The following is a 47,378-nucleotide window of genomic DNA, read 5'->3' on the forward strand; positions in this document are numbered from 1 at the left end:
CGCTCCGCGCCGCCATACAGACGCTGCCGCCGCAGGATCGCCGCAAGGGCCGCGTTTCCAACACGCGCCGCCCGCGTTTCCTCGCTCGCCGCAGGGCTGGCGCCCTCGGTCTCAGGCTGGTCATCGACGGCCAGGAAATCATTTCGCGGGAGTGAGATGCGGTCCGCGATAGCGGACGAAAAGCCAATTGCTTGGCTTTTCGAGCTTCGAACGCCCTGAGCCTGCGAGGGGCCGGGGCGAGGGACCTAGCGCTAAACCAGCGGCTTCAGCGCCACCCATACAGCGCCGCCGATCAGGCCGAGGAAGATCAGCCAGCCGACCTGGTTGTTCGATCTGAACAGCCGCAGGCATTGGTCCGGATTGTCGATATCCAGAACAGCGATCTGCCGGGCCATATGCGCACCGGCCGCGATCAGTCCGGCCAGCGCCACCACCGGGGCCTGCGCCGAGGCGAAGGCGATGGCAAAGCAGATCAGCGCGCCGCCATAGAGCCCTGCCAGCCACGATTTGGTGTTGTCGCCGAACAGGCGTGCCGTCGAGCGCACGCCGACAATGGCATCGTCTTCCTTGTCCTGATGCGCGTAGATCGTGTCGTAGCCGATGACCCACAGGATCGAGCCGATATAGAGCATGATTGCAGGCCCATCGAGATCGCCGAATTCGACTGCCCATCCCATCAGCGCGCCCCAGGAAAAGGCGAGGCCAAGCACAAGTTGCGGCCAGTTGGTTATCCGCTTCATGAACGGGTAGATCGCGATGACAACCAGCGAGCAGATGCCGAGCAGGATGGCGAAGCTGTTGAACTGTATGAGCACCGCGAGGCCGACCAGCGCCTGCAGGGCAACAAACAGCCATGCCCGCCGGCGCGTCGCCTTGCCCGACGGCAGCGGCCGCGAGCGCGTGCGGTCGACCTGGTTGTCGATGTCCTGATCGACGAGGTCGTTGTAGGTGCAGCCGGCGCCGCGCATAGCGATGGCGCCGGCCAGGAACAGCACGAGATACCAAGGTGCCGGCAGCAGCGACAGCAGCGGGTCGCCGGGGCGCGGATAGGCGCTCGCCGCAAGGGCCGCAGACCACCAGCACGGCCACAGCAGCAACTGCCAGCCGATCGGCCTGTCCCACCGGGCAAGCTGCGCATAGGGCCATATCGAGCGCGGCAGCACGCGATAAACCCAATGGCCGTTCGGCGCATCGGCGACACGGCCCTGCGCCGTTTTCGACTGGATAGTTTCCATGTCCATGGAGTGGCAGCAGCGGCGGAAACCGTCAAGCGGCAAGCGGGGGAGCAGCGTCCGTCAGCCTTTCACGAAGCAAAGATGTCGCGGGCGGCGAACCAACCCTTGGCAACCTCGACGAACGCCAGCGCCGCATTCGACACACGCTGATGCGTGTCATAGGTGAGCAGGATCCGCTGCATCGGCAGCGGATCGGACAGCGGCTTGCAGATCAGCGGCAGCCCGTCATAGCTGCGGTCGCCGTGCGGGCGGGTATAGCTGACCGCGACGCCGAAGCCGTTGGCGACCATGCTGCGCTGCAGTTCGAACGAGCTTGTCGTCATGTCGGCCACTGGCGAAAGGCCGCGGCTGCGGAACAGGTCGAGCATGTGCTGCCAGCTGTGCGGCTGGTCCGTCGTGATCAGCGGATAGGCGGCAAGATCCGCAAGGCTGACCGACGGGCGATCCGCCAGGGCATGGCCCGCCGGCAACAGCGCATGCGGGTGAAGTTCGCGCAGCAGGATGCGGGCAAAATGCATCGGCAGGCTGAGATCATAGGTGAGACCGAGATCGATGGCCGCATCGCCGAGTCGTCGTCCCAGCGTTTCGAACGTCTCGTCGCGAACGACGACCTTGACGGCTGGATGGCGTTCGGAAAAGGCGCGGAGCAGAGCCGGCGCGAAGAACGGCGCCAGGTCCTCGAAGCATCCCAGCACTAGCTCACCGCTGACAGCCGATTTGGTTGAACCCAGGCCGATGAGTTCGTCCGTCTCGGTGAGAACCTGCCTTGCCTTGGCCACGACGGCGCGGCCAAACGATGTCGGCGAAACGCCGCTTCCGCGCTGGCGCACGAACAGTTTCTGGCCGAAATTCTTTTCGACCGCGTCTATGGCCACCGAAATCGACGGCTGCGATTCGTTCAGCACCTTTGCCGCGCCGGTGACGCTGCCGTGACGCGCCACGGCGACGAGATAGCGCAACTGCGTGAGGGTTACATTCATAGGCATATTCTATGTGTCGGATGGAAAGTTATCATTTTACTGAATGAAGGCGGGTTGCGATAGTCGGTTCATTCCAGGAGGAGAACGCCATGGCTTCGACTATCAGCGTGACGGCGCCGTCTGCATTCGCGGCGCCTTCAAGGGCTGGGTCGACACGATTGCCGCCGGCATCGAGCGCAACATGCAGAACCGCAGCGCCACCGCGTCCGATATAGCTAACGGTCGCGGCAGTTTCTTCGACGACTATTGCAACTGGGAGCGCATTCCCGAATTCGTCAGCGTGGTGCGGAACTCGCCGGCTGCCGAACTGGCGGCGGCGGTCATGCAGTCGCGCACCGCGCAGTTCTTCCACGATCACGTGCTGGTCAAGGAACCCGGCACGCAGAAGCCTACACCCTGGCATCAGGACATCCCCTACTACTTCGTCGATGGCCAGCAGACGGTGAGTTTCTGGATTCCCATCGATCCGGTGAAGGAGGCGACGCTGCGGCTGATCGCCGGCTCGCACAAATGGGACAAGATGATCCTGCCGGTGCGCTGGCTCGACGACAGCAATTTCTACGCCGGCGAGGGCGACTATTTGCCGGTGCCCGATCCGGACACGGATGCGTCTATGAAGGTGCTCGAATGGGAAATGGAGCCGGGCGACGCCATCTTGTTCGACTTCAGGACCGCGCATGGCGCGCGCGGCAATCTGACCGCGGCGCGGCGCCGGGCGCTGTCGCTGCGCTGGGTCGGTGACGATGCGCGCTATGTCGAGCGGCCAGGGCGCACCTCGCCGCCCTATCATGGCCACGGCATGCAGCCGGGACAGAAATTGCGTGAAGACTGGTTTCCGGTCGTCTACCAGGCTGAGTTCGAGCCAGAATATGGGCGCCGTGTTCGGCGCCCATATTCGGCTGGGGATAACGTTCCCGTGCGCAATTCCGATCAAAGCACCCTGATGTCTTGACCCGTCGTCCAGAGAGCAATAGCGGGTGCTCTAAGAGATCGGCATCAAGAGGTGGCCATGAACGTTCTTCTTCTCGGCTCCGGCGGCCGCGAACATGCGCTCGCCTGGAAGATCGCTGCGTCGCCGCTGCTGACCAGGCTTTACGCAGCCCCCGGCAATCCGGGCATTGGCGGTGAGGCCGAACTGGTGAAGCTCGACATCGCCGATCACGCTGCCGTTGCCGCCTTTTGCAAGGACAAGAAGATCGACCTCGTCGTGGTTGGTCCGGAAGGGCCGCTGGTGGCCGGCATTGCCGACGATCTGCGCGCGCAAGGCATCCGCGTCTTCGGACCCTCCAAGGCCGCCGCGCAACTGGAAGGCTCGAAGGGTTTCACCAAGGATCTCTGCGCCCGATACAACATCCCAACCGCCGCCTATGGTCGCTTCGGCGATCTGGCCTCCGCGAAGGCCTATGTCGAGAAGATGGGCGCGCCGATCGTCATCAAGGCCGACGGGCTCGCTGCCGGCAAGGGCGTCACCGTCGCCATGACGCTGGACGAGGCGCAGGCCGCACTCGATGCCTGTTTCGATGGTTCCTTCGGCGCCGCCGGCGCGGAGGTGGTGGTCGAGGAGTTCATGACCGGCGAGGAGGCGAGCTTCTTCTGCCTCTGCGACGGCACCACGGCGCTGCCCTTCGGCACCGCGCAGGATCACAAGCGCGTCGGCGACGGCGACACCGGCCCCAACACCGGCGGCATGGGCGCCTATTCGCCCGCCCCGGTGATGACGCCGCAGATGGTCGAGCGCACCATGCGCGAGATCGTCGAGCCGACCATGCGCGGCATGGCTGAACTTGGTGCGCCCTTCGCCGGCGTGCTGTTCGCCGGGCTGATGATATCAGACAAGGGGCCGAGGCTGATCGAATACAACACCCGTTTCGGCGATCCGGAATGCCAGGTGCTGATGATGCGGCTGAAGGACGATCTGCTGGTCCTGCTCAACGCGGCAACCGACGGCCAGCTTGCGCATAGCTCGGTGCGCTGGCACGACGAGGCCGCGCTCACCGTGGTGATGGCGGCCAGGGGCTATCCCGGCACGCCGGAAAAAGGCTCGGTCATCCGCGGCGTCGACGACGCGGCGAGCGATGGTGTCCAGATATTCCACGCCGGTACCGCCATCAATGGCGGCGCGCTGGTTGCCAATGGCGGCCGTGTCCTCAATGTCACGGCGACGGGAAGCACGGTCGGCGAGGCGCAGAGACGAGCCTATGCCGCGCTCGATCGGATCGACTGGCCGGATGGCTTCTGCCGCCGCGACATCGGCTGGCAGGCCGTGGCGCGCGAGCAGGCTGGCTAAAGTCGCTATTGGAGAGACGGCAGTCTACCGCTGGCCGCGATCGATCTCGGTCGACGCGGTGCTGAGCGGATCGGCGACGGCAAAGGCGGCGTCGAGTTGCGCGGGAGAACGCTGTTCGGTCCGCTTCCACGCGACATATTGGACAATGCCGTAATTCGCCCGTCGTGGCACTGTCTTCACGACTGGCATGCGGAAGCCGTCGCGAAATTTCGTCCAGCGCGTGCCCAACGCCACAACCATGTCCTCGAAGGTCGGCGGCGCCGCCACCGAGGCGTAGGTGATGGTGACATTGCCGGCGAGGCCGGCTTCGCGTGAGACGGGAAGCGGTATCGAGGCGAGATAGTCGGGCGGCACGTCGATGAGCCCACCGAACGGCCATTGCGCACGCAGCGTGGCGGCATTCGTCGGCGCGACATTGACGTCGATGTCCTTGGGCGTACCGGCGACCCTGTAAGGGCAGCGGAATCTGCCGCAATTGGCTCGCGCCGAAAACTGCCACAGTGCGTAGCCCTGCCAGTTGCCCATCGGAAAATGCACGTCGATGTCGTTGACGTAGCGGGCATACCAGAGCGGCAGCCGCGACAGGAGCCTATATCTGTAGCTGTTGTCGGCAATGTACTGGGCTGTCTTGCCGTTGGTGTAGATGATCGGGAAGCGGCCGACGCGCCGATGCACCTGGCGGACGAACTCCTCGGCATCGTCCAGTGACATCCATTGCGAAGGATCGTTGCCCTCGATGTCGAGGGCCATGAGATCGTCCGGCGCGGGTTCGGCGAAATCGAGGAAATTATTGGCCTGCTCGACCGGATTACCGGGGCGGGCGAGATGATATGCGCCCCATTTCAGGCCAAGCGCCTTGGCCACGACCCTGCGCGTCTGGAACAGCTCGCGCGTCACCGCATGGCGCTTCCACAGCGCCTTGCACAGTTTCACCTCGGTGTCGTCGCCCAAACAGAAATAGGGCGGCGGCATGCCGTCGGATGCCTTATTGATGAAGCCGACCACCCGCTTGTCGGTGGCGAGCTGGGCCCAGTCGATGGAATTGTATTCGTAGGCATCGACGACCAGGGCACGGTCGGCGTTCTTCCACGGCTCGGAAAAATCCGAGGCCTTTGCCGCCATCGACAGCGCCATCGTCGCCGCAAATGCGAGAAGCGCTGTGCGGCGAAGGAGGCGCGCCGTCCTTTGCAAACAGGGAATCCCCGTTGATCAAAGACAGATGCTGAACCGCTATGGTTAAGGAAGTGCTTTCAAGGCAATGCGGTGCGTCAGTCGAACAGCTTCAACGCCGTCGCTACAGATAGGAACATCGACAACGGACGGTCTTGAAATGGCGTGAAACCATGTTTGCGATAAAAAGCCGCGGCCTTGTCGTCCTTGGCGTCGACGATCAGCGCGAAGCAGGCAGGAGCAGCTTGGGCGCAGCGCCGGAGCGCATCCACGATCAGTATCGATCCAACTCGTTGTCCCTGATATCGGGTATCGACTGCCAACCTTCCGATCAATATGGCGGGCAGGACTGGATAGCGCGGTAGGCGTTTTGTCAGGTCTTGTGGCAGCGAAGCTATGGGCACGCTTGACGCTGCAAGAGTGTAATATCCGGCAATGAGATCGACATCACGGTCTGCGGCGACAAAGCAGTTGCTGACTCGGCGTTTGACGTCCTGGCTCGCCTGCTCGCGTAGATAGTGGTCGAGTGCCAGCACGCCACAACTGAATACCTTACGATCATACGATCCGCCCAGCGGCTCGATGATCAGGTCTAGACTCACCGGGATTCGACGACAAGTCGCTTGTAGGCGTCGGCAGCTTTGCGCAGCGCTTCATTGGGTTCGGGTGGATTGAGAATGGCTTCTACCAGAGCGTGCTGATCCTCGATGGACAGGCGGATGATAGCAGTCTCCTCAATGGTGCGTTGTGCAGCTTCCTGCGCTGCGGAGACCACGAAGTCGCTGACGCTGCGGCCCTGGATTTCGGCGGCACGTTTCACCACACTCAGCATATCCGGTGAGATCCGAGCTTCGAGACGGGCGGTACGGGTCTGTTGGTTTGGCATCACGATCACCTCTAGTGCGATATGTACGGGTTTTGACCGTACATATCAAGCGCCCCGTTCAGCGTTGCGTGAATGGCTGAACCTCAAACGGGTCAGGCGCTGGCTCTTGCCGCAACGTGCCATCGGCCGCGCGTTTGCGGTGGTGGGCCAGCCAGCATTGCGGCGAGCACAATATGCCGCGATCCGACCAGTAGGCGGCGCGTGTTCCAGTCTGCCCTCATGATACCAGAACCCCGCCGCGCGATAGGACAGGCCGCATTCAATGCAGCGGTAGGTGTCGGGTCTGGCAAGCATGGGATGGTTCCGGTTGCGTGGTTTTTGATCTATCACCGGTCGACTTGATCCGGCGTCGACTGAATTTAATACGCGCCGCTGCGATTGCAAAATCCGCGTGACAAAATTTGACGTTTACGTAAAAAGAAGATGGGAGATCGCCCAAAGGGCGGATGGTTTGTAGCGGCACCGACTCTAGGGTTGGCAGGGCCGATGTATCGGGAGGAGGAAGCGGCATGTATCGGGCACCGGTCGAGGATATCGCGTTTACGCTCAAGCACGTGGCTGGCATGAAATCGGCGCTTGATGCCGGCAGGTTCGGTGATCTCGTTGAGGATCTGGTCGATGCCGTTCTGGGCGAGGCCGGCCGCTTCGCCACCGAAGAGGTGGCGCCGCTCTACAAGATCGGCGATCAGCAAGGGGCCGTGCTGAAGGACGCCGCCGTCACCACGCCGCCTGGTTGGAAGGAACTTTATCGCCGCTGGATCGATAGCGGCTGGAATGCACTCTCCGGGCCTGAAGCCTATGGCGGCCAAGCGCTGCCGACCATGCTCGGCGTCGCCGCGCTCGAAATGTGGAACTCCGCCGCCATGGCCTTCGGTATCGGCCCGACGTTGACCATGGGTGCGGTCGAAGCGCTCGACAAGCACGCCTCCGAAGACCTCAAGGGAAAATATCTCGAAAAGCTCGTGTCGGGCGAATGGATGGGCACGATGAACCTGACCGAGCCGCAGGCCGGTTCGGACCTCGCCGCCTTGCGCGCCCGCGCCGAGCCGGCCGGTGACGGGAGCTACCGCATCTTCGGCCAAAAAATCTTCATCACCTATGGCGAGCACGATTTTACAGACAACATCATCCACCTGGTCCTGGCGCGGCTGCCAGACGCGCCGGCCGGCACGCGCGGCATCTCGCTGTTCCTGGTGCCGAAATTCCTGGTCGGTGACGATGGTTCGCTGGGCGCGCGCAACGACGTCTTCTGTTCCGGCCTGGAGCACAAGCTCGGCATCCATGCCTCGCCAACCTGCACCATGATCTATGGCGACGGCTTTCAGGGCGCGAAATCTGGCGCCATCGGCTGGCTGATCGGCGAGGAGAACAAGGGCCTCGCCTGCATGTTCACCATGATGAACAATGCGCGGTTGTGTGTCGGCATGCAGGGCGTCGCGGTAGCCGAGGCCGCAACGCAGAAGGCGATTGCCTATGCCAACGACCGCCGGCAGGGCAAGGCGGCAAGCTATACTGGCACCGGCATGGCGCCGATCGTCCACCACCCCGACGTGCAGCGCAATCTCCTGGCCATGAAGGCGCTGACCCAGATCGCGCGGGCGATCAGCTATTCCTGTGCCTATGCCATCGATCTGGCACGCGTCTCGGACGGCGACGAGGCGGCGCATTGGCGCGACCGCGCCAATCTGCTGACGCCGCTGGCCAAGGCTTTTTCGACGGATGTAGGCGTCGAGGTTGCCTCGCTCGGCGTCCAGGTGCATGGCGGTATGGGCTTCATCGAGGAGACAGGTGCGGCCGCCTTCTACCGCGATGCCCGCATCGCACCGATCTATGAAGGCACCAATGGCATCCAGGCGATCGATCTGGTGATGCGCAAGCTGCCGCTCGGTGGCGGCGACCATGTGCACGGCTTCATCGCCGAACTGGCTGATGTGGCCGGAGCGGTGCGAACCTCGAACCTGCAGGGTTTCGGCCGCGCCGCCGATGCTCTCGACGCAGCACTTGGCGATCTGACGCAAGCGACCCGCTTCCTGCAGAAACTGGCTGCCGACGGCCGTTCGGACGAAGCGCTGGCAGGTGCTACGCCCTACCTCAGGCTGATCTCGCTTGCCGCCGGCGCCGCCTATTTGGCTCAGGGTGCTCTTGCCGATCAGGGCCGTATCGCGCTTTGCCGCTTCTTCGCCGAAAACCTGCTCGGCGAGGTCAGTGCCTTGAAGGAGCGCGTTGTCGATGGCGCCGAAAGCCTCGCCGCTGCCGGCAAGACGCTCATCTCTGCCTGACGTTCACAAGGAAAAGACCGTGACAGACCATATTCTCGTCGAGCGCCAGGGCGCCATCCAGATCATCCGCATGAACCGGCCGGACAAGAAGAACGCGCTGACGCGGGCCATGTATGCGAAAATGTCGAAAACCCTGGCCGATGGCGACGCCGACCCTGCGATCCGCGTCCATGTCTTCCTGGGCGTGCCCGGCGCCTTCTCCTCGGGCAACGACCTTGCCGATTTCATGGTCATAGCGACGGGCGGCGATGGCGGCACCGAGGTCTGGGATTTCCTGATGGCGCTGGCGAGGGTCGAGAAACCCATCGTCTCCGGCGTCGACGGCATCGCGGTCGGCATCGGCACGACGCTCAACCTGCATTGCGACCTGACCTTCGCCACACCGCGCACCGTGTTCAAGACGCCGTTCGTCGATCTCGGCCTGGTGCCCGAGGCGGGATCGAGCCTCCTGGCGCCGCGGATCCTGGGCCAGCAGGGGGCTTTCGCATTGCTCGGCCTCGGCGAAGGCTTTTCGGCCGAGCGCGCGAAGGCAGCCGGCCTGATCTACGAGGTGGTCGAGGAAGCAGCGCTGGAAGCCTCGGTCCTGGCTGCGGCCGGCCAGATCGCGGCCAAGCCGCCGCAAGCGCTGAAGATCGCCCGCGACCTGATGCGCGGCTCGCGCGACGACCTCGTCGCCCGCATCGGCGAGGAAAGCGAGCATTTTCGCGAGCGGCTGAAATCCGACGAGGCGCGCGCCGCGCTGACGGCATTCATGACCAGGAAGAAGGGATAAGCCTCCCTTTCAGGGGTAAAGCCGCGTCTTGTCCCACCCGCCATTCGCATTGCGGGAAAAGACGACACGATCGTGTAGCCGGAACGGCCGGTCGTGCCAGAACTCGATCGTCCGCGGCACGATGCGGAAGCCCGACCAATACTTTGGCCGCGGGATCTCGCCGATCGCATGGCGCGCCGTGTATTCGGCCACTGCCTTTTCCAGCGCGAATCGGCTTTCCAGCGGGCGCGACTGTTTCGAGGCCCAGGCGCCGATGCGGCTGCCGCGCGGCCGTGTCGCATAGTAGGCGTCGGCCTCGGCGTCGCTGACGATCTCCACCGGGCCGCGAATGCGCACCTGCCGGCGCAGCGATTTCCAATGGAAGCACATCGCTGCCTTCATGCTGCCAAGAATCTCCTGGCCCTTGGCGCTCTCGAAATTCGTGTAGAAGACAAACCCGCCCTCATCGAACCCCTTGAGCAACACCATACGCACATCCGGCATGCCATCGGCATCGACGGTCGCCAGCGCCACGCCGTTGGGGTCATTTATTTCGCTCTTGGTGGCGTCCTCCAGCCATGCGGCAAAGAGGCGAAATGGCTCCGCGGCCTCGGTAAAGTCACCGCTTGTTAACTCAGTGTCACTCATAGTTTTTCTCAATTTGTCACGAAGCCCAGAAATTTTTACGAAGCCCAGATTTTTACGAAACAGGGGGAGGTTGCCGATTGTCGCGTATCGCGCAAGCTTTTGACAGCAGGCAATGGGGCGTTATCGCTTCGGCCAGCACGAAAGTGGCGATCGTGGCAGTCGCCTTGCCGCTTGCCGCCTGTGGTGCCGGTGGCTTCAGCCTGGAAAAGGCCGAAGTCGACCGCTCGATCCTGACCAGCAGCATATCTACCTCGGCTGTGCCGGCCAATTTGGATCGCGACTCCGACCAGACCACGATCGGCAATGCGGTGTCCTCGGCCGACATCGAGCAGCTCGGCGGGCAGTCCGTTCCGTGGGCCAATGCCGGCACCGGTTCCCGCGGCTCCATCACCGGGCTGGCGGAATTGAAGGACAACGGCCAGACATGCCGCCGTTTCAAGGTCTCACGCGAAAGCTTTGATGGCGTCGCCATGTTCGAGGGCGAACTGTGCCTGGCCACCGCCGGCGGCTGGCGCATGCAGGACTTCAAGGCGCTCTGAGCTTGATCCGAAAGTCGATCGGGTCGGCGGGTGCTTTCGCTGCCCGGTGCGTCGCCAATCTTGGCAATATCCCGATAACGGCTGGGATCGGCTCCTTCCGGATCGACAAAAATCCCTCGCCGATCCTCAACCGCCGACTTTTGGATTAAGCTCTGAGTTTCCGCCTTTGATATGCTGCTCCAGCACTGGAATTTCTTCCTATGCGAGCGCATATAGGGGGCAACCAGAGACTCAACTCTTCTCCAGGGCAGTAAGCATGCGCGACCCCTATGAGGTGCTGGGCGTTGCCAAGAACGCATCGGCCAAGGACATAAAATCGGCGTACCGGAAACTCGCCAAGAAGTATCATCCGGATCAGAACCCGAATGATCCCAAGGCGAAGGATCGTTTTGCCGCGGCCAACCAGGCCTATGAGAGCGGCGGCGACGAAAAGAATCGCGCCGCTTTCGATCGCGGCGAAATCGACGCCGACGGCAAGCCGCGGTTCCAGGGCTTCGAGGGCGCTGCCGGTGGCGGCGATCCCTTCGGCGGATTTCGCCGGCAGCAAGGTCCGGGCGGCTCGCGATTCGAATTCCGCTCCGGCCGCCCAGGCGGCGATCCGTTCGACGGCAATAGCGACATCTTCAGCCAGATTTTCGGCGATGCTTTTTCTGGTGTGCGTGGCGCCGGCATGGGAGATCGCCGCCAGCCCGCGACCGCTGCCGATCTGAACGTGACGCTCGACGTGACCATCGAGGAGGCGGCGACCGCCGAAAAAGTGACGGCGATGTTCCCCGACGGCCGCAAGGTGGCCGTCAAATTGCCGGCCTATGTCGAGGACGGCCAGACCATCCGGCTGAAGGGGCAGGGCGAGCAAGGGCCGGGCCAGCCGGGCGACGCGCTGGTCAAGATCCATCTGCGCCGCCACCCGCGCTATCGCATCGAGGGCCGCGACCTGCACGCCGATCTGCCGGTGACGCTGGCGGATGCGGTGCTCGGTGCCAAGGTGCCGGTCGATACGCCGACCGGCAGGCTTGCGGTCAACATCCCTGCCTGGTCGAGTTCAGACAAGGTCCTGCGGCTGAAGGGCAGGGGCCTGCCGGAAAAGGCCGGCGGCCACGGCGATCTCTACGCCCATGTCCGGATCATGCTGCCGGAGGGCGGCGATAGCGCGCTCGAAGCGCTGTTGCGCAGCCAAAAAGACTGATCGACGGCTTTTGTCCCCCGAACTGTCCGGTTTGAACGCTTGAAGGGGCTCTGTGCCTGTGCGATAGGGCACTCCACAAAGCAGAAATCTTGCGGAGAGCGCTCACATGGCGGGTGGACAGGGCCTTATGGCCGGCAAGCGCGGCCTTATTCTTGGCGTCGCCAATAACAGATCGATCGCCTATGGCATCGCCAAGGCTTGCGTCGATCATGGAGCCGAGATCGCGCTGACCTATCAGGGCGAGGCGTTCAAGAAGCGTGTCGAGCCGCTGGCGGCGGAACTGGGCGCCTTTGTCGCCGGCCATTGCGACGTCACCGATCCGGCGAGCTTGGACGACGTTTTCGCCAATGTCGGCAAACACTGGGGCAAACTTGATTTCCTCGTCCATGCCATTGCCTTCTCCGACAAGGACGAGTTGACCGGCCGCTATGTCGAGACGACGCGCGACAATTTCCTGCGCACCATGGACATTTCGGTCTACTCCTTCACCACCATTGCCAAGCGGGCCGAGGCGCTGATGACCGACGGCGGCTCGCTGCTGACCCTCACCTACTACGGCGCCGAAAAGGTGATGCCGCACTACAACGTCATGGGTGTCGCCAAGGCGGCGCTCGAAGCCAGCGTGCGCTACCTGGCGGTCGACCTCGGCGCCAAGAAGATCCGCGTCAATGCCATCTCGGCTGGCCCGATCAAGACGCTGGCCGCTTCCGGCATCGGCGATTTCCGCTACATCCTGAAGTGGAACGAGTACAATTCGCCGCTGAAGCAGACGGTGACGCAGGAAGAGGTCGGCGATTCCGGCGTCTATTTCCTGTCCGATCTGTCGCGCGGCGTCACCGGTGAAGTGCATCACGTCGATTCGGGCTACCACGTCGTCGGCATGAAGGCCGTCGACGCGCCTGATATTTCGACGGTCAAGGACTAATCCACCAACCGTCGTCCGTCCCGATCCCGTACCGGAAGACATGATGTACCCGCTGGTTTATATCGTGCGCCACGGCCAAACCGCGTGGAACGCCGAATTCCGGCTTCAGGGACAGGCCGACACCGATCTCAACGCTCTTGGCCGCGAACAAGCGACCGGAAATGGTCGTCGGCTCGCCAAACTGGTCCAAAATCCCGAGGAATTCGATTTCGTCGCCAGCCCGATGAAACGGACGCGCGAAACGATGCAGCGCGTCCGCGTCGCGATGAAGCTCGATCCGGGTGCCTATCGAACCGATCCGCGCCTCGTCGAAGTCAACTTCGGCGATTGGCAGGGATTTACCTTTCCTGAGCTTGAGACACGGTATCCCGGAGCGAGCAGGATACGCGCTCTGGACAAATGGAACTTTCAGCCGCCCGGCGAAGGCGCGGAGAGTTACCAAATGCTGCTCGAACGAGTGAGGCCATGCTTCGATGCGATCCAACGCCGGACGATCTGCGTGACCCATGGCGGCGTCATGCGCGCCCTGTTTCGCTTCGTTCTGGGACTGGCAGAGGACGAGGCGGCGAATCTGGAAATACCGCACGATCGCTTGCTCAAGCTCGAAGGCAAGAGCCTGGAGTGGCTTTAGGGCACCAATTCCCTAGTTCGTGTCGCTGTCCGGCAACTGCATATCGGTGACGACATTCTCGCCATTGTTCACGTCATAAGCGATGACGATATCCATGCCCGGCTTCAGCGCGTCTAGCTAGGTCTCGGCGTTCAGCTTGTAGGACTTGCCGTCATCCAGCGTCAGCGTCAGCGCGTCCTTGTCGACGTTCTTGATCAAGCCTTCGGTCTGGCCGGCGAGAGCAGCGGTGGAAAGCAGCAGTGTGGCGGCAATAGCGCCAATCAGGGTACGCATTATCGTTCCTCTTTGTCATTGCACCGGCATGGCGGCGGACGTTCAACGGCGGATGGAACAGAGCAGAAACCAACCGAATGTGTCAAAACTAAATCCGCCAGATCACAGTTTGACCCCTGTGAAAAACGCCAATAGAAGGCAAGCTTGAGCCGGCTCCAATGCCGGGCAGGGTCATTTCATGTCTCACAACACGTTCGGCCACCTTTTCCGCGTCACCACCTGGGGCGAAAGCCATGGCCCCTCGCTCGGCTGCGTGGTCGACGGCTGTCCGCCCGGCATCCGCTTTACTCAAGCCGAGATCCAGGCCGAACTCGACAAGCGCCGGCCGGGCCAGTCACGTTTCGTGACGCAGCGTCGCGAACCTGACGAGGTCAAGATCCTGTCCGGCTTTATCCTCGACGAGGACGGCGAGACGATGATCACCACCGGCACGCCGGTCTCGATGCTGATCGAGAATGTCGACCAGCGCTCGAAGGACTATGGCGAGATCGCCCGCCAATATCGGCCCGGCCATGCCGATTACACCTATGACGTCAAATATGGCGTGCGCGACTATCGTGGCGGCGGCCGCTCCTCGGCCCGCGAGACGGCCGCGCGGGTGGCAGCCGGCGCGCTCGCCCGCAAAGTTGTGCCCGGCGTGGTGGTGCGCGGCGCGCTGGTGTCGATGGGCGAGAAAGCAATAGACCGCGCCAACTGGAACTGGAATTTCATCAGCGACGCGGAAAATCCGTTCTTCACCCCCGATCCGGCTTCCGTTCCCGTCTTCACCAGATATCTCGACGGCATCCGCAAGGCGGGCTCCTCGGTCGGTGCGGTGATCGAAATCGTCGCCGACGGCGTTCCGGCAGGTCTCGGCGCGCCGATCTATGCAAAGCTCGACCAGGACATCGCGTCCGGCCTGATGTCGATCAACGCCGTCAAGGGCGTCGAGATCGGCAACGGCTTCGAGGCCGCCCGCATCACCGGCGAGCAGAATGCCGACGAGATGCGCATGGGCAATGACGGCAAGCCAGTGTTCCTGTCCAACAATGCCGGCGGCATCCTGGGCGGCATCTCGACCGGCCAGGCGATCATCGCCCGTTTCGCCGTCAAGCCGACATCCTCGATCCTGACGCCGCGAAAGTCGATCGACAAGGATGGCAAGGACGTCGAGATCATGACCAAGGGCCGCCACGACCCGTGTGTGGGTATTCGCGCCGTGCCGATCGGCGAGGCAATGGTTGCCTGCGCGATTGCCGATCACTATCTGCGTCATCGAGGACAGACAGGGAAGGGAATAGGCAGTAGGGAATAGGCAGGAGGCCGCACGATACAGCCTTTTCCTTCCCCTAGTGCCTACTCCCTATTCCCTGCGAGCGAAGCGAGCGTCCATGCCTTACGACCAGAAGAAAATCGTCGAAGCCTTGCGCGCTTTCGAACGCGGCGAGATCGTTGTCGTCATGGATGATGACGGGCGCGAGAACGAGGGCGACCTGATCGTCGCCGCCGTCCACTGCACGCCTGAAAAGATGGCGTTCATCGTTCGCCACACCTCTGGCATCGTCTGCACGCCGATGCCGCGCGAGGAAGCCAAGCGGCTGAACCTCGCGCCGATGGTCGCCGACAACGACTCCGCCCATACCACTGCTTTCACCGTCAGCGTCGATTTCAAGCATGGCACCACCACCGGCATTTCGGCCGAGGACCGCACGCTGACTGTGCGCAATCTCGCCAACGGCAATGTCGGCGGCTCGGATTTCGTCCGCCCCGGTCACATCTTCCCGCTGATCGCGCGCGAGGGTGGCGTCCTGATGCGTTCGGGCCATACCGAAGCGGCGGTCGATTTGTGCAAGCTCGCCGGCCTGCCGCCGGTTGGCGTCATTTCCGAACTGGTCAACGACGATGGCACCGTCAAGCGCGGCCCGCAGGTGCAGGCTTTCGCCGAGGAGCATGGCCTGAAGCAGGTTTCGGTGGCCGACCTCATCGCCTACCGGCAACGCAAGGAAACGCTGGTCGAGCGCGTCGCCTGCTCGGAAATCGACACGCTTGGCGGCAAGGCGCAGGTCTTCACCTACACGCTGCCGTGGGACTCCATGCATCACGTTGCCATCGTCTTCGGCGACATCCGCGACGGCGAGGACGTGCCGGTGCGCCTGCATTCGGAAGACGTCGTGACGGATGTGTTCGGCACCAGCCATCGGCTCGACGCCATCATGAAGACGATGGGCGAGCGCAGGCGCGGCGTCATCGTCTATCTGCGCGAAGGCTCCGTCGGCGTCGCCCATCAGGAGCGCAAGCGGCCGGCGAGCGGTGACCGCGAAGATCATGAAGAGGCGCGCCGCCGCGAAAACGAGTGGCGCGAGATCGGGCTCGGCGCGCAAATCCTGAAAGATCTTGGCATTTCCTCGATCAACCTGATCGCCTCGCGCGAACGCCACTATGTCGGCCTCGAAGGTTTTGGCATCCACATCGCCAAGACCGAGATTCTCTGAGCTTCCGGCCGACAGCGCCCGGGTTAAAACCGGGCGCCCGTCAACTATTCCGCAGGGATGGCGGCGGCTTCGCATCCGTCCAGTTCGCACTCATTCGTAGCAAGGCTGCGCTGGCCAAGCAGCACGGTAGCCAGGGCGATTGTGCCTGAAGCAACCGAGACCCAGAACCCGTTCTGAGCGCCGAACGCGTCCACCACCGCACCGGCGGCGAATGACCCGATGGCCATGCCGATGCCGATCCCCGTCATCACCCAGGTGATGCCTTCGGTCAGCATCGCTTCCGGCACGTGCCGCTCGATCAGGCCGAAGGCGGTGATGAAGGTCGGCGAGATCGCCACACCGCTGATGAACACGGTCAGCGCCAGCAGTGGCACGGTGTCGGCGGTGAGCGGCAGCAGCGTACCGAGCGCGACGAGGGCGACTGCGATGGCCAGTTGGCGTTGCAGCGGTGCTTGCAGGTTGAGCGCGCCGACGATGATACCCAGCACGAACGATCCCAGCGCATAGACGCCGATGACCAGGCTGGCGGCCCCCGGTTGGCCAAGCTCCTTGGTGATCGCCACGGTGCTCACTTCCGTCGTCGCGAAGGTCGCGCCGATGAAGATCAGGGCGAAGGTGATGATCTGCACCGGCCGCAGGCGGATTGCCGAGCCGCGTGAACCCTGTTCCACCGGCCGCACTTGCGGCTCGGTCGAGCGCTGCAGGATGAAGGCGGTCGAGCCGAAGGCAAGGAACAAGGTGCTCACCAGCATGCCCGCTTCCGGGAACAGGGCAGCACTCAGGCCCACCGACAGCGATGCCCCGGCGATATAGACCAGCTCGTCGGCCGCCGACTCGAAGGCGAAGGCGGTGTTCATCTGCGGCCGCCCGCGGAAAATCTCGGTCCAGCGTGCGCGCACCATCGCCGGGATGCTGGGCATCGCCGCGGCCAGCAGTGCCGACACGAACAGCGTCCATACCGGCCAGTCCCGGTTGGCCGCCGCAATCAACACGACGAAAGCCAGTACCGAAATGATGGTGGTGGGCACCACGATCCGCGTCTGGCCAAGGCGATCCACCAGTCTCGATATCTGCGGCGCGAGAAAAGCGTTGGCCAGCGCGAACGTCGCGGCGACGGCGCCCGCCAGCCAGTACTCGCCACGCGTCTGCGACAGCATTGCCACGATGCCGATTGGCGCCATGGCAATCGGCAGGCGCGCCATGAAGCCGGCGGCGGCAAAGCCCTTGGTTCCTGGGGCACGAAAGATCTCCGAGTAGGGATTTTGCATGGGTTGGTTCCTCGACAAAGCACGATTCGACAATTACATACGATGCGTATGAATGTTAAATAGAGCATACGCCGCGTATGTCAATTGGCATACGGTTCGTATGTGGATAGGGCCAGGAGCCATGCACAAACCCCGCAAGGAGATGATTGCCGAGACGCGCGCCAAGCTGATCGCGGCGGCCCGCCATGCCTTCGGCACAACAGGCTATGCCGAAGCCTCGATGGATGATTTCACCGCATCGGCCGGGCTGACGCGCGGCGCGCTCTATCACCATTTCGGCGACAAGAAAGGTCTGCTGCAGGCGGTTATTGCCGAAATCGACGGCGAGATGGCGGCGCGCATCAATGAGATAGCGTCGAGAGCGCCGACCCGCTGGCAGCATTTCGTCGACGAATGCTCGACCTATATCGAGATGGCGTTGGAGCCGGAAATCCAGCGCATCATGTTCCGGGATGGCCCGGCCGTTCTGGGGGATCCGGCACAATGGCCGAACGCCAACGCGTGCATCGCTTCAATGACAGGCCATCTGACAGCGCTGCAGGAGGAGGGGGTTGTCGTCTCTAGTCTCGACCCCGAAACTGCCTCGCGGCTGATCAACGGTGCGAGCAGCCAGGCGGCGCAACGGATCGCCAATTCGACGGACCCCGAAGCGACGTCGAAGAAGGTGGTGGAGGCGTTCAAGCAACTGCTCGAAGGCCTGCTCAAAAGGCCGGGTTCGCAACCGGACTGAAATCCCGTCGGCGGTCAGGCACACCGGGACTCCGAACTCAGGTTAACAAAAGGCCTGAGGACGGCCAGTCCAGCGGTGTCGGCAGCTTTTGTGCCGGTAGCTTTCGTGTCGATAGGAATTTTTTCTTGACTTCGTGACCTCAGCTATGGTACATATCCATCCATGGTGCTGATTTGCGCCAGTGACCCGCCGCACAGGCGGGTTTTTCGTTTCCGTCAGCCAACGCGCCGGCGAACCTGTTAACCCGAGTTCGTTGCCCTGCGGCGCCACGGCCGACAATTGACAATCGCCGGGTTGGGTCCATCCTCTTGCACCACCTCTGGGGGGAGATTCGGGACATGTGGGATTTCGATATCGGCAGGTCGGTGTCCATCATGATGCGGACCTGGCCGTTCATTGTCTTTCGCATGATCGTCTATTTCGGCATCACGCTGGCCTACATCATGGCGACCGGCATGGGCGCCAGCGTCGGCTATGGCGTCGGCCATATCTCCACCGATCCCGACGGGCCGCTATCCTTTGCCCTGTGGGGCGGGGTGGTCGGTTTCGGCGTCGTCTCGATCGCCGTTTACTGGATCCGCGAATACATCCTCTATGTCGTCAAGGCCGGCCATATCGCCGTGATGGTCCATCTGATCGACGGCCGCGACATTCCCGGCGGCCAGGACCAGATCGCCTACGCCAAGGATATCGTGACCCAGCGTTTTGCCGAGGCCAACATCCTTTTCGTCGTCGACCAGCTGGTCAAGGGCGCCATCCGCGCCATCACCGGCCTGCTCGGCGGCATCGCCGCTTTCCTGCCGATCCCGGGCTTGAGCGGCCTGATCTCCTTCGTCAACACAGTGATCCGCCTGTCGCTGACCTATGTCGACGAGATCATCCTCGGCTACAACATACGCATCAATTCGTCCGCGCCGTTCGAGACGGCGCGCCAGGGCGTCGTGCTCTATGCCCAGAACGGCAAGGTCATGGTCAAGAATGCCGTCTGGCTGGCAGTCATCATGTGGGGCGTGTCGTTCGTCATTTTCCTGCTGATGCTGGCGCCGGCCGCCGCCATTCTTTTCCTGATGCCAGGGCAATTGGCGGGCTGGGCCTTCGTGCTCGCCATCGTCTTCGCCTGGGCCTTCAAGGCGGCCTTCATCGAGCCTTTCGCCATCGCTTGCCTGATGCAGGTCTACTTCAAGACTATTGCGGGCCAGGTGCCAGATCCGGCCTGGGACGCCCGGCTGGCTGAGGCGTCGTCGAAGTTCAGGGAACTCAAGGACAAGGCGCTGGCCTCCTTCGGCGGCTCGCGCTGGGGACCGGCCGGCGCGACACCCTGATCAGCGAGGCTCGACGGCGCGGCAGCAACAGCGTTGAGGCGCGCCACGGTCGATTTGAGCAACGCTTCACCTTGCCCGGAAAACGTCTCACTCATGATCAGCTCCGGTAGCGGCAGTCGCCGTCCCCAGCCATGCGTTTCGAGGTCGGGCTTTGGCGCGAACTCCGAGACGCGGCCGACGCAGAGATAGGCGACCGGCGTCACATGATCGGGAATTGACAGCAGGCTTTTCAGCGCCTGCGCCTCGATGATGCTGACCCAGCCGACGCCGACGCCTTCGGCGCGTGCCGCCAGCCAGAAATTCTGCACCGCGCAGACCGTGCTGTAGAGGTCCATCTCCGGATTGTGCCAGCGTCCCAACGGCGAACCCTTCGAGCGTTGGCGGTCGCAGGTGATGCAGATGTTGAGCGCGCTTTCGCAGATGCCTTCCAGCTTGAGCTTGCGGTAAAGCGCCTGCCGGTCTTCCTCAATTGCCGGCAATTCCTGCTCGCGTGCCGTCAGGAACAGGTCGCGCACCCTTTCCCGTCGTTCGGCATCGCGAATGACTATGAAGTTCCAAGGCTGCATGAAGCCGACCGACGGCGCGTGGTGGGCGGCAAGCAGCAGCCGCGCCAGCACCTCATCATCAAGCGTGGTGGGCAGGAAATGGCTGCGCACGTCACGCCGTGTGAACATAGCGCGATACACCGCATCGCGCGCATTCTGCTCAAATCCATTGCCAACAGCAGCGGTCATGTGTTCCGGCATCGCTTGTCCCCTTGCGATTGCAGCAGTTTCAAACGGTCAGAGCGTACTTTGTGCGTCCAAGTGGACGCACGTCGCTCTGATGTCGTCCGCCTGACCATGCGGATGACGATGCCTGCCAGGCCGGTCTTCTGGCTCGGGATCAACCCGCGTCCGGTGCCTTCCCGTCATCGACAGTGGCGTATACCGGCGCGGTCCCCCTTACAGCGTTGGGCACGCCACGGAATTCAACCGTGTTCCCGATTCTCCCGTTTGCACGGGCACCAGGCAGTGGCGGGGACCTTACGCCGAAGCGCAGACGACGCCAATGCCTGCGGCGACACGAATGGACGCAGGCGCGATTTTCCCCAGTCATCAGCCGCCTGCGCATGGCCTTTGTCGATCCGGGTCACTAGATTAGGACGATGACCACTCGTCTCTACACCCATCCGATCTTCCTCGAGCACCTCACGCCACCCGGCCACCCCGAACGGCCGGACCGCTTGCGCGCCATCGATCGCGTGCTCGATGACGAGGCCTTTGCCGCGCTCGATCGTATCCAGGCGCCGGAAGGCGACGAGGCCACCATCCTCTACGCGCATCCCGCCGATTTCGTCGCCCGCGTGCGGGCCGCCATTCCCGACGAGGGGATTGCGCGCATCGACGCAGACACCACTGCCAGCCCGAAGAGCTGGCAGGCGGCGATCACCGCGATCGGTGCCGCCAACGCCGCCGTCGACGACGTCTTTGCAGGCCGCGCCGACAATGTCTTCGTCGCCGCGCGGCCACCCGGCCATCATGCCGAAAAGACCACGGCGATGGGCTTCTGCCTGTTCAACACCGCGGCAATCGCGGCGCGCTATGCGCAGAAGAAACACGGCGTCGAGCGCGTTGCCGTCGTCGACTGGGACGTGCATCACGGCAATGGCACGCAGGATATTTTCTGGGACGATCCGTCGGTGCTCTATTGCTCTACGCACCAGATGCCGCTTTATCCCGGCACCGGGGCAAAAAACGAAACCGGCGCCGGCAATATCGTTAACGCACCATTGGCGCCGCAGACCGGCAGCGAGGTTTTTCGCGATGCCTTCCTGTCGCGCGTGCTGCCGGCGCTCGACAATTTCGCGCCCGACCTGATCGTCATTTCGGCCGGGTTCGACGCGCACCACCGCGATCCGCTGGCCGAGATCAACCTGACCGAGGACGATTTCGACTGGGCGACCGGCCAGCTGATGCAGCGCGCGGCGCGCCACAGCGGCAACCGGCTCGTCAGCCTGCTCGAGGGTGGCTACGATCTGCAGGGATTGGCATTTTCGGTCGCCGCCCATGTCGGGCGACTGATGAAAGGATGAATGATGGCTGGTGAGACCAACGAAGACGTCAAGGCGATGAGCTTCGAACAGGCACTCGACGCGCTGGAGAAGATCGTCGATGATCTGGAGCGTGGCGACGTGCCGCTCGACCAGTCGATCCGGATCTATGAGCGCGGCGAGGCACTGAAGGCGCATTGCGACCGGCTGCTGAAGGCCGCCGAGGACAAGGTCGAGAAGATCAGGCTGTCGCGCGACGGCAAGCCGGTTGGAACGGAGCCGCTTGACGCGGATTGAGGCAGTCCGAACGATGGTCTTGCCTCACCGGTTTTTGGACATGATCATGATCGAGGATAGAACGCATCCCGATTGAAAGCGCTCCAGGACAAGAGGAGATACGGAAACGATGTGCAGAAACATCAAGACCCTGTTCAATTTTGATCCGCCTGCAACCAATGACGAAGTCCGCGATGCGGCCCTTCAGTTCGTCCGCAAGCTGAGCGGAACGACGCGGCCTTCGAAGCAGAACCAGCATGCCTTCGACCACGCGGTCGAAGCCATCGCGGCATCGGCGCGCGAACTGCTCGATTCTCTCGAAACCCACCAGCATCCGCGCAATCGCGAAGAGGTGGCGGCCAAACTGCGGGCAAAGGCGGCGATCCGCTTTGCCTGACGCGGCCAGGGCAGGCATTGCCCGCTGACAAGGAGAGTTCATGAGCTTCTTCCCGGGGAAAGACCCTGAAGTCGGCGACGCCTTCGCCAGCGACCAGATCGAACTGATGGTCATCCCGAATGCGAAGGATATTGGCGGTTTCCAGGTGCGCCGCGCCCTGCCGACCGCCAAAAGGCGGCTGGTCGGACCCTTCATCTTCTTCGACCGCATGGGCCCGGCGATCCTGCGCGCCGGCCAGGCGCTCGATGTCCGTCCCCATCCGCATATCGGTCTGTCGACGGTCACCTATCTGTTCGATGGCAGGATCAGGCATCGCGATTCGCTGGGCACCGAAATGGTCATCCAGCCCGGTGACGTGAACCTGATGACCGCCGGCCGCGGCATCGTTCATTCCGAGCGTACGCCGGAGGAACTGCGCGGCGCGCCGATGTCGATCTCCGGCCTGCAGACATGGCTGGCATTGCCGGACGGCAAGGAAGAAGTGGCTCCGGTGTTCGAGAACACCGCAGTGCTTCGGCTGCCCGAGATCGACGCCGAAGGCGTCAGCGGGCGCATCGTCATTGGTGATTTCCAGGGATTGCGGTCCCCGGTCAGGGCCGACTCCGAGACGCTTTATGCCGATCTGCGCCTGGCGCCAGGCGCCAGCGTGAAGATCCCGGCCGATGCGGAAGAACGAGCGATCTACACACTGGAAGGCGAGGTCTCGATTTCGGGCGACGTTTTCCCGGCCGAACGGCTGTTGGTATTCCGGCCGGGTGATGGGATCGTCGTGTCGTCGCAGACCGGGGCACATTTCATGTTGTTTGGCGGCGCCTCGCTCGGCTCGAAGCGTTACATCTGGTGGAATTTTGTCTCGTCATCAAAGGAGCGCATCGAACAGGCCAAGGAAGAGTGGAAGACGGGCCGTTTCGATATCGTTCCTGGCGACGAGAAAGAATACATTCCGCTACCTGAAGGCTAGGTCATGATCCCGAAAAGTGGGAACCGGTTTTCGGAAGAGATCATGCCCAAACAAAGAGACAGGCCCAATCCGCGTCACTGGCACGCATTTACTTTCACTGTCTGGCGGCCTATCCCGCCAATGAACAGAAAGCCTGAGCACCCGTGAACGCAACGCCGCATACGCCGCTTCTCGACAAGGTCCGCATCCCGGCCGACCTGCGCACGCTTGCCGAAAGCGAGCTGCCGCAATTGTCAGCCGAGCTTCGCGCCGAACTGATCGACGCCGTCTCCCACACCGGCGGCCACCTTGGCGCCGGCCTCGGCGTGGTCGAGCTGACGGTGGCGCTGCATTATGTTTTCAACACCCCCGAGGACCGGTTGATCTGGGATGTCGGCCATCAGGCCTATCCGCACAAGATCCTGACCGGCCGCCGCGACCGCATCCGCACACTGCGCCAGGAAGGTGGCCTGTCCGGCTTCACCCGCCGCGCCGAGAGCGAGTACGATCCCTTCGGCGCCGCCCATTCCTCGACATCGATTTCGGCCGGCCTCGGCATGGCCGCCGCTCGCGATCTTTCCGGCGGCCGCAACAATGTCATTGCCGTCATCGGCGACGGCGCGATGTCGGCCGGCATGGCCTATGAGGCGATGAACAATGCCGGCGCGCTCGATGCGCGGCTGATCGTCATCCTCAACGATAACGACATGTCGATTGCGCCGCCGACCGGCGCGATGAGCGCCTATCTGGCGCGTCTGGCCTCGGGCAAGGCCTATGTCGGCCTGCGCGATTTCGGCAAGAAACTGACCTCCTATCTTGGCAAGCGTGCGGATCGTGCGATCACCCGGGCGGTCGAGCATGCGCGCGGCTACGTCACCGGCGGCACGCTGTTCGAGGAACTCGGCTTCTATCATATCGGCCCGATCGACGGTCACAATCTGGAGCATCTGATCCCGGTCCTGAAAAATGTCCGCGACAATGGCGAAGGCCCGGTGCTGATCCATGTCGTCACCCAGAAGGGCAAGGGCTATGCGCCGGCGGAAGCCGCCGCCGACAAATATCACGGCGTCAACAAGTTCGATGTCATCACCGGCGCGCAGGCCAAGGCGCCGGCCAACGCACCGGCCTACACCAAGGTGTTCGCCGAAAGCCTGGTTCAAGAAGGCCGCGCGGACGACCGCATCGTCGCCGTCACCGCCGCCATGCCGAGCGGCACCGGTCTCGACCTGTTCGGCGAAGCATTCCCGTCGCGGATATTCGATGTCGGCATCGCCGAACAGCACGCGGTGACTTTCGCGGCAGGCCTTGCCACCGAAGGCTACAAGCCGTTCGCGGCGATCTATTCGACCTTCCTGCAGCGTGCTTACGATCAGGTCGTCCACGATGTCGCGATCCAGAAATTGCCGGTGCGCTTTCCCATCGACCGCGCCGGCTTCGTCGGCGCCGATGGCGCGACGCATTGCGGCGCTTTCGACACCACCTTCCTGGCGACATTGCCGGGTTTCGTAGTCATGGCCGCTGCCGACGAGGCGGAACTGCGCCACATGGTGCGCACCGCGGCGAGCTATGATGAGGGTCCGATCGCCTTCCGCTATCCGCGCGGCAATGGCGTCGGTGTCGACATGCCGGAGCGCGGCTCGGTTCTCGAAATCGGCAAGGGCCGCATCGTCAAGGAGGGCACCAAGGTAGCACTGCTGTCCTTCGGTACGCGGCTGCAGGATTGTCTGATCGCCGCCGAGGAGCTAGGTGCCGCCGGGCTTTCCACCACGGTCGCCGATGCCCGTTTCGCCAAGCCGCTCGACGAAGATCTGATCCGGCGGCTGGCCCGCTCGCATGAGGTTCTGGTGACGGTGGAGGAGGGCGCCGTCGGTGGCTTCGCCAGCCACGTGCTGCAATTCCTCGCTCACGAAGGTCTGCTGGAAAGCGGGCTGAAGGTGCGTCCGCTGGTTCTGCCCGACGCGTTCACCGACCACGCCAAGCCGGAGAAAATGTATGCCGATGCCGGGTTGGACGCAGCCGGCATCGTGCGCACGGTCTTCGTCGCGCTCGGGCACAGCACCCACGCCCAGCGTGCCTGAATCAAAGTCTCAAAGACTTGATTCAGTTCGTCGGTCAACGATGTTAAACCATTGTTTACGCTGACGTTTGGCTTTTCGCTTACCGTGTCTCTTGGCCGTTTTTCAACGGCGCCCTGCTAGATCGTTGATCAGGCAGGGAGACGACAACAATGAAAACGCTTCTGTGCGGCGTAGCGCTTTGCGCTGTCATCGCCGCGCCGGCCGCCGCCGAAACGCGCTATGATCGCAGCCTCGAAAAGGCGGCCATGGGCATCGTCGCCGGCAAGATGGGCGATATCCGCGGCGGCTTTTCCTACAAGCAGGTGCCGCAGCTTGTGGTCGTGCCGGTAGCAGCGCCGGCGGCTGTGACCGAACGCTCACGCGAGGAAGCCACGGGCAAGCCGGGCGACGGTCTGTCGCCCGCCGTGGAACGGCAGGTTTCGCGAACCATTTTCTAAATTGGAAGCCAGCAAGCCTACAGCTGCTTGAGAGGGTATGATCGGAAGCGGTCTATCATGCCGCCCATCGGCGATCTGAAGAGGCTACTCCTCCGCCAGCTCCGCTTCTTTCGCCGGTTTCCCGGAGCGCCAGGATTTCGCGGCGTGGCGAGCGCGGTCGGCCACCACGGCGAGGCGTCCGCGCAGGCTTCGCCCACCCAGCACCGATGACAAGGTCACCGAATGCGTCGCAAAGCGGCGCTTGAAATCCTCGCCGCCGCAGAGAAAGTCGATCGTGGTCAAGCCCCGGTCAAGCGACCACTGAATGTAATCCATCATCAGGACCATGCCCGGCGAGGCACGCTCGAAGGCCGGGGCATAGGTTGTGACGAAAGCCATCATCGTTCCATGCTGCTCGAAATTGATCGAGATGGCGATGATCTCGTTTTCGCGTTCGAGCACGAAGATACGCAGCAATCCGAGCCCGGCCAGAACGGAGACCAGCGCCGCCAGAGCGGCGGAGCCCTCGTCGAAGCGATCCGAAACGCGGCCGTGCTTTGCCAGCCATAGCCGCTTCAGCGCCGCGACGCGCTCCAGCACCGGCTCGCGGGCTTCGTGCGCCTCCATCAGGCGGAAGCGCAGCGCGCCGCCTTCCTCCATGAATTTGCGGCCACGGCGATAGTTTTGCCGGGCTTTTTTCGATTGGCTTTCGAACCATTGCGCGCCGCCTTGCCAGGCGCCAGCGACACGATAGCTGACCTCGCTGCGGTGGTTTGGCTGCAAGATCGTGCCGTGGCCTGCGGGAGCGGAGCCGAGCAGGGCTGGCAATCGGGCATCGGGCAAAAGACGATTCAGATAGACAAGGTCGAAGCCGCCATCGTCGAGAATGCGTTGCCAGAGCTGCCGCAGGATCTGCGGGTCGCAATCGGGGGCAAGCAGGACATCGCCATAATCGCAGTGGTCTTTCGCCGCCCATTCCAGGACGCGGATGCCGGAGCGCCTGAAGGTCGCGAGCGCAATGACGGCCACGAGCCGCTCGTCGCTCCAGACCAGCCCGATCCTGAGGCTGCGTCGCTCCTGATGCGGCGTCGTGCGCCACCAGGCCGAGATCCAGTCCGGATGCTGGAAAACGAGGCCGCCGGCACGTTGCCAGAGCGCCGCCCAGGCGGGCGCGATTTCTGCCAGGCGCGCATCCGACGTTGCGACTTCGATCCGGTGCGTTCGCGGCAGCCGGCACACGACAGGCCCGTTCAAGGCTTGGCCCTTTGCGAGGATTGCCGTGGCTCCGGCTTGTCGGTTCGAAAGTGTCTGGCGATCTGCCCCCACATCCGCTTCAGCGGCAGGACATAGAGCCCTGCGAGCGACTGATAGTCGCGCACGTTGCGTTCGATCAACCCGAATTTGAAGTCCTCGTCGGGTCTGGGAACGCATAGGGTTCCGAACAGCCGGTCCCAGAACGAGAAGAGCAGCCCGAAGTTCTTGTCGTAGTGGCGTGGGTCGGTGCTGTGGTGCAACTGATGCCAGTGCGGGCACAAGATCAGGTTGTTCAGCGGCCCAAACGAGATCTTGAAATGCGTGTGCCTGACGAAATCCATCATCAGGATGTTGCGTATGATGTAGACGTTGACGCCGAAGACCGTCAGCTCGACGAGGTTCAGCGACACCAGCGACCAGATGCCGAAGCAGATGCCGGGAATGACGCCGTCCCAGGCCCGGTTCATCAATTCGTCGAGCGGGTGGACGCGGTCCTTGGTGATGCCGACCATCACCTCGGCCGAATGGTGCACCTTGTGCAGTTCCCAGAGCACCGGATAGCGGTGCTGGGCGACGTGATAGAGATAATACGAGATGTCGTAGGCGAGCAGCATCGTGACGGTGAAGATCGTCACCGTCACCGGCCCTGCCGGCCCCTCGATCAGGGGCGGCTGGATCGATAGCAGCGTCGAGAGCAGCCAGTTCGTCGCATAGCCGACGGCGCCGACGAAGACGATGCCGGCAGGCAGCATGAGGAATGGCATGAGGGCCTTCCTCGTCACCCAGAACAAAAGATCGGCTCTCGCCGAGGGATGGGTGATCACCTCGTGCGGAACCGCGAACTCGAAGAATTCTTTCCAGCTCTTTTTCTCGACCGTGCGCCAATAGGCGACGAGGGCGCTGGCCAAAGCGGTCAACAACAGAAGTCCGGTCGCCAGCAGGCCGGCGCCGGAAATCCGGTCAAGCACCTTGTAGACGATATCGCTGGCCATTTCCAAGATTGACGCCTCTTCATCCCGTTTTGCGGGCTGTCGCAGTCATAACATTTAGTCCTCAAGCAAATGCGACGAAAATAGGTTAACAATTTATGAGATTTCTGGAATTCGGGGCAGTGATCTGCAAACGGCGACGCCTCATGCTTCGGCAGTCACGCGCCTCATGCTTCGGCAGTCACGCGCCTCAACGAGTGTAGTTTTCAAAGGATAGTGGGCGTGACAGAACTAACCACCATCGTCTCAAAGCCCAATATTGCTGGGATGATGGTTGGAGTGGGTGACGAATACCTCCCGCAATGTCCGGTTGGCGCCCTTGCCATCGTCTTCGGCTTTCGCCATGAAGGCCGATGAATTCGCCTCTGCCAGCCAGCACCCGCCAGCGGCTCGACGACCTGCTCGTCCAGCGCGGGCTGTTTGCCAGCCGCTCGCGTGCCCGCGACGCGGTCGAACGCGGCACAGTGACGGTCGACGGTGTCCTCGCCCGCAAGCCGGGCCAGAGTGTTTTGCCGCAATGCCTTGTTACCATCGACGATCCGGCGCAAGGCTATGTGTCGCGCGCGGCACTCAAGCTGATCGGTGGGCTCGACCATTTCAACCTCGATCCAGCCGGCTGCGAGGCGCTCGACATCGGCGCCTCGACCGGCGGCTTTACTCAGGTCCTGCTGGAGCGTGGCGCGGCTCATGTCACCGCGATCGATGTCGGGCATGGTCAGGTGCACCCTGATGTCGGCCGAGACCCGCGTGTGACGGTGATTGAGGGCCTGAACGCGCGCGATCTCACAGCCGCCGATCTTGGCGGTCGTATTCCGGATTTCATCGTGTCCGATGTCAGCTTCATTTCGTTGAAACTGGCGATGCCGCCGGCGCTTGGCCTTGCGAAGGCTGGCGCCAAGGCCATGTTTCTGGTCAAGCCGCAATTCGAGGCCGGTCGCGAAGCGATCGGCAAGGGTGGTCTGTTGAAAGACCCCTACGACGCCTCCCGTGTCGCCGGCCTGCTGCAGGATTGGCTCGACACCGTTCCCGGCTGGCGCTCGCTCGGGCTGCATTTGTCGCCGATCGAAGGCGGCGACGGCAATCGCGAATTCCTGCTCGGTGGGATCAAGGATCGATGAGCGCGCGCTTCAGCATCAGGAAACTTGGCGCCCAGGGTGACGGCATCGCCGAGACCGAGAACGGCGATCTGTTCATTCCCTTTACATTGCCTGGCGAGATCGTCACCGCCGCGCGCGAAAGGGATCGCGCCATGCTGATGGCGGTGCTGGAAGCCTCGCCGCTGCGCATCGATCCCGCCTGCCGCCATTTCACCGAATGCGGCGGCTGCGCCCTCCAGCATTTCGAAGCTGAAGCCTATCGCCAGTGGAAACGCGAAAAGGTGGCGCACGCCCTGAAGGGCAAAGGCATCGATTGCGAGATCGGTGGACTGGTCGCCTGCGCGCCGCACACGCGCCGCCGTGTCGTGCTTGCCGCCCGGCGCACCGATACAGGCATGCTGCTTGGCTTCAACCGTCATCTGTCGCCGGAGATCATCTCCATATCGGAATGTCCGATCTCGCTGCCCGAGATCGTCAGCGCGCTCGGCCCGCTGAAGGCGCTCGCCGAGTTGATATGCGCCACAACAAAATCGTTTCGGCTGGCTGTCACCGTGACCGGTTCGGGCCTTGATGTCGCGGTACACGAATCCGGCAAGCTCGGCGAACACCAGCGCCGTATCGCTGCCAACTTCGTCATGGCCCAGGGATTTGCCCGGCTCTCGATCGATGACGAGATCGTCATCGAACCCAAGAAGCCGGTGGTCATGTTCGGCGGCGTTGCCGTTGCCATTCCGCCGGGCGCCTTCCTGCAGGCAACCGAAGCCGCCGAACAGGCGATGGCCGATATCGTCGGCGGACATCTGAAGCGTGCCAAGAAAGTGGCGGACCTTTTCGCCGGTTGCGGCAGCTTTGCCTTGCGGCTGGCAATGAAATCGGAAGTCCATGCGGTGGAGGGCGATGCGGCAGCCCTTTCGGCGCTCGACCGGGGATCGCGCTTCGCCACCGGGCTGAAGCGGGTGACGGGCGAACGCCGCGACCTGTTCCGCCGGCCGCTGACGTTCAAGGAGTTGAATGCCTTCGATGGCGTGGTGTTCGACCCGCCGCGGGCGGGCGCCGAAGACCAGTCGAAGCAGATCGCTCGTTCGGATGTGTCGTACGTCGCTGCCGTGTCCTGCAATCCGGTGACGCTGGCGCGGGATTTGCGCATCCTCATCGACGGCGGCTACACCTTGAAAAGCGTCACCCCGATCGATCAGTTCCTGTGGTCGCCGCACGTCGAGGCGGTGGCGCTGCTGGAGAAGCCGAAGAAGAGGCGGTAGGTCTTGCTATCTGTTTGACGAAACCGGCTGCGTTGCGAGGTCCGCTTTCCCGAAATCCCAATCGGATTGATCGCTAAAGTTGTGGATCATAGCCGTTGCGGTTGAACCCGCCGTTCAAAAGGGCATAATCCAAGATGGGATCGGGTAGGGGGAGGAAGATGATTTCACCAGGATTCGTTGCTGAGATTTTTGGCTCGGCGCTCGTCATGGCGCTCACCGGTGCGTTGCTCGCTTGGGTCTTGAGAAAGGTCATCCGTATAGGCTTACTGTCATCCTATGCGCTTGGCATCGCGGTTATGACGTTTGTCGGCGCAGCGCTGTATGTATTCGGCCACAATGGGACCGTCGACTACCTAAGTGCCTGGATCCAGTATGCGATCGGCGGAGTGGTCGGCTTCCTGATTTTGTATGCTACGTCGCGCCGGTCTGTCAGTAAGACGTAGCCAATGGCTCCAGTGGCCATCGCATCAAACCCGCGTGCCGCCCACCGTCATCTGGTTCATGCGCAAATGCGGCTGGCCGACGCCGACCGGCACGCCCTGTCCGGCCTTGCCGCACATGCCTATGCCGGTGTCGAGCTTCATGTCGTTGCCGATCATCGAAACGCGGTGCATGGCATCCGGCCCGTTGCCGATCAGCATCGCGCCCTTGATCGGCTGCGTCACCTTGCCGTTCTCGATCATGTAGGCCTCGGTGCAGCCGAACACGAATTTGCCCGAGGTGATATCGACCTGGCCGCCGCCGAAGGACACGGCATAGATGCCGTTCTTGACCGAGGCGATGATTTCGTCCGGCTCCATGTCGCCCGCCGTCATATAGGTGTTGGTCATGCGCGGCATCGGCTGGTGGGCATAGCCTTCGCGCCGGCCGTTGCCGGTCGCCGTCATGCCCATCAGCCTGGCATTCTGGCGATCCTGCATGTAGCCGACCAGTTTGCCGTCCTCGATGAGCACATTGCGGGCCGAAGGCGTGCCTTCGTCGTCGACGGTGAGCGAGCCACGCCGCTCGGGCATGGTGCCGTCATCGACGACGGTCACTCCCTTGGCGGCGACCTGCTGGCCCAGCAGTCCGGCGAAGGCCGAGGTCTTCTTGCGGTTGAAATCGCCTTCGAGCCCATGACCGACGGCCTCGTGCAGCATGACGCCCGGCCAGCCGCTGGACAGCACGATGTCGAAAGTGCCGGCCGGCGCCGGTATGGCCTCGAGGTTGACCAGGGCTTGCCTGAGCGCCTCCTTGGCGGCGTGCTTCCAGCTGTCTTCGACCAGGAATTCGCCAAAGGCCTTGCGGCCGCCCATGCCGGGGGAGCCGCTCTCCTGGCGGTCGCCATCGCCGACCACGACAGAGACGTTGATGCGGACCAGCGGGCGGATGTCGCGCACCACCTGGCCGTCGGCGCGCACGATCTCGACATGCTGCCAGGAGGCGGCAAGCGAGGCTGAAACCTGGCGAACGCGCGGATCCTCGGCGCGCAGCCATGCGTCGATTTCCTGCAAAAGCTTTGCCTTGGCCTCGAAGGAAGGCGAGGGGATCGGGTTCTCGTCGCCGTAGAGATGGCGGTTGGTGCGGGCGGGTGCGGCGGCAAGCGTGCCGGAATAACCACCCTTGACGGTTGAAACGGCATCCGCGGCGCGCAGCAGCGAGGCCTCGGAAAGATCGCTAGAATGCGCGTAGCCGCTGGCTTCGCCTGCGACGGCGCGCAGGCCAAAGCCCTGGTCGGTGTTGAAGTTGGCGGTCTTCAGCCGGCCATTGTCGAACATCAGCGCTTCGCTCTCGCTGTATTCGAGAAACAGCTCGCCGTCGTCGGCGCCGTTGATGGTCTCAGCGACGATCTGCTTGATGCGATCGTCTGAAATATCGAATTGGCCGATCAGGCTGTTCATGGCGCGTCCGTTCACAGGAGGAATGGGTCTTTGCCACGATGTAGGCGCGAAGGCGCGCCGAGACAATCGTCCTGCCGCATTGTAAAGGCAAATGCACTCCGACGTCAGGTTCTCGGCGTCGCTTTTGTCAGGGCAGGGCGGCAAAACCGTCGGCGAAGCCCTTGAGATCGACCGGGATGCCGATGCCTTCTTCCGGGGTCTGGAAGACGATGAAGGTGGCCGACGTGCCGGTCTTCAGCGTGTCGAGCAGCGGCTTTTCGAGAATGACCTCGGCATAGCAGCCGTCCTGGAAGCAGCGCACGAAATAGGCGCGGCCGATGTCCTTGCCGTCGACATTGAGGCCGAGCCCGTTCGGCAAAAGCACGCCGAGCGGTGCCAGCACGCGCAGGATCTCCGCCTTGTTGTCGGCGGTGCGCAGCACGACAACCGACAGTCCCATCTCCGGACGGTCCTCGGCGACGACGTTCTGCATCATCACGCATTGTTCCGACGTGGCGCCGGCCGGCGTGTCGCAAATGATCGACCACGCGCCATGCGTCGAGCGCACCGTGCCGCTCGGTTGCGCGGCGTTGGCCGTGCCGGACAAGCCGATACCGGACAGGGCGGCGAGAACGATGACCTTCGCCCAGTTTCTCGAAAACCGAGAGTTTCTCGAAAGCCAAGGGGTCATGACGGCTCCATTGCGAATCACGGCACTTTAAGCCGCGCCAAAGCCAAGTAAAGGACGAGACCGCAGCCGGTCTGCCCCGAAAAAGCCAATGCGGCGCTTTTCCCTGTCAATTTCGCCCGAATTGCGACGTCCGGCACGAGCGGCCCGCAAGAATGCGACCGTTGGCCCAACATAGGCGATTCGGGGCCACCGTCGCTGCCTTCAAAGGCACATCCGGGCTTGCGCGCAAAAATGCCGCACGGTTTCGCCCGCTCCTTTCTTGCGGAGGGAAAAAGAGTATGGTTTGAACCAGTTTGAGACTGTCGGGATTCCCGTCCCGGCATTATTCGTTATTCTCGTGGATACCGCCGCGAGGAACTGGGAGACGATGAGGGCGATGAGAAATTTCCTGGCAAACGCCAAGTTTCCAGCAAGTGCCAAGCTTCTAAGTGCTTGTGCCGCTGTCACGTTTTTCGCCGGCACATCCGCCCATGCCGACCAGCCAAAGAACTGGGAGACAACCTTCCAGGCGCCGGCGACCGATATGATGCGGCAGATCGAGTGGTTCGGAAACTACACGATGTGGTTCATCGTCCCGATCACCATCCTGGTGCTTCTTCTCCTCGCCTATTGCATCGTGAGATTCCGCGCGAGCGCGAACCCGGTACCGTCCAAGACCAGCCACAACACGCTGATCGAGGTGATCTGGACTGTCGGCCCGGTCGTCATCCTGCTTTGCCTCGCCATTCCCTCGTTCCAGCTGCTGACCGCGCAGTACACTCCGCCGGAAGAAGCAAAGCTGACCGTCAAGGCGACCGGCAACCAGTGGAACTGGGACTACGAATACCAGACCGAGAACACGCTCTCCTTCAACTCCGCGATCCTCCAGGAAACTGACCGAGCCGCCGCCGGCAAGGAGGACCGCAAGGAATATCCGCGCCTGCTTGCCGTCGACAATGAACTGGTGGTGCCGGTCAACACCATGACCCGCGTGCTTGTTACCGCGACCGACGTGATCCACTCCTTCGCCATGCCGTCGTTCGGCATCAAGATCGACGCCGTTCCGGGCCGCACCAACGAGACCTGGTTCAAGGCGGAGAAGGAAGGCCTCTACTACGGCCAGTGCTCGCAGCTCTGCGGCAAGGACCATGCCTTCATGCCGATCGCCATCCGCGTCGTCTCCGATGCGCAGTTCAAGACCTGGCTGGCGGCGGCCAAGACCGATCTGCCCGGCGCCAACAAGACGCTGATGGCCGAGGTCGACGGCCGAAACAAGGTAGCGGCCGCCGGCAACTGATGCCGCGGCCAGAAAAGATCAGGGAACGGAGCGGAACATGGCAGACGCTGCAGCTCACGACGGGCACGACCACAAGCCTTATCACGGCTGGGTGCGCTGGGTTTATTCGACCAACCACAAGGACATCGGTACGCTCTACCTGATCTTCGCGATCATGGCGGGCATCATCGGCGGCGCCCTGTCGGTTGCCATCCGCATGGAGTTGCAGGAGCCGGGCATCCAGATCTTCAGCGGCCTGGCGCAGATGGTCTACGGCATGAACGGTGACGCCGCGATCGACGGCGGCAAGAGCATGTACAACGCCTTCGCCACCGCGCATGCGCTGATCATGATCTTCTTCATGGTCATGCCGGCGCTGATCGGCGGTTTTGCCAACTGGATGGTTCCGATCATGATCGGCGCACCCGACATGGCGTTCCCGCGCATGAACAACATCTCCTTCTGGCTGCTGCCGCCGGCCTTCATCCTGTTGCTCACCTCGATGTTCATGCCGAGCGCGCCGGGCGCCTTCGGCGTCGGCGGGGGCTGGACGCTTTATCCGCCGCTGTCGACCTCGGGCCAGCCCGGACCGGCGATGGATCTGGCGATCCTGTCGATCCACATTGCCGGTGCGTCGTCGATCCTTGGCGCCATCAACTTCATCACCACCATCTTCAACATGCGCGCGCCCGGCATGACGCTGCACAAGATGCCGCTGTTTGCCTGGTCGGTGCTGATCACCGCCTTCCTGCTGCTGCTGTCGTTGCCGGTTCTGGCCGGCGGCATCACCATGCTGCTCACCGACCGTAATTTCGGCACGACCTTCTTTGCTCCCGATGGCGGCGGCGATCCGATTCTGTTCCAGCACCTGTTCTGGTTCTTCGGTCACCCGGAAGTCTACATTCTGATCCTGCCGGGCTTCGGCATCATCAGCCACGTCATCTCGACCTTTTCGAAGAAGCCGGTGTTCGGTTATCTCGGCATGGCCTACGCCATGGTGGCGATCGGGGCCGTCGGCTTCATCGTCTGGGCGCACCACATGTACACGACCGGCCTGTCGCTCGACACGCAGCGTTATTTCGTCTTCGCCACCATGGTCATCGCGGTGCCGACGGGCGTGAAGATCTTCTCCTGGATCGCGACGATGTGGGGCGGGTCGATCTCGTTCAAGACGCCGATGCTGTGGGCGCTGGGCTTCATTTTCCTGTTCACCATCGGTGGCGTCACCGGCGTCCAGCTGGCCAATGCCGGTCTCGACCGCTCGCTGCATGACACCTATTTCGTCATTGCCCACTTCCACTACGTGCTGTCGCTGGGCGCGGTGTTCGCCATCTTCGCCGGCTGGTACTACTGGTTTCCGAAGATGACCGGCTACATGTACTCGCCGGTCATCGCCAACACCCACTTCTGGGTCACTTTCGTCGGCGTCAACCTGATCTTCTTCCCGCAGCATTTCCTCGGCCTCGCCGGCATGCCGCGCCGTACCATCGACTATCCGGACGCGTTTGCCGGCTGGAATTATGTGTCGTCCATCGGCTCCTATATCTCAGCCGTCGGCGTCCTGATCTTCCTCTATTGCGTGTTCGAAGCTTTCCAGAAGAAGCGGATCGCCGGTGCCAACCCGTGGGGGGAGGGTGCAACGACTCTCGAATGGCAGCTGCCTTCGCCGCCGCCTTTCCACCAGTGGGAACAGCTGCCGAAGATCAAGTAAGGCGGCTTCCCGCTCGAATACGAAACCGCCGGTTCGCCGGCGGTTTTGGCCAACGGAATAATGGACTTAAGTACGCATGGCCCTTGTCGACGACCCATTGACTGACGAAGCGGGCTTTCGCATGTCGGAAGCAACAGCGGGCGATTTCTTCGCCCTGCTGAAGCCGCGCGTCATGTCGCTGGTGGTGTTCACAGCCTTTGTCGGCATGGTCGCGGCACCCGTGACCATCAATCCGCTGCTGGCGGTGATCGCCATCCTGGCTATTGCCATTGGCGCTGGCGCCTCGGGCGCGCTCAATATGTGGTACGACGCCGACATCGACGCGGTGATGACAAGGACCGCCAGCCGTCCGGTCCCGTCCGGTCGCATCCAACCGCACGAGGCGCTGAGCTTCGGTCTGGTGCTTTCGGTGCTGTCGGTGATGACGCTCGGCGTTCTGGTCAACTGGCTGGCGGCGACGCTGCTGGCCTTCACCATCTTCTTCTATGCCGTCGTCTATACGATGTGGCTGAAGCGCTGGACGCCGCAGAACATCGTTATCGGCGGTGCTGCCGGCGCCATTCCGCCCGTGATCGGCTGGGCCGCGGTGACCGGCACGGTCAGCCTTGAAAGCATCGTCCTGTTCCTGATCATCTTTCTGTGGACGCCGCCGCATTTCTGGGCGCTGGCACTGTTCAAGTCCGAGGATTACGCCAAGGCCGGTATCCCGATGATGCCGAACGTCGCCGGACACGCCTCGACCCGCCGCCAGATATTCGCTTACGCGCTGGTGCTGGCCCCCGTCGGTGTGCTGCCGTGGCTGCTTGGCTATACCACGCCGGTCTACGGCGTCGCCGCCGCGCTGCTTGGGCTGGGGTTTGTCTGGTACGCATGGAAAGTGCTTGCCATGGCCGACGACGACCGCGTCATGAAACCGGCCAAGGCCTTGTTCGCCTATTCGCTGCTTTATCTCTTCGCCATCTTCGCTGCCTATCTGGCCGACAGCGTTGTCGAACGCGCGCTTGCCATGGGCGGAGCATGACCATGATCGAAGAAAAGCTCGAACTGGTCACGCTGACCGAGCGGCAGAGGAAAGCCAGACGCAACCGTTCGGTCGCCATCGGTGTAGCGCTGGCTGTACTGGTCGTCATTTTCTACATCGCGACGATCGTGAAGTTCGGCCACAATCTGTCAGGCACGATGTGATGAGCGTCGACACGCCCAAAAGACCGGCCGGGAAGAGCGGCAACCTCGTCGTCGCAGCCGTCTGCCTTGCCTTCTTCACCGGCATGATCGGCATGGCCTATGCCGCGGTGCCGCTCTACAAGATGTTCTGCCAGGCGACGGGCTATGGCGGCACGACGCAACGTGCCGAGAAGCAGTATGCCGGCCGCGTGCTCGACCGTGAGATCACCGTCCGCTTCGATGCCAACATCGCCGGCGTGCCGTGGGACTTCCAGCCGGTCCAGCGCTCGGTGACCATGAAGATCGGCGAGACGGTGCAGGCGCACTACAAGGCCACCAACAAGTTCGATCGCCCCGTGACCGGCCGCGCCACCTTCAATGTGCAGCCGGAACTGGCGGGACCCTACTTCAACAAGGTCGAGTGCTTCTGCTTCACCGACACGACGCTGAAGCCCGGCGAGACGCTGGACATGCCGGTCCTGTTCTATGTGGACCCTGATATCGTCAACGTGCCCGAACTGAAGGACGTCAAGACGATCACTCTGTCCTATACGATGTTCCCGGTCGAGAAGACCAAGCCGGTCGCCTCCTCGGAGCCGGCCCAGGGCAACAGCAAGACAATTTCCAATACCGAAGAAAATCTCGGGGGTTGATATGGCAGACGCGCACGCAAAACCACAGCATGACTATCATCTCGTCGATCCGAGCCCATGGCCTTTCCTGGGCTCGGTAGGGGCGCTCGTCATGGCCTTTGGCGGTGTCTGCCTGATGGAGTACCTGAAGGGCGGTTCCTTTCCGATCTTCGGCTTCAACATCGCCAATCCGTGGCTGTTCTTCATCGGTCTGGTGATCGTGCTCTACACCATGTTCGCCTGGTGGTCGGACACGATCAAGGAAGCGCATGAGGGCCATCACACGCGGGTCGTGTCGCTTCATCTGCGCTACGGCATGATCATGTTCATCGCCTCGGAGGTGATGTTCTTCGTTGCCTGGTTCTGGGCCTATTTCGACGCCAGCCTTTTCGCCGGCGAGGTGCAGAACTACGCACGAAATACATTTACCGGTGGCGTCTGGCCGCCGAAGGGCATGGAGGTTCTCGATCCCTTCCATTTGCCGCTCTACAACACCGTCATCCTGCTTCTGTCGGGCACCACGGTCACTTGGGCGCACCATTCGCTCATCCATGGCGATCGCAAGGGATTGATCAACGGCCTGGTGCTGACCGTCGGCCTCGGCATGCTGTTCACCATGGTGCAGGCCTACGAGTACATGCACGCTCCGTTCGGCTTCAAGGATTCCATCTACGGCGCCACCTTCTTCATGGCGACCGGCTTCCACGGTTTCCATGTCATCATCGGCACCATCTTCCTGCTCGTCTGCCTGATCCGGGCGATGAAGGGTGATTTCACCCCCAAGCAGCATTTCGGCTTCGAGGCGGCCGCCTGGTACTGGCACTTCGTCGACGTGGTCTGGCTGTTCCTGTTCGCATCGATCTACGTCTGGGGATCGGTCGGCGCGGTGGTCGAAGCTCACTGATCTAGCTTTTAGGATTTCGATTTGGGGAGGGGCGGCCGCGGCGACGTGGCCGCCTTCTTCTTTTCGGCGCAATGATCGCCGATCCGTAGCCGATGCGGCCGACGATTCCCTGTGCCATTTGCGCATTCATGATCATGACGTTGCCGAGCTGCTTCAATTGGTCGACTGGACCGACGACTGCATTGCGGTTACGGACTCCGACATGGACGAAATCTGGGCAATGGTGGCCGATGGGACACCGATTGAGATCGAGCGGTAAGCAATGAGCGACGACGCTTCCATGAGCGACGACAAGGCGATCTGGCCTCCGATCGACCCGATTTCGGCCGGCCTGCATGGCCGCTGTCCACGCTGCGGCGAGGGGCGGCTGTTTGCCGGGTTCCTCACCGTCGGCAAGCGCTGCGTCAATTGCGGCCTCGACTATTCCTACGCCGATGCCGGCGATGGGCCGGCGGTCTTCGTCATCCTGATCATAGGTTTCATCATTGTCGGCCTGGCGCTCTGGGTTGAAGTCACGCTGAGCCCGCCGCTCTGGCTGCATCTGCTGGTCTGGATCCCGCTGGCTGTCGTGTTGTGCCTGACGGCGCTCCGGCTGATCAAGGGCGTCCTGCTCACCCTGCAATACCGCAACAAGGCGGCCGAGGGGCGGCTGGATCGCGGCGAATGAGCGAGGCATCCTTCAAAGCCGGTGGCCATTCGCGGCCACGGACGGCCTTGCTGTTCGGCCTTGGCACGGCACTGTTCCTGATCCTGCTGGCGCTCGGCACCTGGCAGGTCCAGCGCCTATACTGGAAGGAAGGTCTTCTTGAGACCATCGACCAGCGCACCCACTCAGCGCCACGGCCGCTGGCCGAGGTTGAGAAAGAATTCGCCGCCACCGGGGACGTCGACTACACGCCGGTCACCGCCACAGGCACGTTCCTGCACCAAGGTGAACGGCATTTCTACGCGACCTGGGAAGGCGACGCGGGTTTCAATGTCTACACGCCGCTTGCCCTGGACGATGGCCGCTTCGTCCTGATCAATCGCGGCTTCGTGCCTTACGATCTGAAGGACGCCGCCAAGCGCGCCAAGGGACAGGTGACAGGCAAGGTGACGGTCACCGGGCTCGCCCGCAATCCGCTGCCGGCAAAGCCGTCTATGATGCTTCCCGACAATGATGTGGCGAAGAACATCTTCTACTGGAAGGACCGCGACGTGATGGCGGCGAGCGCCGGGTTGCCGGCGGGCGCTGCGCTGGTGCCGATCTTCATCGACGCCGACAAGACGCCAAATCCAGGCGGCTTGCCGGTGGGCGGCGTCACCATCATCGACCTGCCGAACAGCCATCTGCAATATGCGATGACCTGGTATGGGCTTGCTGCTGCGCTCGCCGCCGTGCTTATCCTGCGACTTCGCCGTCCCGCGAAAGAGGAATGAACGCGACCGACGCCCGCCTCTCTACCGATGCCCTTGACAGGGCAGGGGTAGGCACCTCATTTCGGCTTTGATCAACCGGCCCGGATTCATGCTTCAGACAACGACCAAACCACCTTTGACGATCCGGCTCTGCCAGCCGCGCGGCTTTTGCGCCGGTGTCGACCGTGCCATCCAGATCGTCGTACTGGCGCTGAAGAAATATGGCGCGCCGGTCTATGTCCGCCACGAGATCGTGCACAACCGTTACGTCGTCGAGGGGCTGCAAAGCCTTGGCGCCGTCTTCATCGAGGAACTCTCCGAGATCCCGGCCGAACACCGGCAGTCGCCAGTCGTGTTCTCGGCGCATGGCGTACCGAAGTCGGTGCCGGCGGATGCCCAGGCACGCAACCTCTTCTATCTCGATGCCACCTGCCCGCTAGTGTCGAAGGTTCACAAACAGGCAATGCGCCATCAGCGGCTTGGCAGGCATGTGCTCTTGATTGGCCATGCCGGACATCCCGAGGTGATCGGCACCATGGGCCAACTGCCGGACGGCGCGGTGACGCTGATCGAGACCGAAGCCGATGCCGCCAAGCTCGCGCCTGCCGACCCGCAGGCGCTCGGCTTCGTTACCCAGACCACGCTGTCGGTCGAGGACACCGCCGGCATCATCCGCGCCTTGCAGGATCGCTTTCCAGCCCTGCAGGCGCCGGCGGCGGAATCGATCTGCTACGCCACCACCAATCGCCAGGAGGCGGTCAAGGAGACCGCGGCCGGCGCCGATCTCTATTTGATCGTCGGCGCACCCAATTCCTCCAACTCGCGGCGCCTCGTCGAAGTGGCGGAACGTGCCGGCGCCTCGATGTCGCTTCTCGTGCAGCGCGCCGCCGAGATTCCGTGGAATGACATCGCCAACATCTCGACGCTTGGCCTGTCGGCCGGCGCATCGGCGCCCGAAATCATCGTCGACGAGATCATCGACGCGTTCCGGCAACGTTTCGACGTGACGATCGACCTGGCCATCACGGCCACGGAAACGGAGGATTTTCCGGTCATGCGGGTACTGCGCGATGTCGAACTGACGCGGGCCGACATGGCCTTCGTCAATGGAGCCGCGTAAGGCACATGGCGGTCTACACCGACGTTGCGGAAGGCGAACTCAGCGCGTTCCTGAAGCACTATCCGGTCGGCGAACTCCTGTCTTACAAGGGCATCGCCGAAGGCACCGAGAACTCGAACTTCCTGCTGCACACCTCCAGCGGCTCCTACATCCTGACGCTCTACGAAAAGCGGGTCGACAAGGCGGATCTGCCGTTTTTCCTCGGGCTGATGGGCCATCTCGCAAAAAAGGGCGTGTCCTGCCCGCTGCCGGTGACCGCGGATGACGGCAGCGTCATCGGCACGCTCGCCGGCCGGCCGGCTGTCATCATCACCTTCCTCGAAGGGCTTTCGCTGCGGCGGCCGACAGCGACGCATTGCGGCGAGGTCGGCAAGGCGCTGGCGCAGTTGCATCTGGCCGGCGCCGATTTTTCGATGACGCGTCCGAATGCGCTGGCCATCGACGGCTGGCGCAAGCTCTGGAACGCATCCCGCGACCGCGCCGATGAAGTCGAGCCAGGCCTTGCGGCCGAGGTCGATGCCGACTTCGCCGATTTCGAGCGCAACTGGCCGAAAGACCTGCCGCAAGGCATCATCCATGCCGATCTTTTCCCGGACAACGTCTTCTTCCTCGGTGAAAAGCTTTCCGGTCTGATCGATTTCTATTTCGCTTGCGACGACCTCTACGCCTACGATGTCGCCACCTGCCTCAATGCCTGGTGCTTCGAGAAGGATTTTTCCTTCAACCTCACCAAGGGTAGGGCGTTGCTTGCCGGCTATCAGAGCGTGCGTCCCCTAAGCGACCAGGAGAAGGCGGCGCTGCCGATGCTGGCGCGCGGTTCGGCGCTGCGCTTCATGCTGACCCGGCTGTACGATTGGCTAACCGTGCCCGATGGCGGGCTGGTGATGAAACGCGACCCGACCGAGTATATCCGCAGGATGCGGTTCCATCGGGCGATCAAATCTCCTTCGGAATATGGATTGGCCTAATATGGGGTATCATGAGCAAGCAGGTTGAGATCTTCACCGACGGCGCCTGTTCGGGCAATCCCGGTCCCGGCGGCTGGGGCGCGATCCTGCGCTTCAATGGCACCACCAAGGAGCTTTCCGGCGGTGAGGCCGAGACGACCAACAACCGCATGGAACTTCTCGCCGCCATCTCGGCGCTGAACGCGCTGAAGGAACCTTGCGCGGTCGAACTTCACACCGACAGCAAATATGTCATGGATGGCATCTCCAAGTGGATCCACGGCTGGAAGAAGAACGGCTGGAAGACCGCCGACAAGAAGCCTGTGAAGAACGGCGAGCTCTGGCAGGCGCTCGATGAAGCCAACCGGCGCCACAAAGTCACCTGGAACTGGGTCAGGGGCCATGCGGGCCATACCGAGAACGAGCGTGCCGATGAACTCGCGCGCGAAGGCATGGCGCCGTTCAAGAAGGGTCCATTCAAGCCTGCTGTGGCCTCAAAGCCAGCTGTGCAGACAAAACAGCCGGCAGTCGCAAAGGTGCGGCGCTCAACCCAGAGCTATTGATCCCGAGAGCGGGGCGGCTCTCGCCCGAGGACCTCTGTCGTGCCGATCCTCTACTACGTCACGCATCCTCAGGTTCAGGTCGATGCCAATGTTCCGGTGCCGGAATGGGGGCTATCCGACATAGGACGGGCGAGAGCGTTTGCAATGCTCGATCAGCCCTGGGTCGGGTCGATCCGGCGTATCGTGTCGTCGGCTGAACGCAAGGCGATGGAAACCGCCGAGATCCTCGCAGCGCATCTGCGTCTTGCCATCGAGGTGAGGGAACGGATGCACGAGAACGATCGCTCGGCAACGGGCTTTCTGCCGCCGCCGGAGTTCGAAGCGGTCGCGGACCAGTTCTTTGCCAATCCACACAAAAGCATTCGCGGATGGGAAAGAGCCATCGATGCGCAGCATCGTATCGTGAGCGAGGTCGACACCGTGCTCCGCACCAACGACGCCGACGACATTGTTTTCGTGGGTCATGGAGGCGTGGGAACGCTGCTGTTGCTATCCCTCAGTGGTCGCGAGATCAGCCGCGAAGCGGATCAGCCAGCCGGTGGCGGCAACTGTTTTGCTTACGATATCGGCGTTCGCGATGTTATCCATGGATGGCGGCCGATCGACAGGCTGCCTTGATCTGTAGGCGTACGCATAGGGCTAGGACGGACTTTTCTGGTGGCTATGCAGTTGCTCAAGGATATGGATGGGAGTAATATTTCCTACTATAGAGCAATGTAATGAGGAAGCAGCGTGGCAAACGTGGAAAAAATGAGCTTGCTGTGACCCCGCAACAGGCCGCCATCATGCGAGAAGCTGTGGAAGCGGGCGAGTATGCCACTGCAAGCGAGATTGTGCGTGAAGCGGTGCGGGATTGGTTGGCCAAGCGCGAACTGCGGCATGACGATATCCGCCGGCTGAGGCAGTTGTGGGATGAAGGCAAGGCAAGCGGGAGACCGGAGCCTGCGGATTTCGATGCGTTGCGAAGGGAAGCTCGGCGAAAGCTGACGGAAGCTTCACCGAATGGCCGCTAGGCTAGTCTGGTCACCTGCGGCCAAAGCGGACCTCATCGACATCTACGTGATGATAGGCAGCGAAAACATACGGGCCGCCGATCGATATTATGATCAGATAGAAGCGCGGGCCATGCAGATGGCAGACCAGCCGCGCATGGGTGATAGGCGACCGGACATTAGGTCTTCCGCACGAATGCTGGTGGAGGCGCCGTTTGTACTGCTCTACGAAACGATTCCGGACGCAGACGATGGCCCCCCTGTTGAGTGGGTTGAAATCGTCTGTGTGGTGGACGGGCGGAGGGATCTGAACCGTTTGTTCTAGCTGTCTATCGTATCAGCAGTGCTGTGCCCCAAAGCCCGAGCGCGAACACCGTGTGCGACACCAAATTGAGCGCCCGGATCAGCATCGGATTGGGTCGCTTCGATGCTGCCCAGCCGGCGCCCATGCCGGGCGCCAGCAGGAACCAGCCGGCGCCGACGGTGACGATGCCGAGGATGAAGGCCGGCAGGAACGTCGGCGCGGCAAGCCAGCCTGCTCCGGCCAGCACCACCAGGATGACGCCGTAGACGATGCCAACAAAATAATGAAAGGCCCAGCCCAGCGCTTTTTCATGCGCGTAGGGCGCTGCACCGCCGATATCGTCGTGAAAGATCTTGTCGCGCAGATGCCAGACCCAGCGACCGACCGGCCCCCAGTTCGGTCGTGGTTGGCCGAACGCCTTGTGCAGGAACATGGCCCACAGGTCCATCGCCACGGTGGCGCCGATGCCGATCACGATAGCGCGCCAGAAGATGTCAAACATCGCTAAGTCCCCCAAAGGCAAGCCCTGGACTACAGGCGCGATCGTGGTTGCGATCCCACGCCCGACGCTGCGCTGAAGTTCAGAGCTGCCCCAGAATATGAGCCGCGCCGGACTCGTCGACACCGGGCTTGGTCTCGACATTGAGTGCTGTGACCTTGCCGTCGTCGACGATCATCGAAAACCGCTTCGAGCGCAGCCCCATGCCGCCTGCGGAAAGGTCATTGTCGAGGCCCACCGCCTTGGCGAAATCGCCACTGCCGTCGGCGAGGAACAGGATCTTGCCCTCACCGCCGGTGAAGCGCGCCCAGGCGCCCATGACGTGCACATCGTTGACCGAAACGACGGCGATGGTGTCGACACCGCGCGCCAGGATGGCGTCATGGTTTTCGAGATAGCCCGGCAAATGGTTGTTGCTGCAGGTCGGCGTAAAGGCGCCGGGAACTCCAAACAGCACGACCTTCTTGCCCGAGAAGATCTCGGCCCCGGTGATCGGCTTGGCGCCATCGGCAGTCATCGTCTTGAAGGTCACATCAGGCAGCTTGTCGCCAACGGAAATGGTCATGAATTCCTCGCTTGGGGAAAGTTGGGAAGAATGTGTCATTGCGTAGCGAACTCAACGGCTTCCTGCAACCGTTCGGGCAGGCTGGATCAAGGGAAAGGCAGAACCCCTTCGACCGCACCCGACGAACTCGTCAGCGTATAGTGAAGCCCGCCATCCGTCGGCGTCGTCGAAGGGCGATCGAGGATCGGCACGGTGAAGATCAGCTTGCCGTCCTTTTCGCTGCGCGCTGGAGTGCCGAACATATAGTCCCGCTCGCCGGCAACGAAGAAATCCGCTGCTTCCGGGTCGCCGGGGAAGCTCGCCTCGACAATCAGCGTCTCGTGGTCGCCGGGCAGCACATTGATGCCGAAATCGGACCTCGCGGGCGCCGGCAGTGCCGTGAAACTTGCCTTCACCAGCGCCGCGTCCTCGGCATTGTCCGGATCGGAAGCAGGGTCGACGGTCAGCCGCGTCTGCACCGGAATGCAGATCGTTTCGCAGATGCCGAGAAAGATGTCGGCATCGATCACCGCCGGCTGGTTCGGCGTCGCCAGCGTGAATGTCACCGGCAGGGAAACCGGATAATTGTAGCCAGCCCATTTGCCATAGCCGTCATCATGGCGCTGGGGGGCAGGAAACGACAGAGCGGCGTCGGCGATGTTGGTGCTGCCTGAGATGTCGAGCTGCGGCGGCACTCCCGCGTCGCCCGGATCGCGCCAGTAGGTCTTCCAGCCGGGCTTGAGCGCTATGTCGAGAACGCCCTGGATGCGGCCGGCGTCATCGGCTTTGCCTGATGTCACCAGCCGGACCTTGCCGCCTTCGCTGTTGTACCATGCGGATGAAGAGGCGGCGGCGGGAAGAGCGGTTGCCGATCCGATGGCAGCGCCGAGCAGCAGGATTTTCAAGCTTTGCATGGCGGTGATTTGATCGTCCGTTCGTGGCCGCGCAATGATCTCATGGCCTTGCCGGTATCATATTTGCGTGACTTCGAGGGGAGAAATGCTCGATCCGACGCCACAGGCTTTGGTAGAATCCCGCACGGCGCATCTTTTCGACGCTTTGGAAACGCGTTACGCTCCCCTTCATGGACTTGTTGCGCCACAAGAAGACGGTCGCCAGCCGCGGCTTTCTCGACGATCAGTTCCTGATTGCCATGCCCGGCATGAAGGACGACCGTTTCACGCGCTCGGTCATCTATGTCTGCGCGCACTCGGATGAAGGCGCCATGGGCCTGATCATCAACCAGACGCAGCAGATGCTGTTTCCGGACCTGCTGGTGCAACTGGGCATCATGAACGAACAGGAGGCGATCCGCTTGCCGGCGCAAGCCCGCGACTTCGTCGTGCGCAACGGCGGGCCCGTTGACCGCAGCCGGGGCTTCGTCCTGCATTCGGGCGACTACCGGGTGGAATCGTCGCTGACCGTTTCGGACGACATCTGCCTGACCGCGACCGTCGACATATTGCGCGCCATATCGTCGGGGCGCGGGCCTCGTCACGCGCTGATGGCGCTCGGCTATTCCGGCTGGGGCGCCGGCCAGCTGGAGACCGAGATCGCCGAGAATGGCTGGCTGACCTGCCCGGCCAATGCCGAGCTTCTGTTCGACACCGACATCGAGCGCAAATACGATCGGATCCTCGCCGCGATCGGCATCGATCTGGCGCATCTCAGTCTCGCCGCCGGGCACGCCTAAGCCTCTTACGCTTGCGTCAGCGGATACTGTTCCTTCAGCGTCTTCAGCACCTGGTCGCCCGGCATCGGCGCGCCGAACATGAAGCTCTGGACATATTCGCAGCCCATCTGACGCAATTCCAGCGCATCGCTTTCGTCCGAAATGCCCTCGGCGACCACAGACAGGCCGAGTTCATGCGCCATGTTGACCATCGATTTGAGCAGCACCGCGCGCTTCGGCGTGTTGTCGTCGACGAAACTCTTGTCGATCTTGATGGTGTCGAAGGGGAAACGCGTCAGATAGGCCAATGAGGAATAGCCGGTGCCGAAATCGTCCAGCGACAGGCCGATGCCGAGCTGCTTCAGCTTGGTCAGCACATGGGCGGTCTGCTCGGGATTGTCCATGACAAGCGATTCGGTGAGTTCGAGGCGGAAGCAGCGCGGCTTCAGATTGGCCCGCGCGATGACCGAGCGGACATCGCTCACCAGATCGCGGCGGATCAGCTGGCGGCTCGACAAATTGACCGAGACCGACAGCGGCGCGTCGCCGATCTGCTTTTGCCAGCCGGCAAGGTCTTCCGCCGCCTGCTGCATGGCGAACAGGCCAAGCTGCACGATCAGCCCGCAGCTCTCGGCGACCGGGATGAAATCCGCCGGCGGGATCATGCCGCGGCGTGGATGGTCCCAGCGCAGCAGCGCCTCGAAGCCGGCGACGCTGCCATCCTCGAGGCGCACGATCGGCTGGTAGGCGAGCGTGAATTCGCGCCGTTCGATGGCGCGGCGCAGGTCGGATTCGGACTGCAGC

At 62.6% G+C, this 47,378-nt stretch carries 53 protein-coding genes, 4 pseudogenes and 1 riboswitch; of the genes and pseudogenes, 39 read left to right on the plus strand and 18 right to left on the minus strand.

The window, feature by feature from the left end:
* Positions 1-155, plus strand: a 155-nt coding sequence (locus NKJ06_RS19240; protein WP_352810423.1) for a DUF6101 family protein, incomplete at its 5' end; no start/stop codon positions are given.
* A 96-nt stretch (positions 156-251) separates the two neighbouring features.
* Here the strand turns inward: NKJ06_RS19240 and ubiA are convergent.
* Together ubiA and NKJ06_RS19250 are read right to left on the minus strand one after the other, a co-directional pair.
* A complete protein-coding gene (gene ubiA, locus NKJ06_RS19245) occupies positions 252-1,235 on the minus strand; it encodes a 4-hydroxybenzoate octaprenyltransferase (protein WP_352627292.1) in 984 nt (327 codons plus the stop codon).
* Positions 1,236-1,303: 68 nt separating this feature from the next.
* Complete coding sequence (locus tag NKJ06_RS19250; RefSeq protein ID WP_352810412.1) at positions 1,304-2,215, minus strand: LysR family transcriptional regulator; 912 nt, start codon at positions 2,213-2,215, stop codon at positions 1,304-1,306.
* A gap of 43 nt (positions 2,216-2,258) precedes the next feature.
* On the opposite strand from NKJ06_RS19250, the gene NKJ06_RS19255 reads away from it, so the two are divergent.
* Both NKJ06_RS19255 and purD read left to right on the plus strand, forming a co-directional pair.
* The gene (locus NKJ06_RS19255; protein ID WP_352626526.1) at positions 2,259-3,167 is read left to right on the plus strand and encodes a phytanoyl-CoA dioxygenase family protein; all 909 of its coding nucleotides are present in this window, start codon (positions 2,259-2,261) and stop codon (positions 3,165-3,167) included.
* Positions 3,168-3,224: 57 nt separating this feature from the next.
* Positions 3,225-4,502 carry a phosphoribosylamine--glycine ligase gene (gene purD / locus NKJ06_RS19260; protein ID WP_352626527.1) on the plus strand — a complete coding sequence of 426 codons (1,278 nt, stop codon included), beginning with the start codon at positions 3,225-3,227 and terminating at the stop codon, positions 4,500-4,502.
* Between the two features lie 24 nt (positions 4,503-4,526).
* On the opposite strand, the gene NKJ06_RS19265 is transcribed toward purD, so the two are convergent.
* The 4 genes and pseudogenes from NKJ06_RS19265 to NKJ06_RS19280 all read right to left on the minus strand — a co-directional run bounded on the left by NKJ06_RS19265 (position 4,527) and on the right by NKJ06_RS19280 (position 6,852).
* Positions 4,527-5,624: a glycoside hydrolase family 25 protein gene (locus NKJ06_RS19265; RefSeq protein ID WP_502905635.1), complete on the minus strand. Its 1,098-nt coding sequence runs from the start codon at positions 5,622-5,624 to the stop codon at positions 4,527-4,529.
* A gap of 146 nt (positions 5,625-5,770) precedes the next feature.
* Positions 5,771-6,274, minus strand: coding sequence for a GNAT family N-acetyltransferase (locus tag NKJ06_RS19270; RefSeq protein WP_352626532.1), 504 nt, complete (start codon positions 6,272-6,274; stop codon positions 5,771-5,773).
* Positions 6,271-6,558 carry a type II toxin-antitoxin system TacA family antitoxin gene (locus tag NKJ06_RS19275; protein ID WP_352626533.1) on the minus strand — a complete coding sequence of 96 codons (288 nt, stop codon included), beginning with the start codon at positions 6,556-6,558 and terminating at the stop codon, positions 6,271-6,273. Before NKJ06_RS19275 ends, NKJ06_RS19270 begins: the two co-directional genes overlap by 4 nt.
* A gap of 58 nt (positions 6,559-6,616) precedes the next feature.
* A pseudogene (locus NKJ06_RS19280) lies at positions 6,617-6,852 on the minus strand (hypothetical protein).
* Positions 6,853-7,067: 215 nt separating this feature from the next.
* On the opposite strand from NKJ06_RS19280, the gene NKJ06_RS19285 reads away from it, so the two are divergent.
* Both NKJ06_RS19285 and NKJ06_RS19290 read left to right on the plus strand, forming a co-directional pair.
* Positions 7,068-8,837, plus strand: a complete 1,770-nt coding sequence (locus tag NKJ06_RS19285) for an acyl-CoA dehydrogenase family protein (RefSeq protein WP_352626535.1) — start codon at positions 7,068-7,070, stop codon at positions 8,835-8,837.
* A 19-nt stretch (positions 8,838-8,856) separates the two neighbouring features.
* Positions 8,857-9,609: a crotonase/enoyl-CoA hydratase family protein gene (locus NKJ06_RS19290; protein WP_352626537.1), complete on the plus strand. Its 753-nt coding sequence runs from the start codon at positions 8,857-8,859 to the stop codon at positions 9,607-9,609.
* Positions 9,610-9,618: 9 nt separating this feature from the next.
* Here the strand turns inward: NKJ06_RS19290 and pdxH are convergent, their stop codons facing one another.
* Complete coding sequence (pdxH, locus tag NKJ06_RS19295; protein ID WP_352626539.1) at positions 9,619-10,236, minus strand: pyridoxamine 5'-phosphate oxidase; 618 nt, start codon at positions 10,234-10,236, stop codon at positions 9,619-9,621.
* Between the two features lie 77 nt (positions 10,237-10,313).
* Here pdxH and NKJ06_RS19300 point away from each other — a divergent pair, with 77 nt between their 5' ends.
* The 4 genes from NKJ06_RS19300 (at position 10,314) to NKJ06_RS19315 (ending at position 13,517) form a co-directional block, all read left to right on the plus strand.
* On the plus strand, positions 10,314-10,775 hold the full coding sequence (locus tag NKJ06_RS19300) for an RT0821/Lpp0805 family surface protein (RefSeq protein ID WP_352626541.1): 462 nt from the start codon (positions 10,314-10,316) through the stop codon (positions 10,773-10,775).
* A gap of 256 nt (positions 10,776-11,031) precedes the next feature.
* Positions 11,032-11,961 carry a DnaJ C-terminal domain-containing protein gene (locus tag NKJ06_RS19305; protein WP_352810414.1) on the plus strand — a complete coding sequence of 310 codons (930 nt, stop codon included), beginning with the start codon at positions 11,032-11,034 and terminating at the stop codon, positions 11,959-11,961.
* A 106-nt stretch (positions 11,962-12,067) separates the two neighbouring features.
* Positions 12,068-12,886 (plus strand): enoyl-ACP reductase FabI, encoded by an 819-nt coding sequence (gene fabI, locus NKJ06_RS19310; protein WP_352626545.1) that lies wholly within the window; start codon positions 12,068-12,070, stop codon positions 12,884-12,886.
* A 43-nt stretch (positions 12,887-12,929) separates the two neighbouring features.
* Positions 12,930-13,517: a histidine phosphatase family protein gene (locus tag NKJ06_RS19315; RefSeq protein ID WP_352626547.1), complete on the plus strand. Its 588-nt coding sequence runs from the start codon at positions 12,930-12,932 to the stop codon at positions 13,515-13,517.
* Between the two features lie 12 nt (positions 13,518-13,529).
* On the opposite strand, the pseudogene NKJ06_RS19320 reads toward NKJ06_RS19315, so the two are convergent.
* A pseudogene (locus tag NKJ06_RS19320) lies at positions 13,530-13,790 on the minus strand (DUF1344 domain-containing protein).
* 178 nt (positions 13,791-13,968) lie between these two features.
* Here NKJ06_RS19320 and aroC point away from each other — a divergent pair.
* On the plus strand, positions 13,969-15,084 hold the full coding sequence (gene aroC / locus NKJ06_RS19325) for a chorismate synthase (RefSeq protein ID WP_352626549.1): 1,116 nt from the start codon (positions 13,969-13,971) through the stop codon (positions 15,082-15,084).
* A gap of 76 nt (positions 15,085-15,160) precedes the next feature.
* On the plus strand, positions 15,161-16,261 hold the full coding sequence (ribB, locus tag NKJ06_RS19330) for a 3,4-dihydroxy-2-butanone-4-phosphate synthase (RefSeq protein WP_013532799.1): 1,101 nt from the start codon (positions 15,161-15,163) through the stop codon (positions 16,259-16,261).
* A 44-nt stretch (positions 16,262-16,305) separates the two neighbouring features.
* Here the strand turns inward: ribB and NKJ06_RS19335 are convergent, their stop codons facing one another.
* Positions 16,306-17,529 (minus strand): MFS transporter, encoded by a 1,224-nt coding sequence (locus NKJ06_RS19335; RefSeq protein WP_352626551.1) that lies wholly within the window; start codon positions 17,527-17,529, stop codon positions 16,306-16,308.
* Between the two features lie 121 nt (positions 17,530-17,650).
* Here NKJ06_RS19335 and NKJ06_RS19340 point away from each other — a divergent pair, with 121 nt between their 5' ends.
* Positions 17,651-18,259, plus strand: a complete 609-nt coding sequence (locus NKJ06_RS19340; protein WP_352626553.1) for a TetR/AcrR family transcriptional regulator — start codon at positions 17,651-17,653, stop codon at positions 18,257-18,259.
* A gap of 338 nt (positions 18,260-18,597) precedes the next feature.
* Positions 18,598-19,581 (plus strand): hypothetical protein, encoded by a 984-nt coding sequence (locus NKJ06_RS19345; RefSeq protein ID WP_352626555.1) that lies wholly within the window; start codon positions 18,598-18,600, stop codon positions 19,579-19,581.
* Between the two features lie 164 nt (positions 19,582-19,745).
* Here NKJ06_RS19345 and bluB read toward each other — a convergent pair.
* Positions 19,746-20,327, minus strand: a pseudogene (bluB, locus tag NKJ06_RS19350) (5,6-dimethylbenzimidazole synthase); the annotation flags it as partial.
* Between the two features lie 101 nt (positions 20,328-20,428).
* A riboswitch (cobalamin riboswitch) is annotated at positions 20,429-20,607 on the minus strand.
* Between the two features lie 121 nt (positions 20,608-20,728).
* Here bluB and NKJ06_RS19355 point away from each other — a divergent pair.
* The 6 genes from NKJ06_RS19355 (at position 20,729) to NKJ06_RS19380 (ending at position 25,741) form a co-directional block, all read left to right on the plus strand.
* A complete protein-coding gene (locus tag NKJ06_RS19355) occupies positions 20,729-21,655 on the plus strand; it encodes a histone deacetylase family protein (RefSeq protein ID WP_352626557.1) in 927 nt (308 codons plus the stop codon).
* A gap of 3 nt (positions 21,656-21,658) precedes the next feature.
* Entirely contained in the window at positions 21,659-21,910 is a 252-nt protein-coding gene (locus NKJ06_RS19360; protein WP_013532792.1) for an exodeoxyribonuclease VII small subunit, read from the plus strand.
* Positions 21,911-22,019: 109 nt separating this feature from the next.
* A complete protein-coding gene (locus tag NKJ06_RS19365; RefSeq protein WP_027035955.1) occupies positions 22,020-22,286 on the plus strand; it encodes a DUF2277 domain-containing protein in 267 nt (88 codons plus the stop codon).
* Between the two features lie 40 nt (positions 22,287-22,326).
* Positions 22,327-23,247, plus strand: coding sequence for a pirin family protein (locus NKJ06_RS19370; RefSeq protein ID WP_352626560.1), 921 nt, complete (start codon positions 22,327-22,329; stop codon positions 23,245-23,247).
* A gap of 143 nt (positions 23,248-23,390) precedes the next feature.
* The gene (dxs, locus tag NKJ06_RS19375) at positions 23,391-25,304 is read left to right on the plus strand and encodes a 1-deoxy-D-xylulose-5-phosphate synthase (RefSeq protein ID WP_352626561.1); all 1,914 of its coding nucleotides are present in this window, start codon (positions 23,391-23,393) and stop codon (positions 25,302-25,304) included.
* Between the two features lie 149 nt (positions 25,305-25,453).
* Positions 25,454-25,741, plus strand: a complete 288-nt coding sequence (locus NKJ06_RS19380) for a hypothetical protein (RefSeq protein ID WP_352626562.1) — start codon at positions 25,454-25,456, stop codon at positions 25,739-25,741.
* An 84-nt stretch (positions 25,742-25,825) separates the two neighbouring features.
* Here NKJ06_RS19380 and NKJ06_RS19385 read toward each other — a convergent pair whose 3' ends face one another.
* A complete protein-coding gene (locus NKJ06_RS19385; RefSeq protein ID WP_352810417.1) occupies positions 25,826-26,974 on the minus strand; it encodes a GNAT family N-acetyltransferase in 1,149 nt (382 codons plus the stop codon).
* The gene (locus tag NKJ06_RS19390) at positions 26,971-27,966 is read right to left on the minus strand and encodes a sterol desaturase family protein (RefSeq protein ID WP_352627293.1); all 996 of its coding nucleotides are present in this window, start codon (positions 27,964-27,966) and stop codon (positions 26,971-26,973) included. The genes NKJ06_RS19385 and NKJ06_RS19390 overlap by 4 nt, the downstream gene beginning before the upstream one ends.
* Positions 27,967-28,185: 219 nt before the next feature.
* Here NKJ06_RS19390 and NKJ06_RS19395 point away from each other — a divergent pair, with 219 nt between their 5' ends.
* From NKJ06_RS19395 to NKJ06_RS19410, 4 genes are all read left to right on the plus strand, one after another.
* Entirely contained in the window at positions 28,186-28,320 is a 135-nt protein-coding gene (locus tag NKJ06_RS19395) for a hypothetical protein (RefSeq protein WP_352626566.1), read from the plus strand.
* Complete coding sequence (locus NKJ06_RS19400; RefSeq protein ID WP_352626568.1) at positions 28,317-29,081, plus strand: TlyA family RNA methyltransferase; 765 nt, start codon at positions 28,317-28,319, stop codon at positions 29,079-29,081. Before NKJ06_RS19395 ends, NKJ06_RS19400 begins: the two co-directional genes overlap by 4 nt.
* Positions 29,078-30,319, plus strand: coding sequence for a class I SAM-dependent RNA methyltransferase (locus tag NKJ06_RS19405; RefSeq protein ID WP_352626569.1), 1,242 nt, complete (start codon positions 29,078-29,080; stop codon positions 30,317-30,319). Before NKJ06_RS19400 ends, NKJ06_RS19405 begins: the two co-directional genes overlap by 4 nt.
* A 158-nt stretch (positions 30,320-30,477) precedes the next feature.
* Positions 30,478-30,762, plus strand: a complete 285-nt coding sequence (locus NKJ06_RS19410) for a hypothetical protein (protein ID WP_352626571.1) — start codon at positions 30,478-30,480, stop codon at positions 30,760-30,762.
* Positions 30,763-30,786: 24 nt separating this feature from the next.
* Here the strand turns inward: NKJ06_RS19410 and tldD are convergent, their stop codons facing one another.
* Together tldD and NKJ06_RS19420 are read right to left on the minus strand one after the other, a co-directional pair.
* A complete protein-coding gene (gene tldD / locus NKJ06_RS19415) occupies positions 30,787-32,199 on the minus strand; it encodes a metalloprotease TldD (RefSeq protein WP_352810419.1) in 1,413 nt (470 codons plus the stop codon).
* Between the two features lie 127 nt (positions 32,200-32,326).
* Positions 32,327-32,869, minus strand: a complete 543-nt coding sequence (locus NKJ06_RS19420) for an invasion associated locus B family protein (RefSeq protein ID WP_352626573.1) — start codon at positions 32,867-32,869, stop codon at positions 32,327-32,329.
* A gap of 376 nt (positions 32,870-33,245) precedes the next feature.
* On the opposite strand from NKJ06_RS19420, the gene coxB reads away from it, so the two are divergent.
* The 15 genes and pseudogenes from coxB (at position 33,246) to NKJ06_RS19490 (ending at position 43,880) form a co-directional block, all read left to right on the plus strand.
* Entirely contained in the window at positions 33,246-34,145 is a 900-nt protein-coding gene (coxB, locus tag NKJ06_RS19425) for a cytochrome c oxidase subunit II (protein WP_502905636.1), read from the plus strand.
* Between the two features lie 37 nt (positions 34,146-34,182).
* Positions 34,183-35,835, plus strand: coding sequence for a cytochrome c oxidase subunit I (ctaD, locus tag NKJ06_RS19430; protein WP_352626576.1), 1,653 nt, complete (start codon positions 34,183-34,185; stop codon positions 35,833-35,835).
* A 76-nt stretch (positions 35,836-35,911) separates the two neighbouring features.
* A complete protein-coding gene (locus NKJ06_RS19435) occupies positions 35,912-36,856 on the plus strand; it encodes a heme o synthase (RefSeq protein ID WP_352626577.1) in 945 nt (314 codons plus the stop codon).
* The gene (locus NKJ06_RS19440) at positions 36,853-37,020 is read left to right on the plus strand and encodes a cytochrome c oxidase system small membrane protein (RefSeq protein WP_023759130.1); all 168 of its coding nucleotides are present in this window, start codon (positions 36,853-36,855) and stop codon (positions 37,018-37,020) included. The genes NKJ06_RS19435 and NKJ06_RS19440 overlap by 4 nt, the downstream gene beginning before the upstream one ends.
* A complete protein-coding gene (locus NKJ06_RS19445) occupies positions 37,020-37,652 on the plus strand; it encodes a cytochrome c oxidase assembly protein (RefSeq protein WP_352626579.1) in 633 nt (210 codons plus the stop codon). Before NKJ06_RS19440 ends, NKJ06_RS19445 begins: the two co-directional genes overlap by 1 nt.
* A gap of 1 nt (position 37,653) precedes the next feature.
* Positions 37,654-38,535: a cytochrome c oxidase subunit 3 gene (locus NKJ06_RS19450; RefSeq protein WP_352626580.1), complete on the plus strand. Its 882-nt coding sequence runs from the start codon at positions 37,654-37,656 to the stop codon at positions 38,533-38,535.
* 148 nt (positions 38,536-38,683) lie between these two features.
* Positions 38,684-38,794: pseudogene (locus tag NKJ06_RS35835) on the plus strand (L,D-transpeptidase family protein); the annotation flags it as partial.
* 21 nt (positions 38,795-38,815) lie between these two features.
* Entirely contained in the window at positions 38,816-39,202 is a 387-nt protein-coding gene (locus NKJ06_RS19455) for a DUF983 domain-containing protein (protein WP_352627295.1), read from the plus strand.
* Complete coding sequence (locus NKJ06_RS19460; protein ID WP_352626582.1) at positions 39,199-39,954, plus strand: SURF1 family protein; 756 nt, start codon at positions 39,199-39,201, stop codon at positions 39,952-39,954. The genes NKJ06_RS19455 and NKJ06_RS19460 overlap by 4 nt, the downstream gene beginning before the upstream one ends.
* An 88-nt stretch (positions 39,955-40,042) precedes the next feature.
* Positions 40,043-41,053 carry a 4-hydroxy-3-methylbut-2-enyl diphosphate reductase gene (ispH, locus tag NKJ06_RS19465; RefSeq protein ID WP_023759136.1) on the plus strand — a complete coding sequence of 337 codons (1,011 nt, stop codon included), beginning with the start codon at positions 40,043-40,045 and terminating at the stop codon, positions 41,051-41,053.
* A gap of 5 nt (positions 41,054-41,058) precedes the next feature.
* Positions 41,059-42,021 (plus strand): homoserine kinase, encoded by a 963-nt coding sequence (locus tag NKJ06_RS19470; protein ID WP_352626584.1) that lies wholly within the window; start codon positions 41,059-41,061, stop codon positions 42,019-42,021.
* A gap of 11 nt (positions 42,022-42,032) precedes the next feature.
* Entirely contained in the window at positions 42,033-42,563 is a 531-nt protein-coding gene (gene rnhA, locus NKJ06_RS19475; protein ID WP_352626585.1) for a ribonuclease HI, read from the plus strand.
* Positions 42,564-42,602: 39 nt separating this feature from the next.
* Positions 42,603-43,181, plus strand: a complete 579-nt coding sequence (locus tag NKJ06_RS19480) for a histidine phosphatase family protein (RefSeq protein WP_352626587.1) — start codon at positions 42,603-42,605, stop codon at positions 43,179-43,181.
* Between the two features lie 101 nt (positions 43,182-43,282).
* On the plus strand, positions 43,283-43,576 hold the full coding sequence (locus tag NKJ06_RS19485) for a ribbon-helix-helix domain-containing protein (protein WP_352626588.1): 294 nt from the start codon (positions 43,283-43,285) through the stop codon (positions 43,574-43,576).
* Positions 43,566-43,880 carry a type II toxin-antitoxin system RelE/ParE family toxin gene (locus tag NKJ06_RS19490; protein WP_352626590.1) on the plus strand — a complete coding sequence of 105 codons (315 nt, stop codon included), beginning with the start codon at positions 43,566-43,568 and terminating at the stop codon, positions 43,878-43,880. Before NKJ06_RS19485 ends, NKJ06_RS19490 begins: the two co-directional genes overlap by 11 nt.
* Before the next feature lie 4 nt (positions 43,881-43,884).
* On the opposite strand, the gene NKJ06_RS19495 is transcribed toward NKJ06_RS19490, so the two are convergent.
* From NKJ06_RS19495 to NKJ06_RS19505, 3 genes are all read right to left on the minus strand, one after another.
* Positions 43,885-44,361: a DUF2938 domain-containing protein gene (locus tag NKJ06_RS19495; RefSeq protein WP_352626591.1), complete on the minus strand. Its 477-nt coding sequence runs from the start codon at positions 44,359-44,361 to the stop codon at positions 43,885-43,887.
* A gap of 79 nt (positions 44,362-44,440) precedes the next feature.
* A complete protein-coding gene (locus tag NKJ06_RS19500) occupies positions 44,441-44,923 on the minus strand; it encodes a peroxiredoxin (protein ID WP_352626592.1) in 483 nt (160 codons plus the stop codon).
* 86 nt (positions 44,924-45,009) lie between these two features.
* Positions 45,010-45,816, minus strand: coding sequence for a protein-disulfide reductase DsbD domain-containing protein (locus tag NKJ06_RS19505; RefSeq protein WP_352626594.1), 807 nt, complete (start codon positions 45,814-45,816; stop codon positions 45,010-45,012).
* A gap of 170 nt (positions 45,817-45,986) precedes the next feature.
* On the opposite strand from NKJ06_RS19505, the gene NKJ06_RS19510 reads away from it, so the two are divergent.
* Entirely contained in the window at positions 45,987-46,595 is a 609-nt protein-coding gene (locus NKJ06_RS19510) for a YqgE/AlgH family protein (RefSeq protein WP_292185166.1), read from the plus strand.
* A 5-nt stretch (positions 46,596-46,600) separates the two neighbouring features.
* On the opposite strand, the gene NKJ06_RS19515 is transcribed toward NKJ06_RS19510, so the two are convergent.
* On the minus strand, positions 46,601-47,378 hold a 778-nt coding region (locus NKJ06_RS19515; RefSeq protein WP_352810422.1), incomplete at its 5' end, for a putative bifunctional diguanylate cyclase/phosphodiesterase.

It is taken from the genome of Mesorhizobium sp. M0293 (assembly GCF_040321735.1).
Classification (GTDB): domain Bacteria; phylum Pseudomonadota; class Alphaproteobacteria; order Rhizobiales; family Rhizobiaceae; genus Mesorhizobium.

What these genes read in the sequence shown, in the direction of transcription:
- NKJ06_RS19440 (WP_023759130.1), top strand. Translation starts at nt 36,853, where the DNA reads ATGACCATGATCGAAGAAAAGCTCGAACTGGTCACGCTGACCGAGCGG.
- NKJ06_RS19420 (WP_352626573.1), bottom strand. Translation starts at nt 32,869, where the DNA reads ATGACCCCTTGGCTTTCGAGAAACTCTCGGTTTTCGAGAAACTGGGCG.
- NKJ06_RS19370 (WP_352626560.1), top strand. Translation starts at nt 22,327, where the DNA reads ATGAGCTTCTTCCCGGGGAAAGACCCTGAAGTCGGCGACGCCTTCGCC.
- NKJ06_RS19495 (WP_352626591.1), bottom strand. Translation starts at nt 44,361, where the DNA reads ATGTTTGACATCTTCTGGCGCGCTATCGTGATCGGCATCGGCGCCACC.
- NKJ06_RS19410 (WP_352626571.1), top strand. Translation starts at nt 30,478, where the DNA reads ATGATTTCACCAGGATTCGTTGCTGAGATTTTTGGCTCGGCGCTCGTC.
- ispH (WP_023759136.1), top strand. Translation starts at nt 40,043, where the DNA reads ATGCTTCAGACAACGACCAAACCACCTTTGACGATCCGGCTCTGCCAG.
- pdxH (WP_352626539.1), bottom strand. Translation starts at nt 10,236, where the DNA reads ATGAGTGACACTGAGTTAACAAGCGGTGACTTTACCGAGGCCGCGGAG.
- NKJ06_RS19490 (WP_352626590.1), top strand. Translation starts at nt 43,566, where the DNA reads ATGGCCGCTAGGCTAGTCTGGTCACCTGCGGCCAAAGCGGACCTCATC.
- NKJ06_RS19315 (WP_352626547.1), top strand. Translation starts at nt 12,930, where the DNA reads ATGTACCCGCTGGTTTATATCGTGCGCCACGGCCAAACCGCGTGGAAC.
- NKJ06_RS19455 (WP_352627295.1), top strand. Translation starts at nt 38,816, where the DNA reads ATGAGCGACGACAAGGCGATCTGGCCTCCGATCGACCCGATTTCGGCC.
- NKJ06_RS19400 (WP_352626568.1), top strand. Translation starts at nt 28,317, where the DNA reads ATGAATTCGCCTCTGCCAGCCAGCACCCGCCAGCGGCTCGACGACCTG.
- rnhA (WP_352626585.1), top strand. Translation starts at nt 42,033, where the DNA reads ATGAGCAAGCAGGTTGAGATCTTCACCGACGGCGCCTGTTCGGGCAAT.
- NKJ06_RS19470 (WP_352626584.1), top strand. Translation starts at nt 41,059, where the DNA reads ATGGCGGTCTACACCGACGTTGCGGAAGGCGAACTCAGCGCGTTCCTG.
- NKJ06_RS19445 (WP_352626579.1), top strand. Translation starts at nt 37,020, where the DNA reads ATGAGCGTCGACACGCCCAAAAGACCGGCCGGGAAGAGCGGCAACCTC.
- NKJ06_RS19405 (WP_352626569.1), top strand. Translation starts at nt 29,078, where the DNA reads ATGAGCGCGCGCTTCAGCATCAGGAAACTTGGCGCCCAGGGTGACGGC.
- NKJ06_RS19360 (WP_013532792.1), top strand. Translation starts at nt 21,659, where the DNA reads ATGGCTGGTGAGACCAACGAAGACGTCAAGGCGATGAGCTTCGAACAG.
- coxB (WP_502905636.1), top strand. Translation starts at nt 33,246, where the DNA reads ATGAGAAATTTCCTGGCAAACGCCAAGTTTCCAGCAAGTGCCAAGCTT.
- ubiA (WP_352627292.1), bottom strand. Translation starts at nt 1,235, where the DNA reads ATGGAAACTATCCAGTCGAAAACGGCGCAGGGCCGTGTCGCCGATGCG.
- ctaD (WP_352626576.1), top strand. Translation starts at nt 34,183, where the DNA reads ATGGCAGACGCTGCAGCTCACGACGGGCACGACCACAAGCCTTATCAC.
- NKJ06_RS19340 (WP_352626553.1), top strand. Translation starts at nt 17,651, where the DNA reads ATGCACAAACCCCGCAAGGAGATGATTGCCGAGACGCGCGCCAAGCTG.
- NKJ06_RS19500 (WP_352626592.1), bottom strand. Translation starts at nt 44,923, where the DNA reads ATGACCATTTCCGTTGGCGACAAGCTGCCTGATGTGACCTTCAAGACG.
- NKJ06_RS19510 (WP_292185166.1), top strand. Translation starts at nt 45,987, where the DNA reads ATGGACTTGTTGCGCCACAAGAAGACGGTCGCCAGCCGCGGCTTTCTC.
- NKJ06_RS19435 (WP_352626577.1), top strand. Translation starts at nt 35,912, where the DNA reads ATGGCCCTTGTCGACGACCCATTGACTGACGAAGCGGGCTTTCGCATG.
- ribB (WP_013532799.1), top strand. Translation starts at nt 15,161, where the DNA reads ATGCCTTACGACCAGAAGAAAATCGTCGAAGCCTTGCGCGCTTTCGAA.
- NKJ06_RS19285 (WP_352626535.1), top strand. Translation starts at nt 7,068, where the DNA reads ATGTATCGGGCACCGGTCGAGGATATCGCGTTTACGCTCAAGCACGTG.
- NKJ06_RS19335 (WP_352626551.1), bottom strand. Translation starts at nt 17,529, where the DNA reads ATGCAAAATCCCTACTCGGAGATCTTTCGTGCCCCAGGAACCAAGGGC.
- NKJ06_RS19485 (WP_352626588.1), top strand. Translation starts at nt 43,283, where the DNA reads ATGAGGAAGCAGCGTGGCAAACGTGGAAAAAATGAGCTTGCTGTGACC.
- NKJ06_RS19450 (WP_352626580.1), top strand. Translation starts at nt 37,654, where the DNA reads ATGGCAGACGCGCACGCAAAACCACAGCATGACTATCATCTCGTCGAT.
- NKJ06_RS19255 (WP_352626526.1), top strand. Translation starts at nt 2,259, where the DNA reads ATGAAGGCGGGTTGCGATAGTCGGTTCATTCCAGGAGGAGAACGCCAT.
- NKJ06_RS19460 (WP_352626582.1), top strand. Translation starts at nt 39,199, where the DNA reads ATGAGCGAGGCATCCTTCAAAGCCGGTGGCCATTCGCGGCCACGGACG.
- purD (WP_352626527.1), top strand. Translation starts at nt 3,225, where the DNA reads ATGAACGTTCTTCTTCTCGGCTCCGGCGGCCGCGAACATGCGCTCGCC.
- NKJ06_RS19505 (WP_352626594.1), bottom strand. Translation starts at nt 45,816, where the DNA reads ATGCAAAGCTTGAAAATCCTGCTGCTCGGCGCTGCCATCGGATCGGCA.
- NKJ06_RS19265 (WP_502905635.1), bottom strand. Translation starts at nt 5,624, where the DNA reads ATGGCGGCAAAGGCCTCGGATTTTTCCGAGCCGTGGAAGAACGCCGAC.
- NKJ06_RS19380 (WP_352626562.1), top strand. Translation starts at nt 25,454, where the DNA reads ATGAAAACGCTTCTGTGCGGCGTAGCGCTTTGCGCTGTCATCGCCGCG.
- NKJ06_RS19275 (WP_352626533.1), bottom strand. Translation starts at nt 6,558, where the DNA reads ATGCCAAACCAACAGACCCGTACCGCCCGTCTCGAAGCTCGGATCTCA.
- fabI (WP_352626545.1), top strand. Translation starts at nt 12,068, where the DNA reads ATGGCGGGTGGACAGGGCCTTATGGCCGGCAAGCGCGGCCTTATTCTT.
- aroC (WP_352626549.1), top strand. Translation starts at nt 13,969, where the DNA reads ATGTCTCACAACACGTTCGGCCACCTTTTCCGCGTCACCACCTGGGGC.
- NKJ06_RS19250 (WP_352810412.1), bottom strand. Translation starts at nt 2,215, where the DNA reads ATGAATGTAACCCTCACGCAGTTGCGCTATCTCGTCGCCGTGGCGCGT.
- NKJ06_RS19305 (WP_352810414.1), top strand. Translation starts at nt 11,032, where the DNA reads ATGCGCGACCCCTATGAGGTGCTGGGCGTTGCCAAGAACGCATCGGCC.
- tldD (WP_352810419.1), bottom strand. Translation starts at nt 32,199, where the DNA reads ATGAACAGCCTGATCGGCCAATTCGATATTTCAGACGATCGCATCAAG.
- NKJ06_RS19390 (WP_352627293.1), bottom strand. Translation starts at nt 27,966, where the DNA reads ATGGCCAGCGATATCGTCTACAAGGTGCTTGACCGGATTTCCGGCGCC.
- NKJ06_RS19345 (WP_352626555.1), top strand. Translation starts at nt 18,598, where the DNA reads ATGTGGGATTTCGATATCGGCAGGTCGGTGTCCATCATGATGCGGACC.
- NKJ06_RS19365 (WP_027035955.1), top strand. Translation starts at nt 22,020, where the DNA reads ATGTGCAGAAACATCAAGACCCTGTTCAATTTTGATCCGCCTGCAACC.
- NKJ06_RS19355 (WP_352626557.1), top strand. Translation starts at nt 20,729, where the DNA reads ATGACCACTCGTCTCTACACCCATCCGATCTTCCTCGAGCACCTCACG.